This window comes from Cellvibrio sp. KY-YJ-3, from assembly GCF_008806955.1.
GTDB lineage: Bacteria > Pseudomonadota > Gammaproteobacteria > Pseudomonadales > Cellvibrionaceae > Cellvibrio.
The window spans coordinates 3,422,473-3,480,143 of the sequence record NZ_CP031727.1; the positions used below are offsets into that span (position 1 = coordinate 3,422,473).

The 57,671-nt window shown below is 47.5% G+C and carries 52 protein-coding genes and 1 tRNA gene (2 of these 53 only partly in view); 20 read left to right on the top strand and 33 right to left on the bottom strand.

Annotated elements, in window-relative coordinates; translation table 11 throughout:
• From D0B88_RS14420 to D0B88_RS14465, 10 genes are all read left to right on the top strand, one after another.
• Positions 1-38 carry the 3' end of a ribonucleoside-diphosphate reductase subunit alpha gene (locus tag D0B88_RS14420; protein WP_151058040.1) on the top strand. The gene continues 2,902 nt to the left of window position 1, outside the view, so only the last 38 of its 2,940 coding nucleotides appear in the window; its start codon lies off the left edge, out of view; its stop codon occupies positions 36-38.
• Between the two features lie 120 nt (positions 39-158).
• On the top strand, positions 159-1,469 hold the full coding sequence (locus tag D0B88_RS14425; protein WP_078043103.1) for a ribonucleotide-diphosphate reductase subunit beta: 1,311 nt from the start codon (positions 159-161) through the stop codon (positions 1,467-1,469).
• A gap of 109 nt (positions 1,470-1,578) precedes the next feature.
• Positions 1,579-3,174 carry an ATP-dependent endonuclease gene (locus D0B88_RS14430; protein WP_151058042.1) on the top strand — a complete coding sequence of 532 codons (1,596 nt, stop codon included), beginning with the start codon at positions 1,579-1,581 and terminating at the stop codon, positions 3,172-3,174.
• A gap of 212 nt (positions 3,175-3,386) precedes the next feature.
• Positions 3,387-3,608, top strand: coding sequence for a hypothetical protein (locus tag D0B88_RS14435; protein WP_151058044.1), 222 nt, complete (start codon positions 3,387-3,389; stop codon positions 3,606-3,608).
• 165 nt (positions 3,609-3,773) lie between these two features.
• Positions 3,774-4,364: a signal peptidase I gene (lepB, locus tag D0B88_RS14440; protein WP_050977005.1), complete on the top strand. Its 591-nt coding sequence runs from the start codon at positions 3,774-3,776 to the stop codon at positions 4,362-4,364.
• 128 nt (positions 4,365-4,492) lie between these two features.
• Positions 4,493-4,939, top strand: a complete 447-nt coding sequence (locus D0B88_RS14445; RefSeq protein ID WP_151058046.1) for a hypothetical protein — start codon at positions 4,493-4,495, stop codon at positions 4,937-4,939.
• A gap of 46 nt (positions 4,940-4,985) precedes the next feature.
• Positions 4,986-5,729 carry a class I SAM-dependent methyltransferase gene (locus D0B88_RS14450; protein ID WP_151058048.1) on the top strand — a complete coding sequence of 248 codons (744 nt, stop codon included), beginning with the start codon at positions 4,986-4,988 and terminating at the stop codon, positions 5,727-5,729.
• A 29-nt stretch (positions 5,730-5,758) separates the two neighbouring features.
• On the top strand, positions 5,759-6,436 hold the full coding sequence (locus D0B88_RS14455) for a sulfotransferase family protein (protein ID WP_151058050.1): 678 nt from the start codon (positions 5,759-5,761) through the stop codon (positions 6,434-6,436).
• Positions 6,437-6,443: 7 nt separating this feature from the next.
• Entirely contained in the window at positions 6,444-6,827 is a 384-nt protein-coding gene (locus D0B88_RS14460; protein ID WP_151058052.1) for an MmcQ/YjbR family DNA-binding protein, read from the top strand.
• A gap of 89 nt (positions 6,828-6,916) precedes the next feature.
• Positions 6,917-8,554 (top strand): glycosyltransferase family 39 protein, encoded by a 1,638-nt coding sequence (locus D0B88_RS14465; RefSeq protein WP_151058054.1) that lies wholly within the window; start codon positions 6,917-6,919, stop codon positions 8,552-8,554.
• Here D0B88_RS14465 and glp read toward each other — a convergent pair.
• Positions 8,544-9,779 carry a gephyrin-like molybdotransferase Glp gene (gene glp, locus D0B88_RS14470; protein ID WP_151058056.1) on the bottom strand — a complete coding sequence of 412 codons (1,236 nt, stop codon included), beginning with the start codon at positions 9,777-9,779 and terminating at the stop codon, positions 8,544-8,546. The genes D0B88_RS14465 and glp overlap by 11 nt on opposite strands.
• Positions 9,780-9,962: 183 nt before the next feature.
• Between glp and D0B88_RS14475 the strand changes: the two genes are divergently transcribed.
• On the top strand, positions 9,963-10,346 hold the full coding sequence (locus D0B88_RS14475; RefSeq protein ID WP_151058058.1) for a transmembrane 220 family protein: 384 nt from the start codon (positions 9,963-9,965) through the stop codon (positions 10,344-10,346).
• A gap of 121 nt (positions 10,347-10,467) precedes the next feature.
• Positions 10,468-10,701, top strand: a complete 234-nt coding sequence (locus D0B88_RS14480) for a hypothetical protein (protein WP_151058060.1) — start codon at positions 10,468-10,470, stop codon at positions 10,699-10,701.
• 35 nt (positions 10,702-10,736) lie between these two features.
• On the opposite strand, the gene D0B88_RS14485 is transcribed toward D0B88_RS14480, so the two are convergent.
• Entirely contained in the window at positions 10,737-13,145 is a 2,409-nt protein-coding gene (locus tag D0B88_RS14485; RefSeq protein ID WP_151058062.1) for a DNA internalization-related competence protein ComEC/Rec2, read from the bottom strand.
• Positions 13,146-13,326: 181 nt separating this feature from the next.
• On the opposite strand from D0B88_RS14485, the gene D0B88_RS14490 reads away from it, so the two are divergent.
• Entirely contained in the window at positions 13,327-13,863 is a 537-nt protein-coding gene (locus D0B88_RS14490; RefSeq protein ID WP_007641766.1) for a DUF2062 domain-containing protein, read from the top strand.
• Between the two features lie 53 nt (positions 13,864-13,916).
• Here the strand turns inward: D0B88_RS14490 and D0B88_RS14495 are convergent, their stop codons facing one another.
• The 3 genes from D0B88_RS14495 to D0B88_RS14505 are packed head-to-tail and all read right to left on the bottom strand — an operon-like array spanning position 13,917 to position 17,138.
• Positions 13,917-15,146 (bottom strand): lipoprotein-releasing ABC transporter permease subunit, encoded by a 1,230-nt coding sequence (locus tag D0B88_RS14495; protein WP_151058064.1) that lies wholly within the window; start codon positions 15,144-15,146, stop codon positions 13,917-13,919.
• Positions 15,146-15,862, bottom strand: a complete 717-nt coding sequence (lolD, locus tag D0B88_RS14500) for a lipoprotein-releasing ABC transporter ATP-binding protein LolD (RefSeq protein ID WP_151059458.1) — start codon at positions 15,860-15,862, stop codon at positions 15,146-15,148. The genes D0B88_RS14495 and lolD overlap by 1 nt, the downstream gene beginning before the upstream one ends.
• 34 nt (positions 15,863-15,896) lie before the next feature.
• Positions 15,897-17,138 (bottom strand): lipoprotein-releasing ABC transporter permease subunit, encoded by a 1,242-nt coding sequence (locus D0B88_RS14505; protein WP_151058066.1) that lies wholly within the window; start codon positions 17,136-17,138, stop codon positions 15,897-15,899.
• Between the two features lie 125 nt (positions 17,139-17,263).
• On the opposite strand from D0B88_RS14505, the gene D0B88_RS14510 reads away from it, so the two are divergent.
• The gene (locus D0B88_RS14510; protein WP_007641776.1) at positions 17,264-17,836 is read left to right on the top strand and encodes a PilZ domain-containing protein; all 573 of its coding nucleotides are present in this window, start codon (positions 17,264-17,266) and stop codon (positions 17,834-17,836) included.
• 16 nt (positions 17,837-17,852) lie between these two features.
• Complete coding sequence (locus D0B88_RS14515) at positions 17,853-18,194, top strand: hypothetical protein (protein ID WP_151058068.1); 342 nt, start codon at positions 17,853-17,855, stop codon at positions 18,192-18,194.
• Between the two features lie 81 nt (positions 18,195-18,275).
• On the opposite strand, the gene sthA is transcribed toward D0B88_RS14515, so the two are convergent.
• The 8 genes from sthA to D0B88_RS14555 all read right to left on the bottom strand — a co-directional run bounded on the left by sthA (position 18,276) and on the right by D0B88_RS14555 (position 25,933).
• Positions 18,276-19,691: a Si-specific NAD(P)(+) transhydrogenase gene (gene sthA / locus D0B88_RS14520; protein WP_151058070.1), complete on the bottom strand. Its 1,416-nt coding sequence runs from the start codon at positions 19,689-19,691 to the stop codon at positions 18,276-18,278.
• Between the two features lie 57 nt (positions 19,692-19,748).
• A complete protein-coding gene (gene nqrM / locus D0B88_RS14525) occupies positions 19,749-20,000 on the bottom strand; it encodes a (Na+)-NQR maturation NqrM (RefSeq protein WP_040391792.1) in 252 nt (83 codons plus the stop codon).
• Between the two features lie 94 nt (positions 20,001-20,094).
• Positions 20,095-21,318, bottom strand: coding sequence for an NADH:ubiquinone reductase (Na(+)-transporting) subunit F (gene nqrF, locus D0B88_RS14530; RefSeq protein ID WP_151058071.1), 1,224 nt, complete (start codon positions 21,316-21,318; stop codon positions 20,095-20,097).
• Positions 21,319-21,335: 17 nt separating this feature from the next.
• Positions 21,336-21,944 carry an NADH:ubiquinone reductase (Na(+)-transporting) subunit E gene (gene nqrE / locus D0B88_RS14535; RefSeq protein ID WP_007641784.1) on the bottom strand — a complete coding sequence of 203 codons (609 nt, stop codon included), beginning with the start codon at positions 21,942-21,944 and terminating at the stop codon, positions 21,336-21,338.
• The gene (locus tag D0B88_RS14540; protein ID WP_007641786.1) at positions 21,944-22,612 is read right to left on the bottom strand and encodes an NADH:ubiquinone reductase (Na(+)-transporting) subunit D; all 669 of its coding nucleotides are present in this window, start codon (positions 22,610-22,612) and stop codon (positions 21,944-21,946) included. Before D0B88_RS14540 ends, nqrE begins: the two co-directional genes overlap by 1 nt.
• A gap of 2 nt (positions 22,613-22,614) precedes the next feature.
• Entirely contained in the window at positions 22,615-23,391 is a 777-nt protein-coding gene (locus D0B88_RS14545) for a Na(+)-translocating NADH-quinone reductase subunit C (RefSeq protein WP_007641787.1), read from the bottom strand.
• Positions 23,384-24,586, bottom strand: a complete 1,203-nt coding sequence (locus D0B88_RS14550; RefSeq protein ID WP_040391793.1) for an NADH:ubiquinone reductase (Na(+)-transporting) subunit B — start codon at positions 24,584-24,586, stop codon at positions 23,384-23,386. The genes D0B88_RS14545 and D0B88_RS14550 overlap by 8 nt, the downstream gene beginning before the upstream one ends.
• A gap of 3 nt (positions 24,587-24,589) precedes the next feature.
• Positions 24,590-25,933 (bottom strand): Na(+)-translocating NADH-quinone reductase subunit A, encoded by a 1,344-nt coding sequence (locus D0B88_RS14555; protein WP_151058073.1) that lies wholly within the window; start codon positions 25,931-25,933, stop codon positions 24,590-24,592.
• A gap of 581 nt (positions 25,934-26,514) precedes the next feature.
• Here D0B88_RS14555 and mfd point away from each other — a divergent pair.
• The gene (gene mfd / locus D0B88_RS14560) at positions 26,515-29,976 is read left to right on the top strand and encodes a transcription-repair coupling factor (protein WP_151058075.1); all 3,462 of its coding nucleotides are present in this window, start codon (positions 26,515-26,517) and stop codon (positions 29,974-29,976) included.
• Positions 29,977-30,011: 35 nt separating this feature from the next.
• Positions 30,012-30,872: a CsiV family protein gene (locus D0B88_RS14565; protein ID WP_151058077.1), complete on the top strand. Its 861-nt coding sequence runs from the start codon at positions 30,012-30,014 to the stop codon at positions 30,870-30,872.
• A gap of 76 nt (positions 30,873-30,948) precedes the next feature.
• On the opposite strand, the gene D0B88_RS14570 is transcribed toward D0B88_RS14565, so the two are convergent.
• From D0B88_RS14570 to leuC, 19 genes are all read right to left on the bottom strand, one after another.
• Positions 30,949-31,167: a cold-shock protein gene (locus tag D0B88_RS14570; RefSeq protein WP_040392075.1), complete on the bottom strand. Its 219-nt coding sequence runs from the start codon at positions 31,165-31,167 to the stop codon at positions 30,949-30,951.
• A gap of 177 nt (positions 31,168-31,344) precedes the next feature.
• Positions 31,345-31,812, bottom strand: a complete 468-nt coding sequence (locus D0B88_RS14575) for a methylglyoxal synthase (protein WP_007641807.1) — start codon at positions 31,810-31,812, stop codon at positions 31,345-31,347.
• A 114-nt stretch (positions 31,813-31,926) separates the two neighbouring features.
• Positions 31,927-33,831 (bottom strand): molecular chaperone HtpG, encoded by a 1,905-nt coding sequence (htpG, locus tag D0B88_RS14580; RefSeq protein WP_151058079.1) that lies wholly within the window; start codon positions 33,829-33,831, stop codon positions 31,927-31,929.
• A gap of 163 nt (positions 33,832-33,994) precedes the next feature.
• Positions 33,995-34,071: transfer RNA gene (locus D0B88_RS14585), tRNA-Val, on the bottom strand.
• Between the two features lie 81 nt (positions 34,072-34,152).
• The gene (locus D0B88_RS14590) at positions 34,153-35,361 is read right to left on the bottom strand and encodes an O-succinylhomoserine sulfhydrylase (RefSeq protein WP_151058081.1); all 1,209 of its coding nucleotides are present in this window, start codon (positions 35,359-35,361) and stop codon (positions 34,153-34,155) included.
• 21 nt (positions 35,362-35,382) lie between these two features.
• Entirely contained in the window at positions 35,383-36,909 is a 1,527-nt protein-coding gene (gene purF, locus D0B88_RS14595; RefSeq protein ID WP_007641811.1) for an amidophosphoribosyltransferase, read from the bottom strand.
• A gap of 29 nt (positions 36,910-36,938) precedes the next feature.
• Positions 36,939-37,460 (bottom strand): CvpA family protein, encoded by a 522-nt coding sequence (locus tag D0B88_RS14600; protein ID WP_151058083.1) that lies wholly within the window; start codon positions 37,458-37,460, stop codon positions 36,939-36,941.
• A gap of 77 nt (positions 37,461-37,537) precedes the next feature.
• On the bottom strand, positions 37,538-38,137 hold the full coding sequence (locus D0B88_RS14605; protein WP_007641813.1) for an SPOR domain-containing protein: 600 nt from the start codon (positions 38,135-38,137) through the stop codon (positions 37,538-37,540).
• Positions 38,138-38,171: 34 nt separating this feature from the next.
• The gene (gene folC, locus D0B88_RS14610; protein ID WP_151058085.1) at positions 38,172-39,455 is read right to left on the bottom strand and encodes a bifunctional tetrahydrofolate synthase/dihydrofolate synthase; all 1,284 of its coding nucleotides are present in this window, start codon (positions 39,453-39,455) and stop codon (positions 38,172-38,174) included.
• Positions 39,456-39,470: 15 nt separating this feature from the next.
• Positions 39,471-40,331: an acetyl-CoA carboxylase, carboxyltransferase subunit beta gene (accD, locus tag D0B88_RS14615; RefSeq protein WP_007641815.1), complete on the bottom strand. Its 861-nt coding sequence runs from the start codon at positions 40,329-40,331 to the stop codon at positions 39,471-39,473.
• A gap of 88 nt (positions 40,332-40,419) precedes the next feature.
• The gene (gene trpA, locus D0B88_RS14620) at positions 40,420-41,229 is read right to left on the bottom strand and encodes a tryptophan synthase subunit alpha (RefSeq protein WP_007641816.1); all 810 of its coding nucleotides are present in this window, start codon (positions 41,227-41,229) and stop codon (positions 40,420-40,422) included.
• 64 nt (positions 41,230-41,293) lie between these two features.
• Positions 41,294-42,520 carry a tryptophan synthase subunit beta gene (gene trpB, locus D0B88_RS14625; protein ID WP_151058087.1) on the bottom strand — a complete coding sequence of 409 codons (1,227 nt, stop codon included), beginning with the start codon at positions 42,518-42,520 and terminating at the stop codon, positions 41,294-41,296.
• Between the two features lie 32 nt (positions 42,521-42,552).
• A complete protein-coding gene (locus D0B88_RS14630; RefSeq protein WP_225318382.1) occupies positions 42,553-43,176 on the bottom strand; it encodes a phosphoribosylanthranilate isomerase in 624 nt (207 codons plus the stop codon).
• A 129-nt stretch (positions 43,177-43,305) separates the two neighbouring features.
• Positions 43,306-44,205, bottom strand: coding sequence for a tRNA pseudouridine(38-40) synthase TruA (truA, locus tag D0B88_RS14635; protein ID WP_191966449.1), 900 nt, complete (start codon positions 44,203-44,205; stop codon positions 43,306-43,308).
• A 75-nt stretch (positions 44,206-44,280) separates the two neighbouring features.
• On the bottom strand, positions 44,281-47,460 hold the full coding sequence (locus D0B88_RS14640; RefSeq protein WP_151058091.1) for a FimV/HubP family polar landmark protein: 3,180 nt from the start codon (positions 47,458-47,460) through the stop codon (positions 44,281-44,283).
• A 365-nt stretch (positions 47,461-47,825) separates the two neighbouring features.
• The gene (gene asd / locus D0B88_RS14645) at positions 47,826-48,932 is read right to left on the bottom strand and encodes an aspartate-semialdehyde dehydrogenase (RefSeq protein ID WP_151058093.1); all 1,107 of its coding nucleotides are present in this window, start codon (positions 48,930-48,932) and stop codon (positions 47,826-47,828) included.
• 34 nt (positions 48,933-48,966) lie between these two features.
• The gene (leuB, locus tag D0B88_RS14650) at positions 48,967-50,043 is read right to left on the bottom strand and encodes a 3-isopropylmalate dehydrogenase (protein WP_151058095.1); all 1,077 of its coding nucleotides are present in this window, start codon (positions 50,041-50,043) and stop codon (positions 48,967-48,969) included.
• 36 nt (positions 50,044-50,079) lie between these two features.
• Positions 50,080-50,727, bottom strand: coding sequence for a 3-isopropylmalate dehydratase small subunit (gene leuD, locus D0B88_RS14655; protein WP_151058097.1), 648 nt, complete (start codon positions 50,725-50,727; stop codon positions 50,080-50,082).
• A 12-nt stretch (positions 50,728-50,739) separates the two neighbouring features.
• The gene (gene leuC / locus D0B88_RS14660) at positions 50,740-52,161 is read right to left on the bottom strand and encodes a 3-isopropylmalate dehydratase large subunit (protein ID WP_151058099.1); all 1,422 of its coding nucleotides are present in this window, start codon (positions 52,159-52,161) and stop codon (positions 50,740-50,742) included.
• Between the two features lie 161 nt (positions 52,162-52,322).
• Here leuC and D0B88_RS14665 point away from each other — a divergent pair, with 161 nt between their 5' ends.
• Entirely contained in the window at positions 52,323-53,219 is an 897-nt protein-coding gene (locus tag D0B88_RS14665) for a LysR family transcriptional regulator (protein WP_151058101.1), read from the top strand.
• Between the two features lie 88 nt (positions 53,220-53,307).
• Complete coding sequence (locus D0B88_RS14670) at positions 53,308-54,060, top strand: TIGR04219 family outer membrane beta-barrel protein (RefSeq protein ID WP_007641828.1); 753 nt, start codon at positions 53,308-53,310, stop codon at positions 54,058-54,060.
• Positions 54,061-54,139: 79 nt separating this feature from the next.
• Here D0B88_RS14670 and D0B88_RS14675 read toward each other — a convergent pair whose 3' ends face one another.
• Positions 54,140-56,308 (bottom strand): patatin-like phospholipase family protein, encoded by a 2,169-nt coding sequence (locus tag D0B88_RS14675; RefSeq protein ID WP_151058103.1) that lies wholly within the window; start codon positions 56,306-56,308, stop codon positions 54,140-54,142.
• A gap of 402 nt (positions 56,309-56,710) precedes the next feature.
• Between D0B88_RS14675 and D0B88_RS14680 the strand changes: the two genes are divergently transcribed.
• Positions 56,711-57,671: the 5' portion of a 3-deoxy-7-phosphoheptulonate synthase gene (locus tag D0B88_RS14680; protein ID WP_040391798.1), read on the top strand. It continues 116 nt past the right edge of the window; only the first 961 of its 1,077 coding nucleotides appear in the window; it begins with the start codon at positions 56,711-56,713; its stop codon lies off the right edge, out of view.

Genomic DNA, 57,671 nt, shown 5'->3' on the forward strand with positions numbered 1-57,671 from the left:
GTTCGATAGACAATCCAGATTGCGAAGCCTGCCAATAAGATGTTGCGGTTCGTTCCTCACCAGCAGCCTACGAAGCACCCTGTAGGTTGGTGAGCTTGCGAACCGCAACAAAAACGCAAAATACACGATGCACGCACACAGAATTAAACGAGGATCACATGCTAAGTTGGGATGAATTCGACACCGAAGAAGCGGTAAAAGAAACAGCACGTCAAGACGCCATCAGCGCCGCGCAAACCAAAGCCGCCGCGCCAGTAGCGCAACCGACCCAAGCGCAAGTTGCACAAGCACAGGCCGCCCAAGTAAGCGCTGCTGCCGATGCCCAAGCCGTTAATACCGCCTTTGCTGCCGCCGCCAAAGAAGCAGGCATCAGCCCTGAACTAGCCAAAGCGCGCGCCAGCCTCGCCGCACTTGACCCGGCTCCCGGTTTGCAAGAATTGGAAATGGGTGCCGCCCGTATCCAGGTGGATGAAAAGCGTATGATCAACTGCCGCGCAGACTTGAACCAACTCGTCCCCTTCAAATACGACTGGGCATGGCAAAAATACCTTGATGGCTGCTCCAACCACTGGATGCCACAAGAAGTAAACATGACTGCCGACATCGCCACCTGGAAAAGCAAAGACGGCCTGACCGATGACGAGCGTCGCATTGTGATGCGCAGCCTCGGTTACTTCTCTACCGCCGACTCATTGGTAGCGAACAACCTCGTACTCGCGATTTACCGTTTGATCACCAACCCCGAATGCCGCCAATACATTTTGCGTCAATCATTCGAAGAGGCGATTCACACCCACGCCTATCAATACTGCATTGAATCCCTGGGTATGGATGAAGGCGAAATCTTCAACATGTACCGCGAACTGCCAAGCGTTGCGAACAAAGCTGCATGGAGTTTGAAACACACCCAAACCCTGGGCGACCCAACCTTCACCACCGGCACACCAGAAACCGATCAGGAATTGCTGCGCAACCTCGTTGCGTTTTATGTAGTGACCGAAGGTATTTTCTTCTACTGCGGATTTAGCCAAATCCTCAGCATGGGTCGCCGCAACAAAATGACCGGCGTTGCCGAACAGTTCCAATACATCCTGCGTGATGAATCCATGCATTTGAATTTTGGTATCGATGTAATCAACCAAATCAAATTGGAAAACCCGCACTTGTGGACTGCAGAATTCCAACAAGAAGTTATCCAAATGATTTTGGAAGGCACCGAACTGGAAATCCAATACGCCCGCGATTCCATGCCACGCGGTGTACTCGGCATGAATGCCGCGATGATGGAAGAATACCTCCACTTCATCGCCAACCGCCGCTGCGCACAAGTCGGCTTGAAAGAACAATTCCCAGGCGCACAGAATCCATTCCCATGGATGAGTGAGATTATGGATTTGCGTAAGGAGAAGAATTTCTTTGAGACGCGAGTGATTGAATATCAGACTGGTGGGGCGTTGAGCTGGGATTGATTTAATCCTTCCACCGTCATACCTGCGAACGCAGGTATCCATTACGAACGGATTACATATTCCGGAGTGAATAACCTAAACCGCTGTTGAGTTTTGTCAGAGATTTCTGATGGGGCTGAATGGCGGTTTTTTATCCACCAAGGAAAAAATAGGCAGAGCAATTAAAGTGATTATCAAAACCATAAGAATAAGGAAATTTCGTTCATTTGAAGACTCAAAAGAAATTTCACTATCTGATATTAACGTATTAATAGGCGCCAACAATTCAGGGAAGTCATCTGTACTTCGCGCACTACATCATTTACAACAAGGACTTAATGATCCTTTTGGCGATGTTAGAGTAGGAGCAACTAAAGCCACTATCGATATGACATTTAACAAGCAGCCTACAACTCCACCGTGGACACAGTTTGAAAACTCTCGCATTGCCTATTGCTCAATCACAATACAATCCGCTGACAGAAGATCTGGACAAATCAGCAATCAATTAACGGTAGGAAATGGATCAACAACAGTTGGGGAATATAAATCTCCCAACTCAGAACCCAGTCACTTAATAATTCCATTTTTATCTAAAAGAAAAACAGCAAACTATTTAGAGGATGTGAGAGAACAATTCGTTACTCAAATATCATCTGACATGTCTAACTTAGCAGCAAAGCTCTCGCGAATAGCTAACCCAAACTTTCCTGCATACCAACAATATTCAAATGCTTGCAAAGAGATATTAGGCTTTGTAGTGACATCAATCACTTCTCCAAATGGACAACGGCCCGGCATCTATCTTCCTGACCAGTCATCCGTTCCAATAGATCAAATGGGAGAAGGCGTGCCAAATATTGTATCTCTACTTGTAAGCCTATCCATGTCAGAGGGAAAGCTTTTTTTAATAGAAGAACCTGAAAATGATCTTCACCCACAGGCATTAAAAGCATTACTAGACCTAATAGTATTAAGCTCACAAAAAAACCAATTTGTGATCTCAACGCACTCAAATATTGTTGTTACACACCTTTGCTCTGTGGATAAAAGTAAGCTCTTTAAAATCAATAGCGAGAAAGGGCAACTACCTACTACAGCGACTATTGAAGAAGTAAGTAATAGTCCACGTGATCGAGTTCAGGTTCTCCAAGAATTGGGTTATTCATTTTCTGATTACGATTTATGGGAAGGATGGCTATTATTAGAGGAATCTTCTGCTGAGCGTATTATTCGCGACTATTTAATTCCGTGGTTTGCTCCAAAACTTCACCGGATAAAAACTGTAGCTGCAAATGGTATCACCAATGTAGAGCCTACTTTTAACGATCTCTCCCGAGTCGTGCTGTTCACTCACCTTCAACAAGCATATTCAGGCTTAGCTTGGGTAAGAGTGGATGGCGATGATGCGGGAAAAGAGTCAATAGAAAAACTTAGAACAAAATTTTCATCCATACCTAAAGATCATTTTTCCACTTTTGATAAGCCGCAATTCGAACTTTACTATCCAGCCGAATTCCAAGCCAAGGCGAATGCAGCCCTAGCTATTCAAGGCAAGAAGCAAAAGCAGGAAGAAAAAGGAACACTGCTGAAAGAAGTAATCATTTGGATAGAACAAGATATAAATCGAGCCAAGATAGAATTTGAAAAATCCGCAGCAAGCGTTATCACCGAACTGAAACTGATTGAAAAGCAATTTTTACAACAAAAGGATGTGAGGACTTAGGTAGCACGTAGCTCGTAGGTTGGGCTTGATGTAGGTTGCTGGTGAGCTTGCGAACCGCAACATTCGTAATTGCAAACGGCACATTGGTTTGTAAATACGAAAAACCAATCCACAGCACATGTGTTTTGGTTTTGGTGGTTGCGGGTACATGGTCATGTTGCGGTTCGTTCCTCAGGCTACGCGCCCTGCCGAAACCTACAAAAAGATGAACTATGAATAGCGAATTCATTTCACAACTGAGCAATGGAATTCTTTCAGCGATAATCGCCCTGCTCTTTTTGGCCATTCTATCGATGCTTTTTGGTTATCGTTTTATTGCAAAAGAACTGATAAAGATTGGCATGAAAAAAGGTGACGCAAAAGCGTTGGGTCATGCCGTTACGGTAATGACATTTTTGACACTCGGCGCGGTTTATTTGAAATTTTTGTGCTGAATTGATACGACAACCAATCAACGGCACACATAATTTGGTTCTAGTGGCTGCGGGCGCATGGTCATACTGGGGGCTATTTTCCATTCCAATCATTCCTATGACACGCCAATAAAAAACACGGAATCACTTTTTAATTGATAAATTGCTCGCCTCCCTGGAACAATAATGAACATAAAAAAACTAAACCCAGTTACTCAAAACATACTGTATTTGCTCGGCGCTATCGTGTTATCGGCGGTTTTGTTTTTCTCTATTTACATCCCGCGCACTTTTCTTTACGACATATATTCAATACCCGCTGGATCGATGGCACCCACAATAAATGTTGGCGATACAGTTATCGTTAACAAACACATTTACCGAGACACCATAAAAGGCAAGCCCGACAGCAACCAACCCCGGCGGGGGGATATAATTGCATTCAACCCGCCACACCAGCCGAATACGGTTTACTTAAAACGTGTTATAGGAATTCCAGGAGATGTTATTCACTTCACTGACAAACAATTGACAATAAATAATAAACCCGTTGAAACCAAGAAGCTAAATGACGCATTATTTTCGGAAACACTTAACGACACCACATATCAAGTACAATATTTGAATGAAGAAAACCTTTATCGTGATATCAAAGTCACCACCCCTGTCGACCACTATTTCGTAATGGGTGACAACAGAGACAATTCGCTGGATAGCCGTGAATGGGGGTTTGTGCCAAAAGAAAAACTGATAGGAAAAACAACTATAGTCTTCTAATCAAAAAAACTAACAACATCACTTCAACTGCGCATTCTTTATAGTTTTGGTGGTTACGGATGTATGGTCATTTTACGGTTATTCACCCACAACACCCCACCAGTTCAATTTAATTTGGATAATAACAAATGGAAACCAACACAATTTACGATGCCCCCAAAGCAAACCTTGTTGACTTCAACCCCCAACAAACCGAAGGGCTGGAAAACGTTTTACATGTCGCTAAACAGCAAAAAGCGCTTATTTATACCTTTCTCGTATATTTTGTAGCGGCAGTGCTCGTGCAAGCAGCGCCGCCAGAAATCAGGCAAGTCGCAAGCCTTATTGTTATTCCGATATGGATTGCCATCATTATTTTAAATGCGCGCTTATGCTGGAAAGTGTATGGAAAGTTTTTTGCGGTAGTGATGATTATTCTGGGTATTGTTCCCATTATTAACTTTTTAGTGGTAGTTGCTGCCAGCTCACGGGCGAACAGATTAATTAAAAAAGCGGGATTCAAAGTGGGTTTTATGGGTGCCAACACCACACAAATCAAGCAAGCTATACAACAAACCCAGCACGCCGCCTTGTAGGCATTCGACTTATTGAATGCCTACAATTAAACAGAGCACCCACACTATGTCAGTTACCGCCCTCTACACCGACCTCTCTGGTTATTACGATTTAATGTGTGCTGATATCGACTATCGCGAGCAGAGCAATTATGTGCGCAGGCTGCATGAGTTGTTTGGCAATCAGGGGAAAAATGTGTTGGATTTAGCCTGTGGCACCGGCCCACACTTGCGGCATTTTATCGACTTTGGTTATACGGCTAGTGGTGTGGATATTAATCAGCCCATGCTGGATATTGCACAGCTGCGCTGCCCCGAAGCGCAATTTACCCAACAGGATATGAGCCGCCTGAATATGGACGCGCAGATGGACTTAATCAGCTGCTTTTTATATTCCATCCATTACAACCAAAGTATTGCCACACTTACCGATTGTATTGCCAGCGTTCACCGCGCGCTAAAACCCGGCGGTCTATTTTGTTTTAATGCGGTGGATAAAAGCACTATTGATAATCGCGCTGGCATTAAACACCAACTCACATATGACCAGAGTGATTTTAGTTTTCAGTCCAATTGGTATTACTCAGGTGAAGGCGAACAGCAACAATTACAGCTGAGCATTGAACGAACCACCAACGGTATTACTGAACACTGGCGTGACCAACACGCAATGGTCGCCCTCACCTTTGCGCACTTACAACAATTGCTTGAACCCTATTTCGAAGTGCATATTCTTGCGCATGATTACGAGCGAATCGCCCCCTGGGAAAACGCGGCAGGCAATGCGTTTTTTGTTGCGATCAAGCATTAATTTCAAAGCCGCGAATTGTGCAGCACCTTATGAATAAACTTTTTATCATCGGATTGCCGCGTACTGGCACCACCAGCATCAGTGTGGCGCTGTTGGATTATGGATTTAAAGTGGCGCACACGGCGTATACCAAACGCGCATTTGAATTAGCCGATGTTGTTTCCGATGCGCCCTGCTTTTGTGATTACCAAGAACTGGATCAGCTATTTCCCCATTCGAAGTTTGTGTATCTGGAACGCAGCCTTGAGCGCTGGGTGCCATCCATGCAAATGCTGCTAAACAAAATGTTGCCGGAACTTGCACCTAAAACCGGTTATTTAAATCCGGTATTGAAACGGGTGATGAATCAGATATTTGCGCCTTTCACAACCAGCAACCCTTTAAGCAAAGAACATTTGGAAGCCTGTTATATAAACCATCAACAACAGGTGATGGATTATTTCGCGCAGCGGGATGACTTTTTACGCATTGATATTAGCGACAGCAATAGCCTGCCAGTATTATTAAGGTTCATGGGGTTTGAACCACCGGTGACTGCACACTCCCCGCATGAACAATCCCTGCATACACAGTTCCCGCATTTGAATAGCGGTAAACAAGTCGATAATTGGAAAGCCATCAAACATCCGAATAAAATTAATTCACTGAGTGCAGGCGCAGAACATCGCCAATTTTTGGATTATCGGCAGCTCAAGCTTAACAGGTGATTCACCCATGAACCCGAATAAAACATTACACAAGTATTTAATCAATCTCCCAGCCGCATTACTGGATTACCCGTTTGGCGATGATATTCATGTGTATAAAGTGGAAGGCAAAGTGTTTGCTATTTATTTTCAGGATGCGAATAGCAAGCGCCTGAACCTAAAGTGCGACCCGGTACTGGCAGAACAACTGCGCATGGTTTTTAGCGAAGTAACCCCCGGCTACCACATGAACAAAAAGCACTGGAACACAGTGGATTTAACCGGTAATTTGCCACAAAGCGAGGTGTTCAAGCAGATAGATCACTCCTACACGCTAATCGTAAAAAAACTCCCCAAGGCAGTTAAGCAGCGCTTGCGAATCCAACATGAGGGTTTGGCGTGGTTAAGCTAATGGCACAAGTACTTTAGTTAACTGCTGCACCTGAACGCAAAAGCCATCATAATAGCGACCGTTATCACCACGACTTCCCCGATGTACCTATGGAAAACCTACCTGTAATTCGCCTGTTATTTAATCACCGCTATTTATTACTACTGCTGTTATTGACGGGTGCTGTTTTTTTTAAAGGTGTGACGCCGTCCTTCTCTTCCGATGACTTTGTCCATTTGGAAAATAATATTCACTTCAAAAACCTAGCGGAAGCATCCGAGGTTTTCATCACCCCTTATGGTCGTGAATATCGCCCACTGGTGCGGTTATCACTGTGGTTGAATCATCAAATGGGCGATACCGCACTCGCCTACAAACTCAGCAATTTATTGATGCACTTGCTGTGTGTTGTGCTGCTCTACGGAATAATGTTGCGTTTGGGTGTGGCTAAAACAACAGCCCTGATTGCCAGCAGCATTTTTGCATTGCACCCCATTCACACCACCAGTGTGCATTTTATTTTGGGGCGCACTGATTTAGTGGCAGCGGTATTTTATTTGGCTACGCTCTACTGCGTTGCGGGTTGGAAACAATCGCCCCGCCTTGGGCAACAGCTCATCACTCTGTTGTGGTTTGTGGCGGCACTGCTCTCCAAAGAGTTATCCATCACCCTGCCCGCGATGATGTTGGCGATTTTGTTATTACAGCGCCAAAGCCTTGCCTTCATGCCCATGTTTCGCACTGCGCTATCGCTCTGGCCTTACGCATTGCTAGCACTGATTTATTTGTTCGCGCGTATTTATCAATGGAAGTCCATGGATGCCGCTGTTGCGGTATACACCGATTTTTCGCCGCTGAATATTTTGACCAACTATGCAGAATGGGCATTTGCCCTGCTCTACCCCTTTGATCTTTACGTTGCCCGCGAATGGCAATTGCTGCACACACAACTGTTTGTCGCGCTAACGGTTATTGCTTGCTTATCAATTCTGGCTATTGCGGCCTATATCTGGCGACCAACGGCTTGTCGCCTTGTGCGCTCACCACTGCTGTGGCTGGGGGTTATTTGGATTCTCGTAACTCTGGTGCCTATGACGGGAGGCAACTCTCACCGCTGGTATTTATATTTACCCAGCGCCGGATTGAGTTTGATTTTTGCGACGTTGTGGCCAGCAACCAGCGGCATCAGGCGCACATTGTTAAATCTTCTGCTGGTAATCATTCTGTTAATTTACAGTGGCGAAACCTTACGCCAGTCATTTATTTGGCATGAACAAAGTCAAATAAATGAGCGCTTATTATCCGCAGCCGAAACCCATGAGCTGCGCCAGCACGAGGTGATCGCTATTGCCAATATGCCGTTTTGCTACCAGAGCGCATTTTTATTTACGCACAGTTCATTTGAGGAGGCGCTCAGGGTTCGCTATGGTCACAGCCCGCGTATTGAAGTGCTGAGTTATATGAACCTGGATGAGCAAAACTCGCTTGTACTGAGCCACAGCGGGAATGAGATCAGCTTTGGCATTAGCCCCAACGCTTACCGTTATTTCCGCTTGCCCAACCAGCAGATCTTTTTTGCCAAACCGGATATTTTCACTCAGGGCGCTACAACCCTTCGCATCGACCAACTCGATACTGCCGGGCGGATTACGGCTTACAGCTTGTTGCTGCCTGAAGAGTATCAAACACCGGTTTATTATTTTAATGGAGAGCGTTTTATTCGCCTGCCCGCCTCTGCTAGCGAATAAATTTATCGAACGGCATAACATTTACCCATTCGCCCGCCGCTACCGAGCCGCGTTCGCGCTCCAGACAAATATAACAATTGGCTTTAGCCATGCTGCTAAGTACACCAGAGCTTTGCGAGCCAACGCTGATTACACGGTTGGCGCCCTGCTCATTAGTGAGCAGACCACGCTGGAAATCCATACGCCCTGGCTGCTTTTTTAAGGGTGCAACGGCTTGCGCAATAATCGATGCGGCGGCAAACAATTGCTCGCCCGCCAAATGGCGCAGCGCCGGTACTACCAATTGGTGATAGGTGACTGCGGTGGAAACCGGGTTGCCCGGCAGGCCAAAAAACCAACCTTCCCCCAAACGCCCAAACGCAAAGGGTTTACCCGGTTTCATGGCGATTTTCCAGAAGTCGATAGCTCCCAACTCCGCGAGCACATCTTTGGTGTAATCCGCATCGCCCACCGAGACACCGCCAGTGGAAATCACCACATCAGCCCACTGGCTTGCCGTAGTGAACGCGGCGCGCAAGGCGTGTGGATCGTCAGGGATAATACCGAGATCCAGCAGTTCTACCGGCAATCGTTGCAGTAATGCCGTCAGTAACGGGCGATTACTGTCGTAAATTTTACCCAACTGTGGCGCCATGCCTGGCAGCAATAACTCATCGCCGGTGGTGAGCAAGGCAATGCGCAGTTTGCGCAGTACGTTTACGCTGGCACAGCCTACCGAGGCTAGCAGCCCGATATCCAACCCCGTAACAAATTGGCCAGCAGGTAGTAATTGAGTACCAAGGGTTATGTCTTCACCAGCGCGACGGATATTCTCGCCGGTAACAGGGGGTTGATTGATCTTTACCTCATCACCGACACGCAGGGTATTTTCCTGCATTACCACCGCATCAGCGCCCACCGGAAGCAGACCGCCCGTCATGATGCGAACCGCCTCGCCCGCACACAGCTCACCGGCATAGGGGTGCCCTGCGAGTGATTGACCTATAACGCGCAAGGTCACAGCACTCGCCCCGCTGCAATCCGCAGCCCGCAGCGCGTAACCGTCCATCGCCGAGTTATCACCAGCCGGAACATTAATCGGCGCCATTACCGTTTGCGCCAATACGCGATCCAGTGCATCCGCGAGCGCCACTGTTTCAGTCTCTTGCACTGGCGCTAACTGATTTAATATGCGCTCCAGCGCAGCCTCAACAGCCAGTAACCCGGGTTGTGAACATTGATCCATTAACAAATCTCCACCGCCATCATCTACACCAAAACCTATACCAATAATCTGAGTCGCAGTTTAGCCTTATGTATGAGTTCCGCGACAACTAATCGCCCCTGGCAGTAAAACAAACTCGCTTGGCGAGCAGCGGGCCAGCTTGTTACTATCGCACGCCTGCCCGCTTCCCCAAGAGAATAATCTATGCGTTATGTAAGCAATGCTGTCCTCACCATCAACCTGCTATTGTTGCTCGCTTTTTCTGCCGTGCAATGGAACGACCCAGACCCAATTCTGTGGATTGCGTTTTATCTGCTCTGTGCCGCTGTTCCCTTTCTGGCGCTCATTAATAAGCCATTAAAAATCGTTGCGGTAGTAGCACTCATCGCCTGCGCTATTGAAATGGCGCGCACAGGGGCTGGAGCCTACAACTATTATTTGCATATGGCAGAGGAGCCGCTTATGCAAAGCATGAACCCCAACAAACCTTATATTGAAGAGGCGCGTGAATTTTTGGGGGCGCTAATTGCACTGGCGCTGGTCCTCATCAGCCAATGGCTTGCCGTATTTAAGGCAAAAAATAGATAATTTTTAGCAACAGGTTGGTGCCCAGGTGCATCAGCCTGAGCACTTTGCTTCAGCCAGGTTCTTTCACCATTTTAATTTAACGATTAATTCCAAATTTCATAACAACAGGAGTGAACTCGCAATGCACTTTCAAAAAAAATTGGGCTTGGGTTTTATCGCATTTGGGATGCTGATAATCCTACTGGCTTATGTACTTACCAATAGTGGCGGTTTTGTGTTTTCCGCATTGCTTGGTTTGATGGCGATATTTTTTGGCGCCTTTCAGCTGATGCTCTCCAACCTTGCCCTGCAAGCAAAAACTACCGGTAAACACCCCTCAAGCAAAGCGACTAAAACCAAAAAGGCACGTCGTTAATTTTCATATCCCCGTGGCAGTTAGCTCTGCTGGCGCTAGTGGTCATACCAATAGCGCCCTGCTCTTTCCCGCTGTAATTCAACGGCCTGCAGGCTACCATCACGCCAACGAAAAACCGCCGCGCCGGTATCGGCGGTATTAATCGCCTGACTGCCAGCAGTGCGATATCGCGCTTGCACCTGTGGATGCGGGTGCCCGTGTTGGTTGCGATAACCTGCCGAATACACCACGTAACGCGGTTGTGTGCGCTGCACCCACAACACGCCGGACGAAGTGCGACTGCCATGATGCGCAGCTGCAAGCAACGCCAACTTATCGGGCACCTGATCCTCATAGAGCAACTGATGTTCGACGCTGGTTTCTATATCGCCCGGCAAAACAATATGTTCAGCGCCATAACTGATCAGCAGCACACAAGAGTGATTATTGGCACTAGTCCGTGCACTGGTTGGTACGGGTAAAAAGCGGAATTCGACGCTCTCCCAACGCCAAGGTAAATGGTCATGGCAGCTTTGCAATTGTGTGGGCGCACTGACCACTCGCTCCGGCTCACCACCCAATAACTGCCTTGACTCAACTTTTTCCAGCAACCCCTTGAGGCCACCGGCATGATCCGCATCCCAATGGCTAACCACCAAATAGTCGATGGTGCGAATACCCTGCGCATACAAGTAAGGGACAACTATGGCGCTACCGGCATCAAAACTGCGGGAATATTGCGGGCCGGTGTCGTACACCAAGGTGCGCGAGCCGACTTGCACCACGATGGCAGTACCTTGGCCGACATCCAGAACGGTAACGGTTAAATCGTCTGCCGCAGGCGGTTTAATTAAAAAGCTCAAACTGGCCGCCACAGCAATACCGATAACCCCCAGGTATTTAGGCAGCAAGCCGCGCGGTAATAACATCACCACAACACTCAGCGCCAGTAGCAGTAATAGGCCGGGTGAAAAAGCCACCACCGGGCTAGCCCAAGAGCCGGCAAACGCGAGCAAGCCGTCCAAAAACACTGCAAGCCATTCCATCGCACCTGCCGCCATCGCCAGTAAACTGTTACTTAGGCCCAACCATACATCGCCCACCGCAGCACCAATCAGCAACAAGGGCACGACAAAAAAAGTGATCAGTGGAATGGCGATAGCATTACCCACCGGCGCGACCAGCGAAACCGTGCTAACCAATAAACTGAGCGGCAGCATAAGCCCAATAAACATTACCCACTGGGAGCGAATGAAACCGATCAGCAGTTCTTTGAAGGTAAAACCAGCCCAGGGTTCTATCGTGCGTTTGGTCACCAAACGACCGGAAAAATACATGAGCAACAGTGCCACAGCACCGAAAGACAGCCAAAAACCCATGTCGAACGCGGCCAGCGGGTCCAAGAGCACAACGAGCGCCAAGGCCCAGCAAAAAATATCACTAATACGCAGGTTGCAGCGCGCCAAACACGCGGCGTAAAACAAACTAAGCATAATGAGCGTGCGCACCGTGGGAATATTAAACCCTGCCAAGGCCGCGTAAAAACTGGCGCAACCAATAGCGCTGAGCCAGGCGATCATCTGCGCCGGGCAACGATGCCACAACAATTGCACACACTTGCCCAGCAGCAGCCCCGCATAAAACCCAAAGAGTGCAAGAAACCCCACATGCAGGCCAGAGATGGCAATCAAGTGGCTGGTGCCAGTTTGCTGCATACGCTGCCATTGGGCTTTTTCGACCAGCCCCGAATCGCCAATTAATAAGGCCACCAGAATGCCCCGCTCGGGGCTATCGCTGTGCTGCACCACCCATTGCTGGAGATTATGGCGCCGCTGGTTGATCCAATCATCCCAGTGAAATGATGTATTGGTGGAATGAAGCGCGCGATTATCACTTGTCGCTAGCACGTACCCAGTGGCGCCAACGCCTTGCCGCAGTAACCAGGCGTGATAATCAAATCCCGCCGGGTTCACAAAACCGCGCGGTCGCTTGAGGCGCACGGTCAACTGCCAGTAGTCGCCAATTGCCAATTGCGGCAGCTCGCTGTGCGTTAGCCGAGCGGAATCTTGAACGCCATACGTTCGTGGTAAGTACCAACTCAATTGTAATTTGCGCGGGAATTGGTCAAGTGGGAGAAGTTCGCCACTGGCGCCAGTAATCGCCTGCACCCGAAAGTCAAAACGCAAACGATGTACATCGCGCTCAGGTAAACCATTAATTTGCCCAGTTACCACAAGGTCGCGACCGACCAAGTTCTCCGCCAACTGCTGTTCGATTAAATTGTGGCCAGATACCAGCCCCCACGCGAGACCTGCGCTGAACATAACCGGGAGCCGAAATCGCGGCCAATAAATAGCGGCCAGAGCAAGGGGTGCAAGCAACCAAAGCCACGACAGTGAAATTAAGTGCGGGGAATAACCGAAGGCGATTACGCCCAGGCTGAAAAACAGGAGTTTTAATGGCAATTACAGAATCCTTTCGTAGGTGAGTAGTGAGTCCAGATGAGCTCCTTGTCATCAGATTGCAGCCCAGCTTATGGCATGATCCACACGCAAACAAGTGCACCAGCCCGTAAAGTCTGCGTAGTGTTAATGCAGATTTATAGGCATAATGCGCAATCTTTTACGCTGTACTCTGGTTTCCAGCATGGCACGCAATTTACTGAAACGTTTTTTTCCATCACCCGCTGCAATTAAAAGCAATCCGGCACTGCATTTTTTGGGCGATCTGCTGCACGACCCAAACTTATTCCACCTGAATCGCCACTCTGTATCAGTCGCTTTTTTTTGGGGGCTTTTTATCGCATTGCTGCCTATTCCAGGGCAGATGCCCGTGGCGGCGGTAGCCGCGCTGATCTTTCGGTGCAACCTGCCTATCTCGGTGGCATTGGTATGGATTACCAACCCATTAACTATGCCCTTTTTCTTTTTCATCACCTATCAAGTGGGACGAGTAATTCTGCAAAGTGAGCCACTGCTGGTGCAACCAGAATTAACCTGGGATTGGCTGGCAAACGAATTTGGTCATTTATGGAAACCATTACTTGCCGGATCGGTTCTTACCGGTTTGGTGTTTGGGACACTGGGTTATTTTGGTATGCAATTATATTGGCGATGGCATGTGCGACATAACTGGGAAAAGCGGAAGCAAAAACGCATTCATAAAGCTTCTGAAGAAAATTAAAAGCATAAAAAAACCCGCTAGAGCGGGTTTTTTTATGCTTTTAATTTATCCAACTATTCATAGCGCAGCGCATCGGCCGGTTGAATTCGCGCGGCGCGCCATGCGGGGTAAAGGGTGACAAAAAAACTGATCACCAGTGCTGTGATCACCACCTTGGCAACATCTGCAATAACCAATTCGGAAGGCAGATAAGTAATCGGGTAGACATCCGAGTGTAAAAACTGAACGCCAAAGGTGCGTTCAATCCATTGCACAAAGGGAGTTACCCAATGGGAAAGTACAACACCCAGCACCAATCCAATTGAAGTTCCAATCAAACCAATCAGCCCGCCCTGCACCATAAAGATCGCCATAATTTCATACGTCGAGGCGCCCATAGTGCGCAGGATCGCAATATCGCCCTGTTTATCGACTACCACCATAATGAGTGTTGAAACCAAATTAAACGCGGCGATAGCGATAATCAAAAACAGCAACATGCTGACCATGTTTTTTGACATTTGGATGGATTGATAAACACCACCGTGGGTACGCATCCAACTTACACCGCTATAGTCATCTGACATGTTTTGCATAATCTCACGCACAATTTGTGGCGCCGCAAATAAATCATCCATCTTCAGCCGGATACCTGTCACCTGCCCCGGGTATCCGGAAAGTTCAGCAGCGCTTTCTATATCCATTAAAGCCAAACCGTTATCGATATCGGTATGAGTATCCAAAATCGCAATTACCTGCAGCACTTTTACTGTGGGCGAGTTATTGCCATCGTTAGGTAAAATCAAACTGAGATTGTCATCCTTACTAAGGCGTAATTTTTCAGCGACGCCGCGACCAATCACAATCGCCGATTTGTTGCCTGCCAAGCTTTCAAGCGTACCTTGCGGTAAAAACGCGGGCAGCTTCGAGATGTTTTGTTCTTGTGTTGCGTCGATGCCAAAAATAATGACAGGGGCCACGCGCTTTTGCTGACTTAACAGCCCCTGCAGCTGTACAACAGGAGCAGCGCCTACGACTCGCGGATGCTTTTTTAACTCAGCCACTAAGGCTTGTGGATCCTCAATCGCATTCCGGTGATAAACCGTCGCTTGCGGCATAACGCCCAAAATATTGTCACGCAGCTCCTTTTCAAAACCGCTCATAATCGACATCACCAAAATCAATAAGGCGACACCGATAACCAAACCTGCGATTGATAAACGCGATATAAAAGACACCAAATGATTTTGGCCTCGGGCTATGCCGTAGCGTGCGCCGATTAAAAAGATAGTGCGATTTAACATCAGTAAGCACCGGTCGCCGCAGAGGATTCTTCGTCACGCACCAGAACGCCATCCACCAAACGCAAGGTGCGATCCATACGTGCTGCCAGACGCGGATCGTGGGTTACCACCACAAAGCTGGTGCCTATCGCTTGATTCAACTCCAGCATCAATGCCTGGATAGCATCAGCAGCATGACTGTCCAAATTGCCGGTGGGCTCGTCCATCAATACACAGGCAGGGTTGGTCACCAAAGCGCGGGCAATCGCCACCCGTTGACGCTCGCCACCCGAAAGCTCGGAGGGCTTGTGATCGACCCGTTTAGCCAAACCCACTCGCGCCAGCAACTCCAGTGCACGGGCTTTGGCTTGAGCAGGTGCACAATTGCCAATCAACAGCGGCATAGTCACGTTTTCCAGCGCCGTGAACTCTGGCAACAAGTGATGAAACTGGTACACAAAACCCAGACTACGGTTGCGCAAACGACCGCGCGCATCAGCACTCAAGCGCGACAACTGCTCACCCGCGACAATCACCTCGCCGCTGTCCGGCACATCCAGACCACCGAGAATATTAAGTAGCGTTGACTTGCCGGAACCCGAGGCACCGACGATGGCGACGCGCTCACTCTTGTTGATTTGAAAGTCCACGCTGTGCAGCACATCAACTGCCAGCGAACCCTGACGATAAGATTTACTCACCTGACGACAAACTAATACGGCGGCAGAATCATTCATAACAGCTTTCGGATTATTCATAACAGCCTTCGGATTATTCATAACGCAGCGCTTCGGCCGGTTCAATTTGGGCCGCGCGATAGGCGGGATATAAAGTGGCAATAAAACTTAACAACAGCGCCACTGAACAAATAAATACAACGTCAGTCCACAGCAGTAGCGAGGGCAACTGACTAATAAAATACACCTCTGGATCAAATACCTGCAGCCCGACGAGAGATTCCAAAAAGCCCATCACCGGGGTCAGTGACACCGCGATAACACAACCCAATACAGCACCAATCAGGGTGCCAATAAAACCCACTGCACTGCCCTGCACGATAAAAATAGCCATCACCTGGCGCGCACTCACACCCATGGTGCGCAATACCGCGATATCAGAGCGCTTATCCGCCACCATCAATACCAAACTGGAAACAATGTTGAACGCCGCCACGGCAATAATGATCATCAACAGCGAGCCAATAACGATTTTTTCCATTTTCACCGCTTGAAATAAGCTGCCTTGAGTTTGGCTCCAATCCTTCACCTGATATTGCTGCTCACCCAATTGCTGGCGCAGCTCTGCCATTACCCGGCCCGCGCTGTATAAATCCGTGGTTTTTACGTGCAGCCCTTGCACGCCCGGCTGGCGCAGGAATTTCTGTGCATCTTGTAAATGAATCAACGCGAGCGTGGAATCGACCTGTGCCTTCACCTCAAACACACCTACCAGCGTAAAACTGCGTGAGCGCGTAAACGCGCCCATGGGGGTCATATTAATTTCCGGTGAGGTCACCCGCACTTTATCGCCGGGTGTCAGCATCAAACGGCTCGCCAATAGGCGACCCATCACAATGCCGTATTCGCCGGGTTGCAATGCCGCCATATCGCCAACCACCATACGTTGATTGACTATAGATACTCGCTCCTCGCTGTCTGGCAGAATTCCCTGAAGCTCTATGGCCTCAAAACCACCGGCGTAACTCACCATCGCGCTACTGGCGATATAGGGAGCAGAGGCAATAACATCGGGGTGTTTTTCAACTGTTGCAGAAAGCGCTTGCCAATCTTTTAATGCTGGCAGCTGATCTATGTAGCCGTGAGGAATCACGCTGAGAATGCGCTCCTTCATTTCACGATCAAAGCCATTCATCACCGAAAGTACGATGATCAGCGCCATAACGCCCAGCGCCATGCCGACCAATGAAAAGGCACTAATGAAAGAAATAAACTGATTGCGACGTTTAGCGCGGGTATAGCGCAAACCGATATAGAGGGGAATGTTTTTTAGCATGAGCGCATTAAACCCAATTGCCTTGCGTTGCTCAAGTAAAACCACCCTCCCCACCGATAAATCGGCGCCAGCAGGACCAGCTTGTGCTATGTTTACTCAATCATCACAGCGGGAAGATTTTTGTCATGAGTGAACGCCGCAGCTACTTTCGCATCGATGAAAGTATCGCCATCGAATTTAAAGAGGTGGAAGAGATCACCGCTAATACCGCTGCACCCGAGCTGCAGTTCCCCGACACTTTGTCGTTAAAGTTTTTTGCCGAGCTGCGCAAGATTGATAATGACAACGCGCACCTTTTTCATCAGATCAAGGAAACCAGCCGGGCAATGGGCGAGTATTTACAAAATCTCAATCGCAAAATTGACATCATTAGCCAGCAGATAATGGCGGATTCCAAACCCCTGCCGCCCTCAAAAACCATCAAACAGGTCAATCTCAGTGAAGGTGGTGTGGCTTTTGGTAGTTCGCGTCTCGTTAAACCAAACTCTTTTATCGCCATGCGTTTGATTTTTTTACCCAGTAATGCAGGGCTGGCGTTGTTTGCCAAGGTCATACGCTGTGAACCCAATAACAGTGGCGAATATCAGATTGCGGCAAAATTTCATCGTGCCACGGATGCTCACCAACAACTGATTGGCCAGCAAATCATGCGCGCCCAAATGGCCGAGCGACGTAAAAGCCAACATTACCTGCAATAATTCGGGAGACTACTGAGTGAATACCGCCAACAGTCTGCGTAAATTTATCATCACCAGCGCCATAACGTTCTTCGCGGCCAACATTGTGGGCGGGGTCCATGCCGAACAAATAAAAATACCGATAGGGCAACAAACCGCCGCCAAAGCTTCAGTGAAAATGCCCGCAAAAGGAATGACCAAAGCAAGCGTGCAAGCGGCCTTTGGCGAGCCACTGGAAACCACCCCCGCCAAAGGAGAGCCACCTATTTCCAGTTGGAAATACAGCGAGTTTGTGGTGTATTTTGAACATGATCATGTCATTCATACCGTAGCCAAATTCAAACCACAGGAAGATCAAACCATTATATTGGACGAATAAAAAATATCTCCGCAGACAATAAAATAAGGGCGCTTGAAGCGCCCTTATTTATATCTGTGAATCAGCACCAAACAGATTCTACTAACGGCGACTAATGCGATTAATGCCATCCAATGCCGCAACACGATAAGCTTCGGCCATCGTTGGATAATTAAAGATGTTGTTGAGGAAATAATGAATATTATTTCCCTCGCCTTTCTGCGTCATGATCGCCTGACCAATATGAACAATCTCCGCGGCCTCAGCACCAAAACAATGAACACCGAGGATTTCAAGCGTATCCACATGAAATAGCAGCTTCAACATGCCCACATCTTCACCGCTGATTTGGCCGCGTGCGGTATTTTTAAATAACGCACGGCCGACTTCATAGGGAACCTTGGCCTGTGTCAATTCAGTTTCCGTTTTTCCCACCGAACTAATCTCCGGTAAGGTATAAATTCCTGTGGGCACATCTTGAACCGGGCGGCATTCGTCGCCAAAAATGCCACCGGACACTGCTCGCCCCTGACCATAGGAGGAACTGGCCAAGCTGGGCCAGCCAATCACATCACCAACCGCATATATATTTTCAACTTGCGTGCGATACTCTGCATCAACTTTAAGATTGCCACGATGATCTGCTTCCAACCCTATCGCCGCTAAATTCAGCTGGTCAGTATTACCACTGCGTCCATTACACCAAAGGATGGCATCCGCCTTTAAACGCTTACCGGACTTTAAGAAGAGAGTGACACTGCTATCGCTCGCCTCTATGGCCTCGTACTCCTCACCATGACGTACAGTCACACCACTGTCGCGCAGGTGATAACTGAGCGCATCAGAAATCTCATCATCTAAAAATGACAACAATCGCTCACGATTATTGATTAAATCTACCCGCATACCCAAGCCCGAAAAAATCGAGGCATATTCACAGCCAATAACACCCGCGCCATAAATAATGATGTGACGTGGGGTGTGCTGCATTTCCAGAATGGTGTCACTGTCATAAATACGTGGATGATTAAAATCAATATCAACTGGACGATAAGGACGTGAACCTGTAGCTATTACGATCTTATCGGCATGAATTGTCTCTGTACCACCATCCAGCATCGCCAAATTAATCACATTCGGATTACTAAAGGATGCCTGCCCCATATGTACCGTTACCCGGTTGCGTACATAAAAGTTGGTATGCAATTCAACTTGTTTAGGAATCACTTTCGCGGCAGATTGCAGTACCCGAGGAAAGGTTAAACGGCGGCTATCACCAATTTCACGAAACAGGCTATTAGCTTTAAATTGCAATATTTGCTTAACCACATGGCGCAAAGATTTAGAAGGAATTGTGCCTTTATGTGCGCACCCACCACCAACCAGTGCCCTATTTTCTACCACACCAACACGCTTGCCCGCTTTAGCAGCTGCTATAGCAGCACTTTCTCCCGCTGGGCCAGAACCGATTACTAAAAGATCGTAGCTGTGATCTGCCGATTTTTTACGACCAGTCAATTTATTCCCCTCTAATCATCAAATGAGACATCCAAGACTTGCTGAGTCTTGCAACAATTATTCCTTCTTCTTACTCGCATCATACGAAAGGTCATCTGCCTTCAACTCAGTACGGACAGGCTTGGATTTTTCTTCCGCACATTTTGCTTCGTCGCCACCGCACAACTCGCACACGTAATTGGGATCCCCCAAGGCTTTACCCACACCACCACAGGAACCCGATACAGGTTTACGGCCAGCCAACACACTGATTGACAAAGCGAATGCAACAAACAACATCACCACTAGTGTAACCACAAGTACAGCCATGATAGACCTCCAGGCTTTACTGCTTTTGTTAAAAGCAAATGAACTATCGTTAAAAAAAAACGAGGCGGGTTTCCCTGCCTCGTTTTCCTTTTCATTAACCGCCGAAGTCGTCTAACAAAATATTGTCGTCTTCTACACCAAGACTTTTCAACATTTTAATCACGGCGGCATTCATCATTGGTGGGCCGCACATGTAGAACTCACAATCTTCTGGCGCCGGATGATCTTTCAAATAATTCTCATAGAGAACATTGTGAATGAAGCCCGTGAGGCCGGTCCAGTTATCCTCTGGCTGTGGATCTGACAGCGCCACATGCCATTTAAAGTTCTCATTCTCTGCCTGCAGCATATCGTAATCTTCTTTGTAGAAGAGTTCGCGCAGCGAGCGAGCACCGTACCAGAATGTCATTTTACGATCGGTTTTCAAGCGGCGCAGCTGATCGAAAATGTGCGAACGCATAGGTGCCATACCAGCACCACCACCGATAAACACCATTTCAGCATTGGTCTTTTTAGCAAAGAATTCACCAAATGGACCGTATACGGTGATTTTATCGCCCGGCTTCAAACTAAATACATAAGATGACATTTGACCCGGAGGAATGCCCTGAGATTTTGGTGGAGGTGTTGCAATACGAATATTGAACTTAACCACACCTTTTTCTTCCGGGTAATTCGCCATTGAATAAGCGCGAATCACTGGCTCAGTCACTTTTGATTCCAGATTAAAGAAACCAAAGCGCTCCCAGTCACCGCGATATTCAGGCTCAATATCAAAGTCTGAGAACTTGACGTGATGGGGCGGGCATTCCAGCTGCACATAACCGCCCGCACGGAAGTCCACACTTTCACCTTCGGGCAGACGCAAGGTCAGCTCTTTGATAAAAGTGGCCACGTTAGGATTGGATTCCACAGTAGTTACCCACTGCTTCACGCCAAACACTTCTTCCGGCACATGAATTTTCATGTTTTGTTTTACCGGAACCTGGCAACTTAAACGCCAGCCTTCATTTTGCTCACGGCGATTAAAATGCGCTTCTTCCGTTGGCAAAATAGAACCGCCACCATCATTTACTACGCATTTACACTGTGCACAGCTACCACCACCACCACAGGCTGACGCCAGAAATACATTGTTAGCAGCAAGTGTTTGTAACAACTTGCCACCGGCAGGAACGGTAATGGTTTTCTCATCATTGATAAGAATTTGCACATCGCCGCTGTTAACCAGTTTTGCCTGCGCAACAAGAATCACCACCACCAGTGCCAGCACTATGAAGGTGAACATGCCTACGCCTAATAAAATCTCAGTATTCATTAGATTCCTCGCTTAGCCTAGAGAGAGATGCCGCCAAAGGACATAAAGCCCAATGACATCAATCCCACGGTGATAAAGGTAATACCTAAGCCACGAAGACCTTCAGGTACATCTGAGTATTTCAGCTTTTCTTTGATGCTCGCCAGCACAACAATTGCAATTGCCCAGCCAGCACCCGAGCCGACACCGTAAACTACGCTTTCAACAAAATGGTAATCGCGCTCAACCATAAACAGTGAGCCACCCATAATTACGCAGTTCACGGTAATCAGTGGTAAAAATACCCCCAGCGCGTTGTACAGCGCAGGCATATATTTATCCATCACAATTTCCATAATCTGCACAATTGCAGCGATAACACCAATAAATGAAATAAAACTCAGGAAGGTCAAATCAACACCGGTTACACCAGCCCAAGCCAACGCGTCTTCTTTCAACAAGTAAGTCAAAATCAGGTTGTTTGCAGGAACAGTTACTGTTTGCACCACAATAACCGCGATACCCAAACCAATAGCAGCATTGATTTTTTTAGACATGGCCATAAATGAGCACATCCCCAAAAAGAATGCCAACGCCATGTTTTCAATAAATACTGAACGGATAAACAAACTCAGTAGATGTTCCATTATGCGATCTCCTGATTTGCCGAAGAGTTAGGCGCTATTTTGAAATCGGCTTTCTCAACCTGGTTTTTCTTCCAGGTGCGCAGCGCCCAGATAATAATACCAATTAAGAAAAACGCACTTGGCGGCAGCAGTAACAGACCGTTAGGTACATACCAGCCACCTTCGGTAACGGTAGGCAGAATTTGAATACCGAACCATTTGCCAGCACCAAAAATCTCACGGAAAGTGGCGATAACAATCAGCAGCGCCGAGTAACCCAAACCATGACCTATACCATCAAGGAAGCTTGGAATTGGTGGGTTTTTCAAGGCAAAGGCTTCAGTGCGCCCCATTACGATACAGTTGGTAATAATCAACCCAACAAATACCGAGAGTTGTTTACTGATGTCATAAGCCACGGCTTTCAGCACTTGGTCAACCACAATTACCAATGCAGAAATAATGATCATCTGCGCAATAATACGCACACTGTTAGGCAGAAAGTTACGCACCAGCGATACAAAAAAGTTGGAAAAGGCAGATACCAAGGTCAGACCTATGGCCATTACCAAACTAACTTTTACACTGGAGGTTACCGCCAACGCAGAACAAATACCGAGGATTTGTAAAATAACCGGGTTATTTTCCAGAATCGGTTTTGTGAGGAGATCTTTCGTTTTCAAGCTCATAATTAAGCCTCTCCGTTTTTCAAGTTAGCAAGGAATGTTTTATAACCCTTGTCACCCATCCAAAACTTCATCAGGTTGCGCACACCATTGCTGGTCAACGTTGCACCTGACAAACCATCTACTTTGTACTCAGCATCTGCGGTAGCTGAATCTACGTGACCTTTGATCACATCAATTTTCACTTCGCCAGAATCCGAGTAGATTTTTTTACCAATCCAGATTTCTTTCCACTTTGGATTGTCAACTTCACCGCCAAGGCCAGGTGTCTCGGCATGAGAATAAAAACCGAACCCAAGAATAGTGTTTAAGTCTTTATCCAAAGCAACAAAACCTGACATGGTTGACCAGAGACCATAGCCACGCACAGGCAGAATGACTTTTGACAAACCATTCGCGTCGTTTACCAAAAATACCTTGGCATACTTTTCACGACTAATGATTTTGGCAATATCTTCCTCTGAGGATAATTTATCGGAAAGATCGGGTTTTTTAGCGGATGCATTTTGATCAAACTTTTCAATATCAGTGATAGCGTCGGTAAAACGACCACTATTCAGATCAACAATTTTTACCTCAACTTGTTTGAACTGCTCTTCAACTGATTGATCTTTATTCAAAATACCTGCGATAGATAAAACGTTACGCTTGAAATCAAGCGCTTTGTTGGCAACCTGTGCGGGGCGCAACAACACCGCAGAACCTGCCACCAATACGGATGCCACCAAACACATAATCAATGTGACTGTGATGGTGTATTTTGCTGTTTGTTGGTTAGCCACGCGCCAGTCTCCGCTTAATGTTGGATTGAACGACGAAGTAGTCGATGGTCGGTGCAAACATGTTTGCGAACAAGATTGCCAACATCATGCCCTCTGGATAAGCAGGGTTGACCACACGAATAGTAATCACCATGAAACCGATCAATGCACCATAGATCCATTTGCCCGCATCAGTCATTGATGCCGACACTGGGTCAGTTGCCATAAAGAAGAGACCAAAGGCAAAGCCACCTATAACAAAGTGCCACCAGAATGGCATTTGGAACATTGGATTACTGCTGCCTGCACCGGCCCAGTTATACAACAGGGTAGTCAGCACTGCACCAATCAACACCCCGACCACAATGCGAGTAGACGCAATGCCCATAATTAGTAGCGCAACACCACCAATCATTAAGGCCAGTGCTGAGGTTTCGCCAATAGAACCGTGCTCAAAACCAACAAAGGCATCAAACCAGCTAACGTGGTTGACTACAGCATCCATACCCTGTTGAGCAGCAATAGAGAGCGTAGTCGCACCGGTATAACCATCAACCGCAGTCCAAACTGCATCGCCTGACATTTCCGCCGGGTAGGCGAAGAACAAGAAGGCACGACCGGTGAGCGCCGGATTAAGGAAGTTTTTACCAGTACCACCAAATACCTCTTTTCCAATTACTACACCAAAGCTGATACCCAAGGCGGCTTGCCACAAAGGCAAATCAGGAGGACAGGTCAGGGAGAAAAGAATCGAAGTTACGAAGAAACCTTCGTTAACTTCATGACCACGAGTAGTAGCGAACAACACTTCCCAGAAACCACCGACAATAAATACAGTCGCATAAATTGGCAGGAAGTAGGCAGCACCCAAGACAAAGTTGTCCCAAATACTGTCAGGGTTGTGACCCGCAAACATGGCTGCTAAAGCACCATGCCAGTTATCAATACCAGTAGCACCAGTCGCCGCTAAAATGGTATTGGCTTGCAAACCAACGTTGTACATACCGAAGAACATTGCTGGCCATGCACACAACCAAACCGTGATCATGATGCGTTTCAGATCGATACCATCACGCACATGAGAGGTAGATTTGGTGACATCTGCCGGTTTAAACAAACCGGTATCAACGGCCTCGTACAGTGAGTACCATTTTTCGTATTTGCCGCCTTTGTGGAAATGCGGCTCCATGCTGTCGAGTAAACTTCTCAGACTCATTAATTAGCCCTCATTCTCAATGCGAGTAAGGTTATTGCGCAGGATCGGGCCGTATTCGTATTTGCCGGGGCACACAAAGGTGCACAGCGCCAAATCTTCTTCGTCCAATTCAAGGCAGCCCAGTTTTTGTGCTGTTTCAGTATCACCAACAATTAAAGAGCGCAGCAGCTGCGTCGGCAGGATGTCGAGAGGCATTACCTTCTCGTAAGAACCCACCGGTACCATCGCACGCTCGGAACCATTGGTAGATGTAGTGAAGGCAAACTTTTTACCCCCAAACAGCTTGGACAAATAAATGCCCATCACGGAGAACTTGTTGGTACCTGCGCGCAGGTAATGCAGCATTTCACGTTCGCGCCCCTCAAGCAAAACACTGACTTGATTGTGGAAACGACCAAGGAAAGTGAGATTGCCATGGGAGCGACGACCACCAAATACAGAACCAGAAATGATGCGATTCTCACCCTGCTTCAACTGACCGTTAACCAACGAATTCAGATCAGCGCCCAAGCGAGTACGCACCAAACGAGGACGCTCTACTTGTGGACCAGCAAGTGCAACAACACGTTCGGTATTCAATTGACCGGTGATAAACAATTCACCAATCGCAATAACGTCTTGATAACCAACAGTCCAAACGGTTTTACGTGCATTTACTGGATCAAGGAAATGGATATGGGTACCGGCATTACCTGCAGGATGAACACCAGTAAAGGTTTCGACCGCAATATTAGCGCCCTGACCTTTTGGCAATTCAACACCCGGAGCCTGACAAACAAACACTTTGCCTTCGGTAAGGCGTGCAATCACGGTCAAACCGTTCGCAAAAGCGTCTTTTTTAGCTGCGATAATCACAGCAGGGTCTGCGGCCAAAGGATTAGTGTCAATCGCTTGAACAAAAATCGAGTTTGGAATTGAGTCTAAGGCAGGAGCCTTGCTGTATGGACGAGTGCGCAATGCAGTCCACAAGCCAGATTGAACAAGGTTTTGCTGTACGCTTTCGCGAGACAAACCGGCCAGTTCAGATGCGGAATATTTAGCAAACTCAACAGCCTCGTTACCTTCCACATCAATTACTAATGAATGGAAAACACGTTGATCACCGCGATTAATTGCGCTGACAGTACCTGATGCTGGAGCTGTGTAGATTACACCCGGGGTCTTTTTGTCAGAAAAAAGTTCCTGACCAAGTTTAACTTTATCACCAACCTGTACCGCCATAGTGGGCTTCATACCATGGTAATCAAACCCGATTAAAGCTACTTGGCGAACCTGTGGGCCATCCTCAATAGATTGATTGGGGCTGCCAGTAATGGGCAAATCCAATCCTCGACGAATCTTGATCATACGTCTCTGCCTAGTCGTTCGTGTGGATGTAGACCTGGATAACCAGGCCGCGGGGGATGCGGTTGACAAGCCTTAAGCCAGCTATTGAAATCCGGTTACTTCCTGGCGGGAACCGGACACAATTTCGGGAGACGCTTGAACCGCGAGTACTCCGGCCATACTTACCAATAATTGGTACGTAGTGATTAAGCAGCCAGAGCATTTGAGCCAGTAACTTTCACGACATCACTCCAGACGACTCTGTTAGTAGCCCAAAGAACGCGCTCAAGAGATTGATTTATGTGAAGTTTTAATTGGCCCAAGTAAAACGCGGGAATTATAAACGCGCCCCACCCCTAGCACCATAGCAATGCATCGATTTGAGGCAGCTTTTATGCGGCTTTTCCACTGATTCGATTTATTTTTGCACAGAGCACTCTGCAAACCAGAGGGAAATAAAAACAATTCTCATTGAGAACCAATATCTTCACCCGGTAGACGTCAGGGCTATCAAGAGGTTTATTTATGAGACTTGCCACCCAGAGCACAACTAAGACAGGTAAAATGCCCGCTAACTTTGGATATGACTTGAATATCGCGTTATGACTTATCAGTTAACCAGCAAACCACCTATCTCGGATAAATCAGGCAATCGACAATATTGGGGCCAATTACATGGTAGTGCCCAAGCGCTAACAATAGTAAACGCCGCCAAAGCCTACAACGGGCTAAGCCTGGTAGTCACTGCCGACACCAGCACCGCAATTCGCCTGGAATCTGAACTGTCTTTTTTTGCCAAAGGACCCGAGGCGCTTCCAGTGTTGCACTTGGCCGACTGGGAAACCCTGCCTTACGATTCCATATCACCGCACCAGGACATTATTTCCGAACGGCTGAGCACACTCTACAAACTGCCCAGTGTAAAACACGGCATTTTAGTGGTGCCAGTAACCACGCTATTGCAGCGATTAATGCCACAGTCTTATTTGATAGGCAATAGCCTAATGGTCTCTGTCGGCGAGAAATTCGACACTAACGAGTTGCGCCAAAATCTGGAGCGGGCCGGTTATCACTGCGTAGACACAGTATACGAACACGGCGAATTTGCCGTGCGCGGTTCGCTCATGGATATTTTCCCCATGGGCAGCGATGTACCCTATCGTATCGATTTATTTGATGACGAAATAGAAAGCCTGCGCACCTTTGACCCGGAAACGCAAATGACGGTGGACAAGGTTGAAAAAATTCAACTTTTACCCGCGAAAGAGTTCCCGCTGAATAAACAAGGTATCAACTTATTCAAACAACAATGGCTCGAACGCTTTGATGTCAATCACAAAGCCTGCCCGGTATTCCAGGATGTAAGCGCAGGCATATCGCCACCGGGCATCGAATATTACCTGCCGCTTTTTTTCGAAACCTGTAGCACGCTATTTGATTACTTACCTACCAACACATTGGTTTATGCGCTGGGCGATATTGAAAAATCAGCCGAAAATTTTTGGTTGGAATTATTGCGCCGCTACGAAAGCCGTCGCGTGGACCCACTGCGCCCACTACTTGAGCCGCGCACCATTTATCTGGCGATTGATGAGTTTTTTGGGCAACTTAAAAAATATTCCCGCACATTCATAGAATCTGCCACGCTCGAAGAAAAAGTAGGCAATTACAACTTTGCCTCTACCCTCACACCATCGCTTCCAATTCGCGCACAAGCAGAAAATCCATTAGCCGCAATTCAAGCATTTTTAATGGAGTTCGATGGTCGCGTTTTATTCTGCGCAGAGTCAGCAGGCAGGCGCGAAACACTTTTGGAATTACTAAGTCGGATTCGCATTCGCCCTAATACGCTCGATACCTGGAACGATTTTTTAAATCAACCTGAAAAGCTCGCCATAACCATCGCTCCCCTGGAGCAGGGACTGTTGTTAACCGATCCGAAAATTGCATTAATTTCTGAATCGCAATTATTTGGTGAACGCATTCAACAACAGCGTCGCCGCAAGCAAACGCAAGATAATGCGGATCTGGTAGTAAAAAATCTGACCGAATTAAAAATCGGCGCATCGGTAGTGCATCTGGATCACGGTGTGGGTCGTTATCGTGGGCTGGAAACCATCACTATTGATAATCAAACCAACGAATTCCTTACTCTGGAATATGCGGATGAAGCAAAACTTTATGTACCAGTCACCAATCTGCATTTAATTAGCCGCTACAGCGGTGCGGATGATGACCTGGCACCACTGCATCGGCTGGGTAGTGAGTCATGGCAAAAAGCAAGACGCAAAGCTGCCGAACAAATTCGCGACACAGCCGCGGAATTATTAGAAGTTTATGCGCGCCGCGCCGCGCGTAAAGGCTATGCATTTCCCGACCCCAAAACAGCCTATGAAGCCTTTGCAGCCAGCTTTCCGTTTGAAGAAACAGCAGATCAACAACGCGCCATTGAAGCTGTTATAAAAGACATGTTGTCCAATAAACCCATGGATCGTCTGGTCTGTGGTGATGTAGGTTTTGGTAAAACCGAGGTGGCGATGCGCGCCGCATTTATCGCCAGTCACGGCGGAAAACAAGTGGTCATTCTGGCGCCGACAACACTGCTTGCACAACAACATTATGAATCACTCAAGGACCGTTTTGCAGATTGGCCAATTACCGTTGAGGTGCTATCGCGCTTTCGCACTACAAAAGAAGTCAATCAAGTGCTTGAGCGAATCGCTGAAGGTAAAGTAGATATAGTGGTGGGCACACACAAACTCTTGTCGCCTGACATTAAATTCAAAAACCTTGGCCTGCTAATTATCGATGAAGAACATAGGTTTGGCGTGCGCCAAAAAGATCAAATTAAAGCGCTACGTGCCGAGATCGATATCCTCACCCTGACTGCCACACCCATCCCGCGTACACTGAATATGTCCATGGCAGGCATTCGCGATTTATCGATTATTGCAACACCACCGGCGCGCCGCCTATCTGTAAAAACATTTGTGCGCACCTATGATGAGGCGACAATCAAAGAGGCAATCTTGCGTGAAATATTGCGCGGTGGCCAAGTGTACTACCTGCACAATGAAGTCGACACCATTGAAAAAGTTGCGCGCGAAATACAAGAACTGATTCCAGAAGCACGGATTGGTATTGGCCATGGGCAAATGCGTGAGCGTGATCTGGAACGGGTAATGTCGGATTTTTATCACAAACGTTTCAACATTATGGTGTGCACTACTATTATTGAAACTGGTATCGACATTCCCAGCGCCAATACCATCATTATTAACCGCGCCGACAAATTTGGTCTCGCGCAACTACATCAACTGCGCGGCCGCGTAGGCCGGTCTCATCACCAGGCCTATGCCTATTTATTAACACCGGACCGCCGTGCGATGACCGACGACGCACAAAAGCGTTTGGAAGCGATTAGCGCCGCCGAAGATCTGGGCGCTGGTTTTACTCTGGCGACTTACGATATGGAAATTCGCGGAGCGGGTGAATTACTTGGCGATGAACAGAGCGGCCAAATTCAAACTATTGGCTTCTCGTTGTATATGGATATGCTTGATCGCGCAGTAAAAGCAATTCGCCAAGGAAAACAAGCAGATCTTGAAAAAGCGATGAGTGAAGCAATTGAAATCAACTTGCGAATTCCTGCACTCATTCCGGCAGATTACTTACCCGATGTTCACACCAGGTTGGTAATGTACAAACGCCTAGCGAGCGCCGAAAATGAAGAGTCACTGCGTGACTTGCAAGTAGAAATGATTGACCGCTTTGGTTTATTGCCCGAACAAATTAAAAATCTGTTCCGTGTCACACAAATTAAAATTACAGCAGAGACTATTGGCATTACCAAACTGGAAGCTAATGCACGCGGTGGTAAAGTAGAGTTTTCCAGTGATACGCGGGTAGATCCGTTGAAAATAGTAAAACTGGTACAGAGCCAACCACGTATTTATAAACTGGAAGGCGCCAATCAACTGAAATTCACTATGGATTTGGAAGCAACTGAAAAACGCATTCAAACCGTAATAGATTTACTTGATCATTTAATGACAGACAAATAATGCAGAGCCCTATGCCTCACAGGTGGAATCAATTTATGCACTATCAATCACTAAAAAAATTAACAACTGCGCTTGGCATTGCAACACTAATCGCCAGCACGCTATTGTCACAAATAAGCCAAGCACAGACAGGAACTGCAGGTCACGAAGGTTGGTATCAAGTGGAGCTCATTGTATTTGCCCGCAAAAATGATACTGGTCAAGAACACTGGCCAAGCAATATTAAATTACGTTATCCAACAGACTGGACAGAGTTAAAAGAAATTAATAGTGCAGAAGATGTCACTGTCGATTTAACCAAAGAAGCTTTTTATCACCTGCCTGCAACTGAGCGTCAACTTAATGCCGAGGCACAAAAATTGGAGCGTAACCCGCGCTTCCAGGTGTTATTCCATAGTGCCTGGCGCCAAATCGTTACCCATGAAAAAGCCGCTAAATCAGTATTAATTCAAGGTGGACAAACGTTTGGGCAACACCAGGAACTGGAAGGTAGCATCCGTCTGAGCGTAGCAACCTATTTAAAGCTACAGACCAATCTGTGGTACTCACAATTTGATCTGAATGTAGGTCAGGAACAAACACGGCAATGGCCGGAGCTACCCAAACAACCTAACTATTTAGCTACACCTATCGCAGGCCTCTCCCTGGATTCCTCGTTGGAACTTGAGCAAGCGCTAGCCGTTGAAAATCAGCAGTGGAATAACGAGGTACCCACTACAGCAAACAGCAGCGAAACGGCGGCTGCAGAAAATAATTATCTGACACGGCAAATTATTCTGCTGCAACAAAGCCGAGACATGCGCAGCAGCGAAGTTCATTACATAGACCATCCCGTAGTCGGGATTATTATCCAAGTTACCCCATACCAGACACAAAGTTCAGAACCTGCCCTTTAAAAAGCCGGACGGTAGAAACAAAAACACCAGCCGAAGCTGGTGTTTTTGTAGCTCATAGCCCATCTATACTAATGATCTAGCTCAATAGCAGAACAACATCTTCCGCCTGTAATCCTTTATCACCTTGTTGGAGCTGAAACTCAACACTTTGGCCTTCGGCCAAGGAGCGATAACCTTCAGCGCGGATATTGCGATAGTGGACAAAAATATCCTCGCCACCTTCACCCCGAGTAATAAAGCCATACCCACGTACGTTGTTAAACCATTTAACCGTACCCATCTCACGTTCTGACATATGAAACACCTCTAAAGCCTTGATGCTTATTGTTATTTGCTCGGTTTGCTTCATCCAATGATCGCCGGCAGTAGCCAGCGGCTATCCAAAAACAACCCGGCTTTGGCACTAATAATTAGAACCAAAAACCCGGCGTTAACAGATATTAACAAAACTTGGAAATAAGGAGGGAATTTTTTATGGTTGTTTGCGCGAACGATTAAGGATGTAAGCTTCGTAATCAGGAACTATGTGGGATGACTCGCCATTAAATAGAGGAGATGTCACCATAAAATCAGCAGAACTCTGATTACACGCCACCGGGATGTTCCATACAGCAGCGATCCGAAGCAAGGCTTTCACATCCGGATCATGGGGCATAGGCTCAAAGGGATCCCAAAAAAAGATCAACATATCCACTTTGCCTTCAGTAATCAGAGCACCAATTTGTTGATCGCCCCCCAAGGGGCCAGAAATTAATTTAGTAATTTCCAAGCCGGTCTCGCCTGCAATCAAACTACCTGTAGTGCCCGTCGCATAAAGCCTATGCGCCAGTAAAGTAGTGTGATGGGTTTTACACCACACCAGAAGATCTTGTTTTTTGTTGTCATGCGCAACCAAGGCTATCGATTTTTTCGCCGGTAACACAATACTTTTGTATTCCATAATCCTGAGACCTAAATAAGACTTAAAAAAAAATGACCTTGTCCGATTATAGACAAGGTCATTTTGAATGACATTAGCGATAAACATTAATATATCGCTAGCACTGGCAATTTTTTAGTTACTTAACTCCAGCAACAATTTATTCAAGCGCTGCACGTAAGCGGCTGGATCTTGTAAGTGGGCACCTTCAGCAAGATTTGCCTGGTCGAACAAGATATGCGCCAAATCACCAAAGCGCTCTTCATTCGCTTCTGCTTCCAGCTTTTTAACCAAAGGATGCTCAGGATTCAATTCAAAAATTGGTTTGGAATCTGGCACTTTCTGCCCTGCTGACTCAAGCAAGCGTCGCATCTGTGCGCCCATATCGAACTGACCAACCACCACACAGGCAGGCGAATCAGTTAGCCGATGTGTAATGCGAACTTCCGAGACCTGCGCATCCAATACTGTTTGAACACGCTCCAGCAAGGGTTTTAATTGCTCAGCAACTTTTTCTTGCGCTTGCTTTTCCTCTTCTGTGTCCAACTTACCTAAATCAAGCTCGCCTTTACCAACATCCTGGAAATTTTTACCTTCAAATTCTTGCAGATGGCTCATTAACCATTCGTCAACACGATCAGACAACAACAGTACCTCAATACCTTTTTTGCGGAATACTTCAAGGTGAGGACTATTTTTTGCAGTATTAAAATTATCCGCCGCGATGTAATAAATCTTCTCCTGACCATCTTTCATGCGCGACACGTAATCATCCAAGGACTGATCCTGATCTGCACTGCCTGTATGAGTAGATGCAAAGCGCAGCAGTTTGGCGATTTTCTCACGGTTGGCGAAATCTTCTGCCGGGCCCTCTTTCATAACCTGGCCAAATTCTTTCCAGAAAGTGGTGTAGTTTTCAGGCTCGCTTTTTGCCATTTTACTCAGCATATCCAATACACGTTTAGTCAGTGCGGAACGCATGGAATCGATATTGGGATCTTTCTGTAAAATTTCGCGTGATACGTTCAGGCTCAAATCGTTGGAGTCCACCACACCCTTAATAAAACGCAGATAAAGCGGTAGGAATTGTTCTGCATCGTCCATAATAAAAGTGCGCTGCACATATAACTTTACTCCACGAGATGCATCGCGGTTGTACAAATCAAACGGCGCGCGCGCCGGGATATACAAGAGGCTGGTGTAATCAAGGTTTCCCTCTACACGATTATGGCTCCAACTTAATGGATCAGTAAAATCGTGGCTCACATGCTTATAAAATTCTTTGTACTCATCATCGGTCACATCAGAGCGTGAGCGCGTCCAGAGCGCTGTCGCCGTGTTGATCACTTCATCTTCCGCTTCAGCCTTATCAGCATCTTCGCCAGCAGGGTTTTGTTTTTGCATTACAACCGGAATAGCGATGTGATCAGAGTATTTTTTGATAATTGAACGCAAACGCCAATGATCAGCAAATTCCAAAGCATCATCTTTTAAATGCAACTCCACGGTCATGCCGCGACCTGCTTTTTCAACCGACTCAACTGTAAATTCAGCATCACCAGAACACTCCCAACGCACAGCTTCATTTGCAGCGGCACCGGCACGACGGGTTGTTACCACAACCTTATCCGCAACAATAAAAGCAGAGTAAAAACCCACACCAAACTGACCAATTAATTGTGCGTCTTTTTTCTGGTCGCCCGACAATTTTTGCATAAATTGTGCAGTACCAGATTTCGCGATAGTACCGAGGTTCTCAATTACCTCATCGCGCGACATACCTATACCGTTATCGCTGATAGTGAGAGTTTTTGCATCTTTATCGAAACTGATGCGAATTTTTAATTCCGTATCACCTTCATATAAGTCGCCATTTGACACAGCCTCAAAACGCAATTTATCCGCCGCATCGGATGCGTTAGAAACTAATTCACGGAGGAAAATTTCCTTATTGGAATACAGTGAATGGATCATTAAATGCAGTAACTGCTTGGCTTCGGTTTGGAAACCACGAGTTTCTTTGCGGGCATCAACTGTCATGTTTAACTCCTGAATTAAATGCACAAATAAGTAAACAAATAACGGCCATCAAGATTGATAGCAATGCATAGTAGATGGGGCAAACAGGGGGAAATTCAAGGGGGCGTAAATAAAACGAAATGGCGGGCAATAAAAAAGCCGCTTTAAAAGCGGCTTTTAAAATTGGTAGGACTAAGCAGACTCGAACTGCTGACCCCCACCATGTCAAGGTGGTGCTCTAACCAACTGAGCTATAGTCCTAAAGAGGGGCGCACTTTACCAAGGTGAATTCGCAAGGACAAGACCCAAAAACACTTTTTTCTGCCCTGGCCTCACAAACCCTTAGTAATTGCCTAAACCGCGTGCAAGATCGGCTTTTAAATCACCAATATCTTCCAGACCCACTGCAACCCGAATCAGGTTTTCGGTAATTCCGGCATCAGCTTTTTGCTCAGGTGACAAACGCCCATGCGTTGTTGTTGCCGGATGGACGATGGTGGTTTTGGTATCACCCAAGTTAGCAGTGAGCGACATAATACGTGTCGAATCAATAACCTTCCATGCTTCCTCGCGCCCGCCTTTCACCCGGAACGACAAAACACCACCAAACGCAGATTGTTGTTTAGTCGCTAATTCATAGCCAGTGTGGCTCGGCAAGCCAGCATAAAACACTTTCTCAACCTGAGGATGACCGTTCAACCATTGCGCCAACTCCAGCGCATTGCGTGAGTGAGCCTCCATGCGCAATCGCAAGGTTTCCAAGCCTTTGAGGAAAACCCAGGCATTAAAAGGGCTCATGCTTGGGCCGGCACTACGAATGAAACCCAACACCTCATCAACATATTGTTTAGCACCGGCAACTACGCCCCCCAAACAGCGCCCCTGCCCGTCGATGTATTTTGTTGCTGAGTGAATAATCAGATCAGCTCCAAATTTCAAGGGTTGCTGCAAAGCTGGGGTACAGAAGCAATTGTCGACTACAAACAAAGCATCGTGAGCATGAGTCAAATCGGCTAAACGCTGGATATCAATTACGTCGCACAATGGATTTGAGGGCGTTTCAACAAACACCAATTTAGTATTGGCAGTAAACCCGGACTCCCACTCGGCGTAATTAGTTGGGTTGACAAAAGTCGTTGTCACACCAAATTTTTGTAAATATTTAGTGAACAAAACAGTAGTGGTGCCAAATACACTGCGCGAGCACAAAATATGATCGCCAGACTTTAGTAATGCAATGCAAGTAGAAAGAATAGCGGCCATGCCTGAAGATGTACCTACGGCAGCCTCTGCGCCTTCGAGGGCCGCGATACGCTCTTCAAACATCCGTACCGTTGGATTGGTGTAACGCGAATAGACGTTACCCGGCTGCGCTCCGGAAAAACGCTCAGCTGCCTCTTGCGCACTACCAAAGACATAACTTGAAGTTAGGTAGAGTGCTTCACTGTGCTCCCCTTCGTGAGAGCGTGTTTGCCCGGCGCGAACAGCCAAGGTGTCCAGTGCCGCACCAAAGAGCGGATCTTCCGCCAGATGATTATCAAAATTATCCATTGTGATTACCCGCTTGTTTTATTAGCCGCGCGCTGCACCGTTGTGCAAACCAATTGGCAACTCCATTTGTTTGATTTTTTTGCCAGACTTCGCACTGTCATTGCGCGCTGCTGCCACCTTTTCCAAATATTCGGGAGTCACATCACCAGCACAATACTCACCGGTAAATACCGAGCAATCGAATTCCGTAACATTACTGTTACCTTCCGTTGATGCCGCCACCAAGTCATCCAAGTTTTGGTATATCAACCAATCTGCACCAATCTCGCGGCAAACCTCTTCATCGCTATGACCATGTGCAATTAACTCGGCCGTTGTAGGCATATCGATGCCATAAACGTTGGGATATTTAACAGCGGGTGCAGCCGAAGCAAAATAAACTTTTTTCGCCCCCACATCGCGCGCCATTTGGATAATTTGCTGACAGGTGGTTCCGCGAACAATCGAATCATCAACCAGCAATACATTTTTACCTTTAAATTCCAACTCAATGGGATTGAGTTTTTGACGCACCGATTTTTTACGCTGCTGCTGGCCGGGCATAATAAATGTACGACCGATATAACGGTTTTTTACCAAACCTTCGCGAAATTTCACACCCAGCTTTTGCGCTAGCGCCTGACCGGCAACACGACTGGTATCGGGAATAGGAATCACCACATCAATGTCGTGATCAGGGCGCTCGCGCAAGATTTTTTCTGCCAGCTTTTCACCCTGACGCAAACGGGCTTTATAGACGGAAATACCATCCATAATCGAATCAGGGCGTGCAAAATATACATGCTCAAAAATACAGGGAGTTAAGCGGGTTTCTTTAGCGCATTGACGACGATGTAATTCACCCTCCTCAGTAATATAAATTGCCTCGCCGGGAGCGACATCACCAATCAATTCAAAACCCAATACATCCAACGCCACGCTTTCTGAGGCCACCATATATTCGATACCGCCCTCTTCTGCTACGCGCTTACCGTAAACGAGAGGACGAATACCATGCGGATCGCGGAATGCAATCAATCCATAATTCGCAATCAGCGCGACTACCGCATAACCACCGGTAACTCGATTGTGAACGCCCGCAACCGCAGCGAACATATCATCTGCCGTTGGGCTCAACTTTCCTTGTACTTGCATTTCATGGGCAAACACATTGAGCAACACTTCTGAATCAGAATCTGTATTTACATGTCTAAGATCGGTTTTAAAAATATCCTCACTGAGTTTATCGGCATTGGTCAGGTTGCCATTGTGTGCAAGTGCAATACCATAGGGAGAATTTACATAAAAAGGTTGTGCCAATGCAGGGCCAGAACTGCCCGCGGTTGGATAACGAACATGACCGATACCCATATTGCCCAACAAACGCTGCATATGACGTGTTCTGAACACATCCTGCACCAAACCGTTAGCTTTTTGTTGGCTCATCCGGCCATCCTGACAAGTGACCATGCCAGCGGCATCCTGTCCACGGTGCTGCAAGATCGTCAACGCATCGTAAAGCTGCACATTCACATCGCGTTTACCTACAATACCTACAATGCCGCACATAAGATTGCCTCAATAACAATTAAACAAGATTAAACTTTTTCAGGTGCGTCAACACTGCCAAACAGCGTTAACAACCATTCACTGATCTGGTTATAAGCCGAAACCACCCACTCCTCACAAGCCAGGAAATGGGGAATCAGCGTTGACTCATGCCACCAACCATCCTGATCGACCGGTAAAAAACCAGGCAGAAGAATCAACAGCGCCATAACAACAATAAATGCTCTGGCAGCACCAAATACCATTCCCAATAAACGGTCCGTGCCAGATAACCCCGTGGCACGCACGAGAGCACCAATCAAATAACTCACCATCGCACCCAGTAATAAAGTAGCGACAAACAGCACCGCATAAGCGGTCATCAAACGTATGGAAGGTGTTTCTATCTGATTAGCCAAAAGATGTTCGAACTGGCCACCAAACACTTTGGCAACCAAGACAGCAGCAACCCAAATAAATAATGACAGGGCTTCACGCACAAACCCACGGATCATGCCAATCAAACAAGAGAGCGAAAATATAGCGATAATGGCCCAATCAGCCCAATTCATAGGCTCGCCCGCTCCCATATCAGCAATGAGTGGTTTACAGAGGCGCGCATTCTACCAGAGGTCTACAGTTGATTGCTTTAGGGTTTGAAAGGTAAAACGAGAGAATTAACTTTTAGGCGGGAATCTAATTGGGTTTTGAGCGCGGTGGCTTCTGCTTTGTTTTGTTTTGGCCCAATAAATACCCGGTAAATCGTAGTGTTGGCTAAAGGAACTGCTCTTACATATGCCCGGTGACCGTCGGCTTGCAATTGATCGCGCAGTTTATTTGCACCCTCTTGCACACTGAGGCTTGCCACCTGGATAACCCAGCCTTCCGGCAAAACCTGATCGACCGGTGGCGTAATCGAGGATACGGAGCTCGACTGAGACGTCAGTGATACGGCTGAAGATGCACTGACAACCACAGGGGATGCGGCATTTTCTTTTTCATCAGGCAAAGATGACACGGGAGGATCTTCGGGCACAAACATCGTTTCCGGTGCAGGGGCAGGCTCTATACCCTCCGGCTGTTCAGGCTCATTGAAATCAACAGCGGTAATGCTAGGGCGACCGGGTATATGTGAACTGGTATCTACTTGATATTGCTGGCGGTCCTTAAAAAAGCTAGGCAAGAATAATACCGCGACTGCCGCCAACACTGCCGCCCCAATCAAACGGTGTTTTACTGATTCTCTCACCTAAAACCCCTGTATCAAAAGTTAACCTAGCAAATTACAGCGCGTTATCGATGGCTTTCAAGCCTGCAGCAACCGTATAGAAAGAACCAAAAACCAAAATAATATCGCCCGGGTTTGACGCCAAATGCGCCGCCACCAAACAGTTTTCTACACTGCCACTGAATTGTGCTGAGCACCCCATACTTTCGAGCGTCTCCTGCAATTGGGCAACTGAAGCCGCTCGGGGAATTGATGAAAGATCAGCGACATACCAATGAGTAACAACATTTTTCAAATTTGCCAAACTCTCGGTGCGATCCTTGTCTGACATCATCGCAACCACAGCATGAATTGGCCGAGACACTAGCTGCGATTGCTGTAAGCGGGATAACAAATAAGCAGTCGCTGCAGGATTGTGCGCCACATCGAGAACTATCTCACGATCACGCCACTGCAAACGCTGAAAACGCCCCGGAACCCGCAATCGCGACAAACATTCAAAAGCATCAATGAGAGTCAAATCCAAACCCAAGAGAATAGCAACTTGCAGCGCAGCGGCTAAACTCGGCAGTGGTAATTGCGGTAAAGGCTGATCTGCGAAACGACAATCTCCGCACCACCATGACCAACTATTGTCGTTCTGGGTGAGATAACCAAAATCACGCTCAATGAGATGTAATTTTGCGCCTACTTCTTTAGCATGAGTTGCAATCGACGCTGGCGGTGATAAATCGGCGCACACGACGGGCCTGTCAGAACGCATAATGCCAGCTTTTTCAAACCCAATCACTTCACGGTTATCGCCCAGCCAGTCGGTATGATCCAGTGCAATACTGGTAATTACGGCGATATCAGCATCGATAATATTAATGGCGTCCAAGCGCCCGCCCAACCCCACCTCTAATACCATGGCAGAAACACCACGGCGACGGAAAATCTCCAGCGCAGCAAGAGTGCCATATTCAAAATAAGTCAAACTAAGTGGTTGAGTTGCAAATTCATCTGCTTGCTGACATGCATTAAATATCGCATTAAAAGCAGCACAAATCTCAGCATCAGAAGCTGGATCGCCATCAACAACAATTCGTTCGTTGTAGCGGGTCAGGTGGGGGGAGGTATAAACGCCAACCGAGAAACCAGCTGCGCCAAGCAGTGCAGCGGTTGCCGTAACACAAGAGCCTTTGCCGTTAGTTCCCGCAACCGTGACCACTTTGGCAGCGGGAGCTAACAATGACATGCGCTTTGCTACCGCAGAAATACGCTCAAGGCCAAGCTCTATCTCCCGCGGATGATTTTGCTCCAACCAGGAGAGCCAAGCAGGTAGCGACGCTGACTGCATAAATTAACTGTTCGCTTAAACTGCAGCTTTACGGGTGAATTTCGCTAGAAGCGACGCCAATTTATCGCGCATATCACGGCGATGAATAATCATATCGATTGCACCATGCTCCAACAAAAACTCAGCGCGCTGGAAGCCTTTAGGTAATTTTTGACGAATGGTTTGTTCGATAATACTGGGGCCAGCAAAACCTGCACGGGAACCTGGCTCACAAATATTCAAATCGCCTAGCAAAGCTAAACTAGCGGATACACCACCATACACGGGGTCAGTCATGACTGAAATATAAGGAGTCCCCTGCATTTTCAAGCGCTCAATTACTGCGCTGGTTTTTGCCATTTGCATCAAAGAAATAAGTGCTTCCTGCATACGTGCACCGCCAGTTGCAGAAAAACAAATAAAAGGAATATTTTCTTTCAGCGCAATTGTTGCCGCACGGGTAAAACGCTCACCCACGACATACCCCATAGAGCCACCATGGAACGCAAACTCAAACGCTACCGCAACAACAGGCATCCCTTTTAGTTCACCACGCATTGCAACCAGCGCGTCTTTCTCGCCCGTTTCTTTTTGCGCAGCGGTCAAACGGTCTTTATATTTTTTAACATCTTTAAACTTCAAGCGATCAATTGGCTCAACCTCGGTCGCCAATTCCTGGCGATTTTGCGCATCCAAAAACATATTTAGGCGTGCGCGTGCGCCAACCCGCATGTGATGATCGCATTTAGGGCAAACATCCAGTGTTTTTTCCATTTCTGGTTTATATAAAACTGCATCGCACTTAACGCACTTCTCCCAAAGCCCCTCAGGCACTTTGGTGCTACGTTTGGTATCTGTGCGGGAAATACTAGGGATAATTTTATCTAACCAACTCATGGTTGTTTCTCTGTACTCATGTAGATGAAATTAATCGGACGATTTCAGATATAAACTCGCCCGACTCTTTATGAATAAAATCAGTAACTCAAAGACTGTCTATAGCAACACGTATACTACCGACTATATCACCAACAGCCCCGGCAATTTCCTGCGCATCTCTACCTGCCATACTGCCCATTTTATCAACCAAAACACTGCCCACAACAACCCCATCAGCCAAGGCAGCAACGGCTTTTGCTGTTTCTGGATCTTTAATGCCAAAGCCAACGCACACAGGGAGATCTGTCAGTTTGCCAAACTCGGCAAGCTTATTCTTGACTGAATCAACATCCAGATGACCAGCGCCAGTCACACCTTTTAGTGACACGTAGTAGAGAAAACCAGTGGCATGTGCAGCAATTTTTTGCGCCCGCGCCACAGTCGTAGTAGGTGCAAGCAAGAAAATATTATCAAGATTATTGGCATCCAAATGAACCTTGAGCTGGACCACTTCTTCCGGCGGTAAATCAACCGTCAAAAGACCATCAACCCCTGCGTCTGCAGCAGCCTTAGCGAACTCAGCATAACCGAAGCGTTCCACTGGGTTAGCGTAGCCCATCAACACAATTGGGGTTGTTGTGTTAGTAGTACGAAACTGCTTAACAAGCTCGATAGTTCCCTTGAGGCTAATATGGTGCTCAAGGGCACGCTCATGACCTTTTTGGATAACAGGCCCTTCCGCCATTGGGTCAGAGAAAGGGACACCTAGCTCAATCACATCAACACCCTGTGCGACCAAGGCATGCATAGTTGGCAATGTAGCCTCAGGATGAGGGTCACCATTAACAATATAAGCAACTAGAATTTTTTTGCCCGCACTCTTGGCTTGCAATAAACGCTGGGAAATACGACTCATCGACAATTCCTGATTTTTCCTGCCGTCACAGCAGTGAATTAAAATATTTTTTGCACCAGTTGAATTAAACAGTTATTCCATCCAAACCAGCGACGGTCAAAATATCCTTATCGCCGCGACCAGAAAGGTTCGCGATAATAATCTGGTCTTTGCTCATAGTTGGAGCCAACTTCTCAACATAAGCCAAGGCATGGCTTGATTCCAAAGCAGGCATAATACCTTCGGTTTTTGTGATTTTGCGAAACGCAGCAAGCGCTTCGTCATCATTGATCGCCACATAATTTACGCGACCAATATCTTTTAACCACGAATGCTCTGGACCAACACCAGGGTAATCCAAACCAGCGGAAACCGAGTGGGTTTCAATGATTTGGCCGTTTTCATCTTCCATCAAATAAGTGCGGTTACCATGCAACACGCCCGGAACACCTTTGTTCAAAGGTGCTGCATGTTTACCGGTTTCGATGCCTAGACCACCGGCTTCTACACCATACATTTTGACTGATTCATCAGTCAGGAATGGATGAAACAAACCGATTGCATTGGAACCACCACCCACACAGGCAACCAACGCATCAGGTAGTTTGCCAGCCTGCGCCAATGATTGGCGGCGCGCTTCACGGCCGATAATTGATTGGAAATCACGCACCAATTGAGGATAAGGATGTGGGCCAGCAACGGTACCGATAATGTAGAAGGTATCATCCACATTGGTAGCCCAATCGCGCATAGCTTCATTCATCGCATCTTTGAGAGTGCGTGAACCTGAAGTGACCGGAAATACTTCCGCACCCAATAGCTTCATGCGGTACACATTGAGCGCTTGCCGTTTTACATCCTCGGCACCCATATAGACACGGCATTTCAAACCCAGGCGAGCAGCCACAGTTGCGGTTGCAACGCCATGTTGCCCTGCACCGGTTTCAGCAATAACACGCGACTTGCCAGTGAATTTTGCCAGTAATGCCTGACCAATTGTATTGTTCACTTTATGAGCACCGGTGTGATTCAAATCCTCTCGCTTGAGATAAATTTGTGCACCACCCAGCTCACGAGTCCAGCGTTCAGCCAAATAGAGTGGCGATGGGCGCCCAACATAATGGGCCATATCCTTGTCGAACTCAGCCTGAAAACCTGGGTCATCTTTCAGACGAGAGTAAATAGACTCAAGCTCATCAAGAGCATAGATCAGCGTTTCGGATACAAAGCGGCCGCCGTATGGACCAAAATGGCCATCTGCGTTCGGAAATGCACTGTAATCAATAACAGAATTCTGGTCAGTGTTACTCACCGTTTAATCACCTATAAGAAGTGGATGCTGTATCAGGCTGAAGCCATACAGCGTCGCGCGTTATTAATAAAAGCTGTTAGTTTGCTGTGATCTTTTTTCCCGGGTGCAGACTCTACGCCACCGCTAACGTCAACACCGTAAACACGCGTTGCCGCTATCGCCTCTCTCACATTGGTAGGAGTAAGACCGCCAGCCAAGACCAGCGGTGTTGATAACCCTTGCGGAACACGCGCCCAATCAAAGGTATCACCTGTTCCACCCGGCACACCGGGACGGTATGCATCAAGGAGGATTCCAGACGCACCTGGATAAGCAGCAATTGCGGAACTTACTTCCAACCCCGGACGCATACGTATAGCCTTCATATAAGGGCGCTTGAAGGATTCACAATAAGCCTCCGCTTCATCACCATGAAACTGCAATAACTGCAGAGGGACTTGATTCAATACGCTGTGTACAAACTCTGGATCAGCATTAACGAATAAGCCGGTAACCGACATAAATGGCCCTGCAGCCAACGAAATTTTTCGTGCCACATCCAGACTAACTGCCCGGGGACTCGCGGCATAAAAAACTAATCCAAGCGCATCGGCGCCAGCATGGGCGACTGCGATAGCGTCATCAACCGAAGTAATACCGCAAATCTTCACACGCATAGAAGACAAAACCGGCCGCTCCAATGTTCAAACCAAAACAGAGCCCGCCAAGAAGTTCCAGAGGGCAAAAATAAGGCGGCGATAATAACAGAATTTACTCATTATGGCCGCAAAAACACGGGAGTAGACTCAGCCCTTATTAACAAAACCACCAATAGGTTCAGGGAAATACAAAGGCCCGGGTGGAGCACTGGGTAATTCAAAACCTGCAGAGTATTCAACGCCAACGAGATATAAACCAAATGGCTTGGCAGTCACACCGCCTGCACTCCTATCACGCGCAGCAAGCACCTCACCAACCCACTCCACCGGCTTATCACCCGCACCAACCGCCATAAGCACACCAACTATATTACGTACCATATGATGCAAAAAGGCATTAGCTTGCACCTCCAGCACAATCAATTCACCGCGCCGCACGATATGCATATATTCGATGCGGCGGACAGGGCTTTTAGCCTGACATTGCGTAGCGCGAAATGAAGTGAAATCGTGCTGCCCGACCAAGTAACTGGCTGCCGCGCGCATCGAATCGACACACAATGGACGCGACGACCAAGTCACCTGATCATGCAACAATCCTGATGGCACTTTCGCATCAGTTAATAAGTAACGATAGGTACGATTCTGTGCCGAAAATCGCGCATGAAATTGAGGAACAACTTCTTTTGCCCAGCGCACACTGACTGAATCTGGCAAATATGGGCGTGTACCGCGCAGCCAAGCCTTTTCAGGCCGAACAGCCAAAGTGTCAAAATGAATAACTTGATTGGTTGCATGAACACCGGCATCTGTTCTCCCAGCACAAACCAAGGAAATAGACTCGTTCGCCACTCGGGAAAGGGCAACCTCTAACGCTTGCTGTACAGTCTTAACACCATTTGGCTGAACTTGAAAACCATGATAGTCAGTCCCCTTATACTCAATACCCAAAGCAATTCGATGCATACCCTCTGGCCATAGGGTATCCATTACAATTTCACCACTGCGTGTATAAGGTTTGGAGCTCGGCACATAGTTATCGTTCATACAATACCAATCAAAAAAATCTGAAATAAAAAAGCCTTGCAGGTTAGTGCAAGGCTTTTTAAAAAACAGCGAAGGTTACACTATACGACCAAGCAACTCGTTAGCCTCATCGCGCTGCTCTTCATTGCCTTCATTCATAACCTCAGCAAGTATATCCTTCGCCCCTTCAGTATCCCCCATATCGATGTATGCACGCGCCAAATCAAGCTTGGTTGCCGCCTCATCGGCATCAGCAAGGAAATCCAACTCCGAATCCATATCCTCATCAGACAAATCGGCCAAGGTAGACTCATCACTGGAATAACTGTCTATATTCAACTCATCGGATTCAGCACCAAAATCAGACAAGGCCTCATCAAACAAATCCTCGTCCTGCTCCAAATCCAGCGGTTGCTCAAATGCAGGGACGGATGCAACCTGCCCGGTCAAATCCTGTAAACCATCACTACCATCGAGTGCCGATGGAAGTTCGTCATGCAGTTCAAGATCGACAACCTCCTCATCAGTGGCAGGCAACCCCGCATCTATAGACTGCTCATCCAGTGCGGCAAACTCTTCATTGAGGGACTCAAAATCAAGTGATTCATCTGCATCTGACAAGTCAAATGCAGTGTCATCAACTTCTGCCAACAAAGATGCGTCTTCACCATCTCCAAGCAGGTCCACATCTAGCTCAACTTCTTCAACTTTATCGAGATCATCAGTCAACACCAACTTGGTGGAGTCGAGATCCTCTGCCAAAAATTCCAATTCGCTTTCAGTGTGCAAGGGGTAAATATCATCATCAAGATCGAGACCCGGCTCGGCCTCGTCTTTAGCTATTTCAGCAGCAACAAATTCAGCAATGACCGGCTCTTCATCCAGAGCTGATTCTCCATCAAAGTCCACATCAAGACTTTCCATTTCATGATCAAGCGCCGCCAAATCAACATCATCAACATCCATATCCAGATTGAAATCATCCGCAACAACCTCCAGCGATTCAGCGCCGGCCACCGGGCGGGAGGAAACGTCCACCAAACCAAGATCGTCATCAAAATCAAAACTGAATTCCTCGTCTAGATCCTGTGCACCTGACGACACATCAGTAACAATCGAGCTGTTATCTAATTCATCCAACTCTAAAGAAAGGTCATCAGTATTCCCAACCGTAGCAGCTACCTCTGGCTCATCTATATCCGACAAATCAAAATCGAATTCTGATACACCGTCCGCAACATCAGAACTCGCAAGCTGAGAGGGCGCCAGCGAAGCAATCGTGGACTCATCGTCATCCAGGTCCAAATCAAAATCGAAATTGAATTCATCTTCGCTCCCTACCGGAGCAGATACCGCTGGCTCGTCACTGGTAGATGACAAGTTTGCATCCGCTGCACCCAGATCATCTAAAGAGAAATCACCATCAAACTCATCACTGCTGGAAACGTCCGCCACTGCGGAAAACTCTCCAGCACCAGCAATTGTTTCGCGCAACTCAGATGCACGCGATATGAGTGCAGCTCCCGCAACCGGCAAAAGAAGCGCATAGTGTTTATCAAAGGCTGGGGCATTTTGTTGCTGTGCATAAACCTCCAGCAATTTCATGCGAATATCGGCTGACTGTGGATCTTTATTCAGAGCATTGACCAGCATTTCCTCCGCCTGATCCAGCTTCCCATAGGCAATATAAATATCAGCCTCACCAACTACATCACCCGTTTCCGCAACTGCAGTTGTTTCAACATTCTCTTCAAACAGAGAGGAATCGATATCGTCAACAGCTTCCTCTTCATGACGGGATGAGTAGTCTTCTTGATCAGAGACAGACTCATCCAACGCAAATACATCCTCTTCCTCAGCCTGCTGTTGCTCGGCCTGCTGGCGACGACGATAAGCGTAAGCCGCTGCACCGGCACCAAAGAGCCCAAGAATGGCCAGAGCGAGCCATAAAGGATTATCTTTGAGCGAATCAAAAATACTTGGCTCCGCTACAGGCTGTTGAACAACTGGTTTAGGCTTGGGTGGTGTAGGCTGAGGCGGCTGAGCGGCAGCCACACTGGACGCTGCTGCGGAGACAGCTGGAACAACTTCTGTTGCAGCAGCGGATGCTTGAGAAACCTGAGAAGCTGACTGCTCTGCTGATGGCTCTTGCCCGGCAGCAACTTGAAGAGCTCGTAACTTCTCGTTGCTCACGGCAACCAGACGCTCCATGGTTTCTATTTGAGCTTCGAGATCTTTAACACGAGACCCAAGCTCAGTATTTTCGGATTTGGTTTTGTCCAGCTCTTCCAGCGTGGCAGCCAATTCACTCTCAAGCGCCCTGCCTGAGCCATCGTTAGCACCACTACCCTGCCCAGTGTTATTGGCACCTGAGGTCGGCGCCGCTAATTTGACTCGACCACTCACCTCTGCAGATTCGGTGCGATTGCTAGTAGAGCGACGAGAAGCATTGAGCTGGGCACCGTAATTTGAATCGCCAGTGGCCTGCGCAAACTGAGTGACAGCTTCCGACTTGGCAACCGAGGTCATATCACTGGCATCAGGAACACGTAAAACCTGCCCACGACGCAACTTGTTGATGTCACCGTTTATAAACGCGTCAGGGTTAGTGCGATATAGGGCCATCATGCTTTGATGTACTGACACACTGGAATCAGGGCGAGCACGCAATGCGATCTCCCATAAAGTATCGTTGGCACGAACTTCATATTCATCGCTATTAAGTGGGGACTTGGTAGCACTGGATGGCTGACGAGATGATGGCGCACCCGAGGACACTGTAGCACTGCGTGAGGTAACGGGTGCCGTAGTTTGCGCACGCGGTGATCGGGCCGTAGCCGCTGGTGCAGCCACCGAAGAGACCTTGGCATCCTCCTCAAATGTCGGCAAATCCATCAATAATGTGTATTCACGCAACAGGCGCCCAGCAGTCCAACGCGCCTCTATAAGAAAGTTCAAGTAGGGTTCGCGTACCGGGTTGCGCGACCTGATAATTACTTTGGGGCCATCCGCAGACTCCAAATCAACCTGAAATTGCAGTTCGGTATAAAAGTAAAGGCGATCTACGCCATTTCGTTCAAAATCTGCCGGGGAAGCAAGCGTAACGAGAATTTGTTCAGCGGTTAAATCGCGGGTATCAAGCAACTTTACTTCAGCTTCGAGCGGCTGATTAAGCGATGATTTGAGTTTAACCTCACCCAACCCCAAAGCACTGGCATAGGGCGACAGCACAAAGGATGTAAGACCACAGGCTAAAACCAACTGACGAAGACGCATAGCGCTATCCTTTTATTATTCCACGGCTTAATTGAACTAGAGCAGCCAGACATTTTAGTTGATAAACACAGCGTAACGCCGGTCAAGAGTGCTGTGTCAAAGAGGCATAAAACCTCGAATGAATCTTCAGTATCGTTCGTAAGTATTCATTATAAATAGCTTTTTATCAATACTCGGGGTCTTGACAAAGCCCTCGGAAAGATCACTTTTTAATGATTTCCAGCAGCGTTTTGATAAAAATGTGAAAAAAGGCTGACATTTAAATCCTTGTTTAGCTTGTTTTGGCCTATAAAAAAGCAAAAACCTCCGAGGAAGCCATACCCTCGGAGGTTTTAATTTCGTTCAAACCATTAAATTAAAAGTGACTATTTGGACTCTTTGAGTATGCGCAGCATACGGCGCAACGGCTCAGCCGCCCCCCACAACAACTGATCGCCAATCACGAAAGCAGAAATATATTCCGGCCCCATATTGAGCTTACGCACTCGACCTACACCAATTTTGAGGCCACCGGTGATGGAGGCTGGGGTCAATTCCTGCTCAGTGATGCCACGGTCGTTTGGTACAAATTTAACCCACTCATTGCCTGACTTGATGATGGATTCGATCTCTGCAAGTGGAAGATCTTTTTTGAGCTTGATAGTCAACGCCAAACTATGGCACCGCATGGCACCAATGCGCACACACAAACCATCAACCGGGATGGTGTCGGCATTCCCCAAAATTTTGTTAACTTCAGCCTGACCTTTCCACTCTTCTTTGGACTGGCCATTATCCAATTGCTTGTCGATCCAAGGGATCAAACCGCCAGCAAGCGGAGCTGGAAAAAATTCGCGCGGCACGTCGTTACGGATAGTGTTAGCCACTTTTCTGTCGATATCCAAAATCGCTGAAGCAGGTGTTGCCAACTCATCAGCCACAGCATCATGAATCACGCCCATACCTTTCAACAATTCGCGCATGTGATTGGCACCGCCACCCGAGGCAGCCTGATAGGTCATGGAGCTAACCCAATCCACCAAACCCGCATGAAACAAACCACCCACACCCATCAGCATGATGGAGTTAGTGCAGTTGCCACCAATAAAGTTTTTAACGCCTTTCTTCAGCGCCGAGTCGATAACACCCTGATTAACCGGATCAAGAATAATGACCGCATCATCTTCCATACGCAGACTGGAGGCCGCGTCGATCCAATAGCCATCCCAGCCGGACGAGCGCAGTTTCGGAAAAATCTCATTGGTGTAGTCACCACCCTGACAGGTAACAATCACATCCAATTGCTTCAGATCATCAACTGAATAAGCATCTTTCAATGCAGGCAATCCAGCCGCAACAGCTGGCGCAGCGCCACCTACATTTGAAGTGGTAAAAAATACGGGTTCGATAGCTGCAAAGTCGTTTTCTGCTTGCATACGCTCCATCAACACAGAGCCGACCATACCGCGCCAACCTACAAAACCTACTTTCATCTCAGTCTCTCTTTAACAATTCACAAGCTAATGATTAGGCCAGCGCTGCAACAACAGCATCGCCCATTTGCGAGGTAGATACTTTGGTCTTACCTTCCGTATAAATGTCTGCGGTGCGATAACCTTGATCCAACACCTTGCCGACTGCAACCTCAATTGCGTCTGCAACCTGAGGATAACCGAGCGAATAACGCAACATCATGGATACCGACAAAATCGTCGCGAGCGGGTTAGCTATACCCTGCCCAGCGATATCCGGTGCAGAACCATGGCAAGGCTCATACATACCGCGACCATCTTTATCCAATGACGCTGACGGAAGCATACCAATAGAGCCAGTCAACATGGCTGCCGCATCGGACAAAATATCACCAAACATGTTGCCAGTCACCAACACATCGAACTGTTTTGGCGCACGCACCAATTGCATAGCCGCGTTATCGACATACATGTGGGACAGCTCAACATCCGGATACTCTTTATGCAGCGTATCCATCACTTCGCGCCACAACATAGTCGCCTCAAGCACATTCGCCTTATCGACCGAGCAGACTTTACCATTACGTTTGCGCGCCATCTCAAAAGCGGTACGGCCGATACGGATAATCTCGCTCTCGGAATATTTGTAGGTGTTGTAACCTTCGCGCTCGCCATTTTCCAATACGCGAATACCGCGCGGCTCACCAAAATAAATACCGCCTGCCAATTCGCGTACGATCAAAATATCCAAGCCAGAAACCACTTCCGGTTTCAGAGAAGATGCATCTACCAACTGTGGATATAACAACGCAGGACGTAAATTCGCATACAAACCCAATTGTGAACGAATCTTCAGCAAACCTTTTTCCGGGCGAATCGAGCGGTCCAATTTATCCCACTTGGGGCCACCAACAGCACCCAGCAAAATCGCATCGGCCTTGCGCGCTTTTTCGAGCGTCGAATCCGCCAGTGGAACGCCATGCACATCAATTGCGCAGCCGCCCATCAATTCGTTTTCAAAGGTTAAGCCCAAATCGAATTTGGCATTAACCACATCCAGCACCTTGCGCGCTTCACGCACAATTTCAGGACCGATGCCATCGCCTTCCAAAATTAAAATATGTTTGCCCACAAGCATTCTCCAATTAAAAAATTCTTATTTCGCCTCTCATTTAACTACATCAAACAACCAAGGCGCTTCAACGCGTTTTTTGGCTTCGTAGGCGCGAATGGCATCAGCATGTTCGAGAGTTAAACCAATATCATCCAACCCATTTAACAAGCAATGCTTGCGAAATTCATCTACATCGAACGCAAAACTTTCACCGCCTGGGGTTTTAACAACTTGCGCTGCTAAATCAATTGTCAATTGATAGCCTTCTGCCGCGTACATTTCATTAAACAAGCTATCGACAATCTCATCACTTAATACGATGGGCAGCAAACCATTCTTGAAACAGTTGTTATAAAAAATATCGGCAAAGCTGGGCGCGATCACACAGCGAAAGCCGTAATCATCCAGCGCCCAAGGCGCATGTTCGCGGCTGGAGCCACAACCGAAATTTTCGCGCGACAACAGCACAGTCGCACCTTGGTAACGTGGAAAATTCAGTGGAAAATCCGGATTTATTGGGCGCCCTTCGCAACTTTGATCCGGTTTACCTTCATCGAGATAGCGCAACTCATCAAACAAATTTTTTCCGAAACCGGTACGTTTAATCGATTTCAAAAATTGCTTGGGAATAATCATATCGGTATCAACATTGGCACGATCCATAGGAGCGGCAATGCCTTGCAAAACGGTAAAACTTTTCATGATTTGCTCCTATTAATTAAACGTGCGCACATCAACAAAATGACCCGCAATCGCAGCGGCAGCAGCCATCGCAGGACTCACCAAGTGAGTACGACCACCGTACCCCTGACGCCCTTCAAAATTACGATTGGACGTTGATGCACAGTGCTCGCCATTACCTAATTTATCCGCGTTCATCGCAAGACACATAGAGCAGCCCGGCTCACGCCACTCCAAACCGGCAGCGATAAAAATTTTATCTAGCCCCTCGGCTTCTGCTTGCGCTTTTACTGCACCGGAACCAGGAACCACAATCGCCTCTTTTACCGATGACGCCTTGGTGCGACCTTTTACCACTTCAGCTGCGGCGCGAATATCTTCAATGCGCGAATTAGTGCAAGAGCCAATAAATACGCGATCAACATAAATAGAAGTGATCGGTTGGTTCGCTTGCAAGCCCATATACTGCAATGCGCGCAACATACCTTCGCGCTTGACCGGATCAATTTCTTGCGCCGGATCGGGCACCTTGTCCTCAACCGAAACAACCATCTCCGGCGAAGTACCCCAACTCACTTGCGGCTTGATATCAGCGCCGTTTAATTCAACGATCGAATCGAAGTGTGCGCCGTCATCACTCACATAATTTTTCCAATCGGCTACGGCTTTTTCCCACAATTCACCTTTGGGTGCATAGGTGCGCCCATTAACGTAGTCGATAGTTGTTTGGTCTACCGCCACCATGCCGGCACGGGCGCCCGCTTCAATCGCCATATTACACACAGTCATGCGCCCTTCCATGCTCATATCGCGAAAAACCTGACCGCCAAATTCCATCGCGTAGCCGGTACCGCCCGCCGTGCCAATTTTAGCGATGATGGCCAAAACTACGTCTTTTGGCGTCACGCCCAAACCGAGCGTGCCATCCACCTTAATGAGCATATTTTTCATTTTTTTAGCGACCAGACATTGGGTCGCCATCACATGCTCTACTTCGCTCGTACCTATTCCATGCGCCAAAGCGCCGAGAGCACCGTTAGTGGCGGTATGGGAATCACCGCAGACAACGGTCATACCGGGCAAGCAGGCGCCGGTTTCAGGGCCGACAACGTGCACAATACCTTGGCGGTGATCGTTGATCTTGAACTCGACAATACCGAATTCATCGCAGTTATCATCCAGCGTCTGGACCTGGATCAAGGACACCGGGTCTTCAATCCCCGCAACACCATTAGCACGCTCTTTTTGCGTGGTAGGCACATTGTGATCTGGAGTGGCGAGGATGGAGTCCACACGCCATGGCTTGCGGCCAGCCAAACGCAGACCATCAAACGCTTGCGGGGAGGTCACTTCGTGGACTATGTGACGATCTATATAAATGAGTGCAGAGCCATCATCGCGCTGCTGCACGAGGTGGGCATCCCAAAGTTTGTCGTAAAGCGTTTTAGCGGCCATGGTGAATCTCCAATCATTCGGCTTACACGGTGTTTTGTTATGAATAATCAGGTCTGCCCGATCATTACTGCATGGGAGCAATAGTACGACCAGACAACCCATAAAACAAATTTATCTTTTTTATATATTGCATTCCAAAATGGAATGAATTAAAAAGCCTTATGGATACTCAACATTTACAAGCATTTGTCGCCATAGCAGAGAGCGGCTCATTCTCGGCAGCAGCCGAACGATTACATCTTACGCAGCCTGCAATAAGCAAACGCATTGCTTTGCTGGAGGAGCAATTAAAGTCACCATTATTTGATCGGATAGGTAGACAGGTTGCACTCACCCGGGCTGGTCAGGTTTTGTTAAGCAAAGCGACACTAATATTGTCCGAGGTGACAGCCGCCCAACGCGCCATTGCGGATCTGAAAGGAGAAGTTGAAGGCAAACTGAGCATAGCAACCAGTCACCATGTAGGACTTCATTACTTACCACCTTATTTACGCGAATTCTCCAAGCGATTTCCTCAAGTAAAGCTGGATTTACACTTTTTGGATTCGGAGCAGGCATATCATGAAATACTCCAAGGCAGATTCGACCTCGCCATCATCACGCTCGCACTCGAACAGGATGCGCGCCTCCAAAGCCACAACCTCTGGCACGACCAACTCCACTTCGTTGCGGCGCCAACCCACCCCCTCACCGCACAATCGTATCTTCAGCTGGCCGATTTAAGCCAGCACCCTGCGATAATGCCCGACACCAACACCTACACAACACAGTTAGTCAGCAACCTCTTTGTGACGCAAAATGCAGCGTTGAACATTGGTATGGTCTCGAATCATCTTGATACGATTAAAATGCTGTTGAGTATTGGCCTCGGCTGGGGGATCCTGCCCAAACGGATACTGGATAACCAACTGGTTATTCTGGATGTAGTACACGAACCTATTATGCGCCCACTAGGCTGTATTCATCATAAGCAGCGCTCACTGAACAACGCCGCAAAAATGTTTCTGCAACTTTTGCACAAGGAAAATCACTCCATCACTCCTACCGCTTCCCAGTGAAAAAACAGCACACAAACACACTATTGTCATGCACTATTATTTACACTAACGCCACTCGTTTCAGTATCTTCAACAAAAGGAACTCACCATGAAATCACTCTCACCAATTGCTAAATACTCGTTTGGCGCCATGTCCCTGCTAATAGCAAGCCATGCCAGTGCCGATACTATTTTTGGCATTTATGCTGGCGCAGGCACTTGGCAAAGTGAATACAGCGGTAGTGTCGGCAACCCTTCAGCCACTATGGATGAGCTGGGTTTTGATGAAAACAACAACAGCTTTTATTACATTGCCGTTGAACACCCCGTCCCACTAATTCCGAATATCAAATTGCAGCACAACGACATTAGCAGTCGCCAAACCGGCTCCTTAAACAGTGATTTCAGTCTGGATAACACCACTTATCCCACAGGTACCGAAGTTTCAACTGATTTTGACCTTAGCTATACCGATGCCGTGCTCTATTACGAATTTCTGGACAATTGGCTGAATCTGGATTTGGGTGTGACAGTTCGTAAATACTCAGGCCAAATGCAAGCGGAGGCATTCGGTGTAATCGATGAGGTCGATGTGGATGTGACACTACCCCTGGGCTATGCACGCTTCCAATTCGATTTACCACTCACTGGTTTTTCGGCCGGCTTTGAAGGCAATTACATCAATTACAGCGGCAACTCAGTCTCTGATTACAGCGCCAAAGTCAGCTACATGTTCGATTCAGCACTGGATCTGGGCATTGAGGTTGGCTACAAAGCCGCGTCCATTAAAATTGACGAAGACGACATAGATACTGATATTCGCTTAAAAGGCCCTTACGCAGCCGCGATTTTCCACTTCTAAGCTTCAGCTACACCAAGTAACCGCAACAAAATACAAAGCCCCGCACCATGCGGGGCTTTGTATTTTCAACACCTACGAATTACAGGGCGCCTAGCTGCAAATACAGATTGTAATCGCCACTAAATGTAAACCCATAGCCTAAATACAAAGGCCCCAATGGGGTCTCCCCACCCAGATAAATAACGGCAGAATCAAGCCACAAATCATCAGAATTAAGCGTGTATATTTGATCCAATCGCGCGGCTTCTATACCCAAACCAAGACGCAAGTCCCCATTCAAACCCAGCGGCATACGCCCAATAATACGCTCAGTACGAAGGTGCGCATAAAACGCATCATCACCCAATATTTGATTACTCGCATAGCCCGACATATTCAAAAAGCCCCCTAACATCACCGCATCATAAACCGGCAAAACACCCTTCAATGAGGTGATATGAGCGGCGCGCGCCCCAACCACAAAATCATCCAATTTATAAACTGCACCCAGATCAAGCGATAACTTTTTGTAACCCTGATCTGGTGAATCAAAATAACTAATATCCGCTCGCCACCCATGTGAAGGGAAATACAAGCGGTTGCGACGATCCAAATTTAATTCATAAATAAAACCACCATATTGTTCATCCACATCAGGCAATACAACAGCACTAATATCGGCGCTACCGCGCATGTGATAATCCCTCCACCCAAATTTCGATCGCCCATAAACTCCCAAATTTTTACCCAGTGCCAGCTCGTAATAAGAAGTATCCAATTTGTATTCTGCGACCTGCTGGTCATCGCTATAAATACCAATAGTCTCGCGCTTTCTGAAATAAAGTGGTTCCACAAAAAAGCGCTGACTGGGTGTTAATGGCTGATAAAAATTCAACTCCATTGAAGGCTTCCCACCCACATCGACCGCAGCAAAAAACTCACCGCCATAGGTATTTATCCAGGTATTACGATAGGCTCCGCGAAAATTAAAACTGGAACCCTGACGGTACTCATTATCAATCGCGAATCCGAAAGTAACATAATCAGACCCCCAGTCTTTTTCTCTAACCAATACCTCCAACACATTGCGCTCATCGCGACGAACCACCCTGTAATCAACGCCATCGTAAAAACCATCTCCATAAGTGCGAATTAAATCTTGCTCCAATGCCGCACGATCCAGCGTTTGACCGACCTGCTGATGAATGTGTCGGGCTACAAACGCTGGGTGTACCCGCTTGGTAGGCGCTATAACAACTTCATCAATAACGACCGCATCGCGTACCAAACTGCGCCGCTTTTGCCCCCACAGCGCATAACTTTCTGATGTCGCCGTGAGCAGACGCAATGCCGATAGCTGCCGCTCTGCAGCAACACGCCCTGTTGCAGCAGCCTCTTCGTAACGGGCAAAATCAGTGGCCCGGATATCACCCAACTCTGGCGCGATATAGATATCCGCCCCCGTCAAGGTCGATAGGGATCGTTCTACATTTTGTTTGGTTAATATGCCAATCATCTGGGCAGAAACACTGAGCAGCGACCCAACTTCCTCAGGCGCCTTCAGGGGTGAGCCAACATTCACAACAATAACCCGATCGGCCTGACAGAGATTTCGCGCGACCTCGACCGGCAGGTTATCAACCAAACCACCATCGACCAGCTTGCGCCCCTGATATTCCACCGGCGCCATCAGCCCTGGCACCGACATACTTGCGCGCATTGCCTGGGTAAGGCTACCGTTGCGAAACACCACCCGCTCACCGGTACCGATATCGGTTGCCACTATTGCGAGCGGGATGGGAAGTTGTTCGATATTGCGCTCACCCAGGTCTTCATCCACTAGCTGATTAAAAAAGAGCTTGATCTTCTCACCTGCGACCACCCCCGGTTGAATTTGAAAACCTCGCTCAGACAACCCCACCTGGGTACCCGCCAAGTAGCGCCTGCTCACTCGCTTTTGGCGGTAACTCAATTGCGAGTAATCGGCCAAATCAAGAAATATGTCTGTCCAATCAGCACCTGCCAGCTTGTCCCGCATCATTTTGGGCGAGAGCCCAGCCGCATAGGATCCTGCCACCAAACCGCCCATGCTAGTGCCCACCACACAATCCACAGGGATACGCTCTTGCTCAAGCACTTCAAGCACACCGATGTGGGCAGCGCCGCGTGCGCCCCCACCACCCAGCACTAACGCGGTACGCCCCGATTCCGCAACAGCAGCCACACTGATGCTGATCAACAACAAACTTACAGCCAGTATTCTCTTCATCTGGTCTCAATCTTCCTTAGAGTCTAAACAGGGATATGGGCTTGCCAATAACAGGTACTACGAAGGATCAATCACAAAGGCAAACATAGCAACTTTCTTATAACACCCCAATATCAGCTGCAAATAGCTCACTTATTAACCTATAGAAGACAGATTTAGTTGCTATTCAGAGCACTTAAAGGAGTAGATAGAGGATATATGTCCCTAAATTAGACTCGATTTGAGGATTAATGAAACGACAGTCGTTTTTTTTCATGACACACAAACTACACATCCCAATTTAAGCGTAATTATCAGGTGTTTTGTCATTATTTATTAGCCCAATTAAAAAAAGCATCCCACTTTTTGCATATCATTCGGTAGAATGACCTACAAATTACGAACCTTCAGGAAGCCATGACCATGTCCCACACACAAGTTGATGACCTCAATGTGGTCTCACAAGAGCTGCTGATTTCCCCTGCAGCCTTAAAACATAAAATTCCCCTCACTGAAAAGGCACGGGACGTTGTTACTCAGGGCCGCGAAGTTGTACGCAACATCCTCGACCGCAAGGATCATCGTATTTTTGTAGTGATTGGCCCCTGCTCTATTCACGACGTGGCAGCTGCCAAAGACTACGCCCAGCGCCTGAAAAAACTGGCAGAAGAAGTGAGCGACACTATCTACATAGTAATGCGTGTCTATTTTGAGAAACCACGCACTACCGTGGGCTGGAAAGGGTTAATTAACGACCCCTACCTAGACGATTCCTTCAAAATTGAAGAGGGTTTACATATTGGTCGCCAACTGTTGTTGGATATTGCCGAACTGGGTTTACCTGCGGCAACCGAAGCACTGGATCCGATTTCACCACAATACTTACACGATTTGATCAGCTGGTCAGCCATTGGCGCACGCACTACCGAATCGCAGACTCACCGTGAAATGGCCAGTGGTTTGTCATCTGCTGTGGGCTTCAAAAATGGTACTGATGGTGGCCTGACTGTCGCTATTAACGCACTGCAATCAGTATCCAAACCACACCGCTTCCTGGGCATTAATACCGAAGGACAAGTCGCAATTATCCACACTCGCGGCAACGGTTACGGCCATGTGGTACTGCGTGGCGGCAATGGCAAGCCCAATTACGATTCGGTGAGCGTGGCGGTTTGCGAACAAGAATTAACCAAGGCAAAAGTAGTCCCCAACATCATGGTCGACTGCAGCCATGCCAACTCAAACAAGAATCACGAGTTGCAAACACTGGTAATGGAAAATGTCGCCAATCAGATTCTTGAAGGCAACAAATCCATCATCGGCTTGATGGTTGAAAGCAACATTGGTGCAGGCAGCCAAAGCATCCCAGCCAACTTATGCGACC

Coding starts and splice junctions, on each gene's coding strand:
- D0B88_RS14455 (WP_151058050.1), top strand. CDS start 5,759: ATGAATAAACTTTTTATCATCGGATTGCCGCGTACTGGCACCACCAGC.
- leuC (WP_151058099.1), bottom strand. CDS start 52,161: ATGGCCGCTAAAACGCTTTACGACAAACTTTGGGATGCCCACCTCGTG.
- D0B88_RS14475 (WP_151058058.1), top strand. CDS start 9,963: ATGCGTTATGTAAGCAATGCTGTCCTCACCATCAACCTGCTATTGTTG.
- D0B88_RS14460 (WP_151058052.1), top strand. CDS start 6,444: ATGAACCCGAATAAAACATTACACAAGTATTTAATCAATCTCCCAGCC.
- leuD (WP_151058097.1), bottom strand. CDS start 50,727: ATGAAAAGTTTTACCGTTTTGCAAGGCATTGCCGCTCCTATGGATCGT.
- nqrM (WP_040391792.1), bottom strand. CDS start 20,000: ATGGCTGTACTTGTGGTTACACTAGTGGTGATGTTGTTTGTTGCATTC.
- glp (WP_151058056.1), bottom strand. CDS start 9,779: ATGGATCAATGTTCACAACCCGGGTTACTGGCTGTTGAGGCTGCGCTG.
- D0B88_RS14640 (WP_151058091.1), bottom strand. CDS start 47,460: ATGCGTCTTCGTCAGTTGGTTTTAGCCTGTGGTCTTACATCCTTTGTG.
- mfd (WP_151058075.1), top strand. CDS start 26,515: ATGACTTATCAGTTAACCAGCAAACCACCTATCTCGGATAAATCAGGC.
- trpA (WP_007641816.1), bottom strand. CDS start 41,229: ATGAGTCGTATTTCCCAGCGTTTATTGCAAGCCAAGAGTGCGGGCAAA.
- D0B88_RS14590 (WP_151058081.1), bottom strand. CDS start 35,361: ATGGATAATTTTGATAATCATCTGGCGGAAGATCCGCTCTTTGGTGCG.
- accD (WP_007641815.1), bottom strand. CDS start 40,331: ATGAGTTGGTTAGATAAAATTATCCCTAGTATTTCCCGCACAGATACC.
- D0B88_RS14570 (WP_040392075.1), bottom strand. CDS start 31,167: ATGTCAGAACGTGAGATGGGTACGGTTAAATGGTTTAACAACGTACGT.
- D0B88_RS14630 (WP_225318382.1), bottom strand. CDS start 43,176: ATGCGTGTGAAGATTTGCGGTATTACTTCGGTTGATGACGCTATCGCA.
- D0B88_RS14670 (WP_007641828.1), top strand. CDS start 53,308: ATGAAATCACTCTCACCAATTGCTAAATACTCGTTTGGCGCCATGTCC.
- folC (WP_151058085.1), bottom strand. CDS start 39,455: ATGCAGTCAGCGTCGCTACCTGCTTGGCTCTCCTGGTTGGAGCAAAAT.
- D0B88_RS14480 (WP_151058060.1), top strand. CDS start 10,468: ATGCACTTTCAAAAAAAATTGGGCTTGGGTTTTATCGCATTTGGGATG.
- nqrF (WP_151058071.1), bottom strand. CDS start 21,318: ATGAATACTGAGATTTTATTAGGCGTAGGCATGTTCACCTTCATAGTG.
- D0B88_RS14575 (WP_007641807.1), bottom strand. CDS start 31,812: ATGGAATACAAAAGTATTGTGTTACCGGCGAAAAAATCGATAGCCTTG.
- D0B88_RS14490 (WP_007641766.1), top strand. CDS start 13,327: ATGGCACGCAATTTACTGAAACGTTTTTTTCCATCACCCGCTGCAATT.
- D0B88_RS14555 (WP_151058073.1), bottom strand. CDS start 25,933: ATGATCAAGATTCGTCGAGGATTGGATTTGCCCATTACTGGCAGCCCC.
- D0B88_RS14540 (WP_007641786.1), bottom strand. CDS start 22,612: ATGAGCTTGAAAACGAAAGATCTCCTCACAAAACCGATTCTGGAAAAT.
- D0B88_RS14675 (WP_151058103.1), bottom strand. CDS start 56,308: ATGAAGAGAATACTGGCTGTAAGTTTGTTGTTGATCAGCATCAGTGTG.
- D0B88_RS14425 (WP_078043103.1), top strand. CDS start 159: ATGCTAAGTTGGGATGAATTCGACACCGAAGAAGCGGTAAAAGAAACA.
- D0B88_RS14665 (WP_151058101.1), top strand. CDS start 52,323: ATGGATACTCAACATTTACAAGCATTTGTCGCCATAGCAGAGAGCGGC.
- asd (WP_151058093.1), bottom strand. CDS start 48,932: ATGAAAGTAGGTTTTGTAGGTTGGCGCGGTATGGTCGGCTCTGTGTTG.
- D0B88_RS14600 (WP_151058083.1), bottom strand. CDS start 37,460: ATGAATTGGGCTGATTGGGCCATTATCGCTATATTTTCGCTCTCTTGT.
- D0B88_RS14445 (WP_151058046.1), top strand. CDS start 4,493: ATGGAAACCAACACAATTTACGATGCCCCCAAAGCAAACCTTGTTGAC.
- D0B88_RS14430 (WP_151058042.1), top strand. CDS start 1,579: ATGGGGCTGAATGGCGGTTTTTTATCCACCAAGGAAAAAATAGGCAGA.
- D0B88_RS14450 (WP_151058048.1), top strand. CDS start 4,986: ATGTCAGTTACCGCCCTCTACACCGACCTCTCTGGTTATTACGATTTA.
- D0B88_RS14565 (WP_151058077.1), top strand. CDS start 30,012: ATGCACTATCAATCACTAAAAAAATTAACAACTGCGCTTGGCATTGCA.
- htpG (WP_151058079.1), bottom strand. CDS start 33,831: ATGACAGTTGATGCCCGCAAAGAAACTCGTGGTTTCCAAACCGAAGCC.
- lolD (WP_151059458.1), bottom strand. CDS start 15,862: ATGAATGATTCTGCCGCCGTATTAGTTTGTCGTCAGGTGAGTAAATCT.
- D0B88_RS14510 (WP_007641776.1), top strand. CDS start 17,264: ATGAGTGAACGCCGCAGCTACTTTCGCATCGATGAAAGTATCGCCATC.
- purF (WP_007641811.1), bottom strand. CDS start 36,909: ATGTGCGGCATTGTAGGTATTGTAGGTAAACGCGATGTGAATGTGCAG.
- D0B88_RS14435 (WP_151058044.1), top strand. CDS start 3,387: ATGAATAGCGAATTCATTTCACAACTGAGCAATGGAATTCTTTCAGCG.
- D0B88_RS14550 (WP_040391793.1), bottom strand. CDS start 24,586: ATGAGTCTGAGAAGTTTACTCGACAGCATGGAGCCGCATTTCCACAAA.
- lepB (WP_050977005.1), top strand. CDS start 3,774: ATGAACATAAAAAAACTAAACCCAGTTACTCAAAACATACTGTATTTG.
- D0B88_RS14465 (WP_151058054.1), top strand. CDS start 6,917: ATGGAAAACCTACCTGTAATTCGCCTGTTATTTAATCACCGCTATTTA.
- truA (WP_191966449.1), bottom strand. CDS start 44,205: ATGAACGATAACTATGTGCCGAGCTCCAAACCTTATACACGCAGTGGT.
- D0B88_RS14495 (WP_151058064.1), bottom strand. CDS start 15,146: ATGTTAAATCGCACTATCTTTTTAATCGGCGCACGCTACGGCATAGCC.
- D0B88_RS14505 (WP_151058066.1), bottom strand. CDS start 17,138: ATGCTAAAAAACATTCCCCTCTATATCGGTTTGCGCTATACCCGCGCT.
- nqrE (WP_007641784.1), bottom strand. CDS start 21,944: ATGGAACATCTACTGAGTTTGTTTATCCGTTCAGTATTTATTGAAAAC.